Source organism: Pseudomonas sp. GW822-FHT01E03, assembly GCF_058802985.1.
The window spans coordinates 402,415-460,085 of sequence record NZ_JBXAOQ010000003.1 but is presented as its reverse complement, the minus strand read 5'-3'; the positions used below and the strand labels follow the sequence as shown (position 1 = coordinate 460,085).

Here is a 57,671-nt window from a genome sequence, read left to right as displayed (position 1 = left end):
GCCGGCGGTGAAGTGATCGGCATCATCCCGCAAAGCCTCAAGGACAAGGAAATCGGCCACAGCGGCCTGACTCGCCTGGAAGTCGTCGATGGCATGCACGCGCGCAAGGCGCGGATGGCCGAGCTCAGCGATGCCTTTATCGCACTACCCGGCGGCCTTGGCACCCTCGAAGAGCTGTTCGAAGTCTGGACCTGGGGCCAGCTCGGCTACCACGGCAAACCGCTGGGTTTGCTGGAAGTGAATGGTTTCTACAGCAAATTGACGTCTTTTCTTGATCACATCGTCGGCGAAGGCTTCGTTCGCGGGCAGCACCGTGACATGCTGCAAGTGAGCGAATCGCCGCAAACCCTGCTCGATGCTCTGGATGCCTGGCAACCGTCCATAGCGCCAAAATGGGCCGAGCAAAAACCCAGCTAACGGCTCGGCACCGATACAGGGCAGAATATGCGCCGCTCAACCTCACCTTCGACCCCAGAGGATCGCCCATGGCTAAACCTAATTATTCCTTCGCCAAACGTCAGAGAGACTTGGCCAAGGAGCAGAAGAAAGAGGAAAAGCTTCAGCGCAAGAAAGCTACAGCTGAAGAAGCGGCACTGAACCCTGAGGGTGAAGTGGCGGCAGAAGACGATGTTGATGCACCGAAAGACTCGGCGCCCGACGCCTGAGAACCTCCGGGCCGGTTGATCTGAACAGGCCCACCGGATCTGTGTAAAGGGTTGGCAGCTTTGCTGCCGACCCACACAGGCCAATCGAATGACCCAAACACACCGTAATTCCCTGTGGGAGCGAGCTTGCTCGCGATGACGGCCGCACATCCAATATCAAATTGACTGACACACCGCTATCGCGAGCAAGCTCGCTCCCACAGTTGATCTTCGTTAATCCAGTGGCATCACCGTCACCCGAACTTCCGGGTCGTGGTTCCCTCCCCCAAGAATCACCCCCCGCAACGGCGACACATCGGAAAAATCCCGGCCCCAGGCCAGGGTGATGTGCTCCAGTGCCGGCTGCACATTGTTGGTCGGATCGAAATCCACCCACCCCAGCACCGGGCAAAACACTGACACCCAGGCATGGGAGGCGTCGGCACCGATCAGTCGTGGCTGGCCCGGCGGTGGCTGGGTCAGCAGGTAGCCGCTGATGTAGCGCGCGGCCAAGCCCCGGGAGCGTACGCAGGCGAGCATCAGGTGGGCAAAGTCCTGACATACCCCGCGCCGACGCTCCAACACTTCTACCAGCGGCGTCGCCACCTGAGTCGCTTCGGCATCGAAGGTAAATTCGCTGAAGATTTTCTCCATCAACGCCTGAACGCCGAGCAACAGCGGCCGCCCCGTCGGGAAGCAGCTCTCGGAAAATTCGACGAAGTTGCGCTTTAGATGCACGTAAGGTGATTCGAAGCGGTAACGGCAGGCTTCAAGCAATTCGGGCGACAACGGCTGGCTGCTGTAAGTCAGCGCGCTACGGGTGTCTTCCCATGCGGGTGAAAGATTGAAGTCCAGCACGGGCCGGGGAAGTACCTCGATCGTGAGGCTGGCATTGACCAGCAGCTCATCATGAGGACGTTCAAACGCCAGCCGGGTCAGCGGATTGCCGAATACATCCAGTTCATCGCGGCGCGAGGTCGGCTGCGGACTGATCTGCAATTGCCGGTCGGTGCAGCGCTGCCAGGCACAAGGCCGCGGCCACAAATGCGCCAGTTGCTGGGCCAGGGACACCGGGCTGTCGTAGTGATAATGGGTGTCGTGGAAAATCTGGTAGTGAGCGCTCATCAGACGGACACCGTGCGCTGGCTGACATCATCGACATGGGCGAAATGCCGCAGCGCCAGGCGATCGGAAACCTGCCCGCTGGCGTCGGCGATCTCTTGCAGCAGCGCGGCCAGCCCCTCGATGGCAGCGCGAACACTCGCGTCGCCGAACAGCGGGTTTTCCAGGCAGCCCAGATCGAATCGCGCCAGACGCTCGACCAATTGCGGCAGCGCTGCTTCACGCGGCACGCCAAAGTCATCGTTGAGGCGTTTGAGTGTGCGGGTCACCAGTTTCAATTGGAACAACACGGCGTGAGGGTTCTGCTCGTCGAGCAATAGCAGGTCGAGCACCGGGATCAGCTGCGCCACCGCCAGGTATCGAGAACGGTAAGTGATGCTGCTGTTGCCCAGCTCCAGCAACCACTCCAGCCCGGCCTGATCGAAAACCCCGGCGCCCCGCAGGAACGCCGCCAGGCTGCCGCTGAGAAATTGCAGGCGTTCGATTCGCCGACCAATCATCAGGAAACGCCAGCCTTCATCCCGGGTCATGTCGTCCAGGGCAAAGCCGGACAGCGCCGCCAGGGACATCACCAGACGATTGAGAAAATCCAGCAACTCACCGAAATCCGGCTCTTCGGTTTCCAGCTCCATGGCTTCGCGCTGCAACTCCACCAGCGCCTGCCAGTTTTCCCGCGAGAGCTTGCCGCGCACCTGCGAAGCAGCCCACTGCAAGCGTTGCAGGTTGGAACGCAGACTGAACGGCCAGTCATCGCCGAGCAGCGCCGCCAACAGGCGTTCCGGCAACTCGCCCTCCTCGGGCAGCAACATCAGCCGTTCGCCGAGGTCCACCGCTGCCTGCAGGGCTTGCGGGTCGTCGCCGTCGACATAGCGCGCCAGCATGATGCGCAGTAAACGGGCGCTGTCGTCGCAACGCTCGCAATAACGACCAAACCAGAACAGGTTTTCCACCACCCGCGACGGCAAGTACGGATCGCGCCGCACCAGGTCATGCACACCGATGTTGCGTTGGGCCTTCCATTGTTCGCCGCTCGGCGCACGATCGCCCAGCACCCAGGTGTCTTTACTGGCGCCGCCGCGCTGCATCGACACCACTTCGGCATCGGCTTGGGCGGCGACCCGGGTCAAGCCACCGGGCAGTACCCGATATCCCTCGCGGCTGGCCACTGCATACACGCGCATGCCGATGGCACGGGGTTGCAGTTGACCGTCTTCGGCTTGCCAGATCGGCGCCTGGGACAATTGCGCAAGTTCTTGCGCCACATAGGCATAAGGACGCGCCTGCATGCGCTCTGCGAGCTCGTTGCGCTGCTTATCACTCAAATCACGGCCAAATACCGGTGCAAAGCTCTGGGACGGAAACGCCGGTTTGATCAGCAACTCTGGAAGTTTCTCCAGGGCCTGGGCCAGAACCGGCGCTTCACCGCACCACCAAGTGGCGATGGACGGCAGGATCAGTTCTTCGCCAAACAGGAATTGATTGATCTTCGGCAGAAAACCCAACAAACCCGGCGATTCCAGCACACCGCTGCCGAGGGCGTTGGCCACCAGAACCCGCCCCTGCCGCACAGCCTCAAGCAGGCCAGGCACGCCGAGGGCGGAGTCGGTTCGCAGCTCCAGCGGATCGCAGAAGTCATCGTCGAGCCGGCGCATGATCGCGTGGACCCGACGCAGGCCACTCAGGGTCTTCAGGTAGACCGTGGCATCGCGCACCGTCAGGTCACCGCCCTCCACCAGCGGATAACCGAGCTGACGAGCCAGATACAGATGTTCAAAATAGCTTTCGTTGAAACGCCCCGGTGTCAGCAGCACCACCAACGGTGCGTCTCCGTCACTCGGGGCCTGACGGACCAGGGTTTCCTGCAAGGTGCGGAAGAACCCGGCCAGGTGCTGCACCTTCAGATCGCGGTACAGCTCGGGAAAGGCCCGGGACACGATCGTGCGGTTTTCCAGCGCATATCCGGCCCCCGAAGGCGCCTGGGTACGATCCGCCGTCACCCACCAGCGGCCATCGGGTGTGCGCGCCAGATCCACGGCATACAGGTGCAGAAAGGCTCCGTCAGGCGGGCTGATGCCCTGACAGGGCCAAAGGAAGTTGTTGTGACCGAACACCAGCTCGGCGGGCAGCAGACCTTCGGCAATCAGCCGTTGCGGACCGTAAAGGTCAGCCAGCACGGCATTGAGCAACCGCGCCCGCTGAGCGATGCCGGCCGACAACTGTTGCCACTCGTCAGCCGCGATGACATGGGGCAGCAGGTCCAGCTCCCACGGCCGGTCCGCGCCCTTGGGGTCGGCATAGACGTTATAGGTAACGCCGTTTTCCTGAATCTGCCGGGTCAGCAGGGCCTGACGCTGCACCAGTTGTGCCGGCGTGCTGCGTTGCAACTGTTCGAACAGCCGGCGCCAGTGCGGGCGCACGGCGCCACTGTCGTCGAGCAGTTCGTGATAGGTGCCCGCCGTCAGCGGGTAGCGGTCTAGCAGGTCAGGCATGGAAAGCTCGGCAGACAGCAATGAACGGTCAGACTAACGCAGGCTCGTGACGCCCGGATATACGAAAAATCCGAGCGTCGCGTACGGTTTAGAAACGTCGCAAATCGAGTGTCATCGGCAACTCGTCGCTGATTTCCAGATTGGGTACAGGAAACTTTCCCGGCGTGTGTCCGAGGCGGAAGAAGCGCGCCATTCGCCGGCTTTCCGCTTCGTTGGCATTCACCGGCAAACTGTCGTAGTTGCGCCCGCCCGGATGGGCGACGTGGTACTGACAACCGCCCAGCGAGCGCTGCATCCAGGTGTCGAGCAGGTCGAACACCAGGGGCGCGTGGACCGCAATGGTCGGTTGCAGGCAGTTAGCCGGTTGCCAGGCACGGAATCTCACGCCAGCGACGAATTCGCCTACACGCCCGGTGGGCTGCAATGGCACCGGAATGCCGTTGCAGGTCAGCAGATATCGCTGGGGCGGCAAGCCGCTGAGCTTGACCTGCAAACGCTCCAGTGACGAATCCACGTAGCGCACCGTACCGCCCATGGCGCCCTCTTCGCCCAGCACGTGCCAGGGCTCGAGCGCCTGGCGCAGTTCCAGCGCAATGCCGCTGACGGCGTAGTCGCCAACCTTGGGGAAACGGAATTCCAGATGCGCGGCGAACCATTCGGCCCGCACCGGATAACCGGCGGAGTTGAGGTCGACGATGACATCGGCGAAGTCTTGTTCGATAAAGTGCGGCAACAGGAAGCGATCGTGCAGCTCCGTGCCCCAGCGCGCCAGTTTCGGCGGCGCATAGGGCTCGCGCCAGAACCGCGCAACCAGCACCCGCAGCAACAATTGTTGCACCAGGCTCATGCGCGCATGGGGCGGCATCTCGAACGCACGTAGCTCCAGCAATCCGAGGCGCCCGGTGGCACCGTCCGGCGAATAGAGTTTGTCGATGCAGAACTCGGCGCGGTGGGTGTTGCCGGTTACATCGATCAGCAGGTTGCGCAGCAGTCGATCCACCAGCCATGGCGGGCACTCCTCACCCGCTTCAGGCATCTGCGCGAAGGCGATTTCCAGCTCGTACAAGGCATCGTTGCGCGCCTCATCGACCCGCGGCGCCTGGGACGTCGGGCCGATGAACAATCCGGAAAACAGGTAGGACAGCGACGGATGGTTATGCCAGTAGCTGATCAGGCTGCGCAGCAGATCCGGGCGACGCAGAAACGGTGAGTCCCCCGGTGTCGCGCCACCCAGCACGAAATGGTTACCACCGCCCGTGCCGGTATGCCGGCCGTCGATCATGAATTTCTCGGTGGTCAGCCGAGTCTGGCGCGCTTGTTCGTAGAGGAATTCGGTGCGCTCGACCAACTCATCCCAGGTCGCGGACGGCTGCACGTTGACCTCGATCACCCCCGGGTCCGGGGTGATGCGCAAGTTGCTCAGGCGTGGATCGCTCGGCGGTTCATAGCCCTCCAGCAACACCGGGCACATCAGCTCTTGCGCGGTGGCTTCGATGGCTGCGACCAGCTCGAGGTAATCCTCGACCCGCTCCAGCGGCGGCATGAACAGGTACAAACGGCCTTCTCGCGCCTCGGCACAGAACGCCGTGCGGGTCAGCCAGTCGGCGGATTCGTCGATGTTTGGCGCACGGTCTTCTGCGACGGCTGCGCCTTGGCTCTGAAGCTGCCCTGTGTCGGGCAGCGGCGGGAAATCCTGATTCGGGTCCTGCGGATAAATGAACGGATACTCCGCCGCCTTCACCCAAGGCTGCGAACCCAGCGGCAAGCGATAACCGAGTGGAGAATCCCCCGGCACCAGACGGCAGTGCTCATCGCGCAGATACCAGCGCCCGCTCTGCCACTGGTCGCCCTTGGCGGTGCGCGCCAGCGGCAGAACCTGGCCGATGACCTTGTCCAGGCCTTGACTGAAGACCTTGCGCAGACGCGCACGCTCCATTGGCTCTTCCAGGCGTGAGTCTTCGGCGCTGACGTTTTGCGGCAACATGCCTTCGCGCCAGAGGTAATAGAAATTGTCTTCGTAGGCTGGGAACACAAAGCGTGTCGGAATCTTCAAGCGTTCGGCGACACTCGCCAGAAAACGCCCGGCAAGCGCACCGTCGGCGCCATAATCCTCCTGCTCGTCGGCGATCAGCGCGCTGTTGTGCCAGATCGGTACGCCGTCACGGCGCCAGTAGCAATTGAGCGACCAGCGCGGCAGTTGCTCGCCGGGATACCACTTGCCCTGCCCGAAATGCACCAGCCCCTGGGGCGCGTAGTGCTTGCGCATGCGCTGGAACAGTTCGGCGGACAACCGTCGTTTATCCGGCCCCAGTGCCGCGGTATTCCACTCGGCGCCGTCCGGGTCATCGATGGACACAAAGGTCGGCTCGCCGCCCATGGTCAGGCGTACATCGCCTTCCAGCAAATCAGCATCGATCCGTCGGCCCAGGGCCTGGATCGCCAGCCACTGATCGTCGCTGTAGGACTTGGTGACCCGTGGTGCTTCCCAAATCCGCTCCACGGACATTTCGTGGCTGAATTCGCACTCGCAGGGTTCCACCAAACCACTGATCGGCGCCGCAGAGGACGGATCGGGACTACAGGCCAATGGAATATGTCCTTCACCGGCAAACAGTCCGGAGGTCGCATCCAGGCCGATCCAGCCGGCGCCGGGCAGGTACACCTCGCACCAGGCGTGCAGGTCGGTGAAATCCACGTCGGTGCCGGACGGACCGTCGAGACTTTTGACGTCGGCGGTCAGCTGGATCAGGTAACCCGACACGAAACGCGCCGCCAGCCCCAGGTTGCGCAGCAGTTGCACCAGCAACCAGGCGGAGTCGCGACACGAACCTGAGGCCTGGTCGAGGGTGTGCTCAGGTGTTTGTACGCCGGGCTCCATGCGGATCAGGTAGTCGATGTCTTCGCTCAAACGCTGGTTGAGCGCGACGAGAAAGTCCACGGCGGGTAACGGTGTGCGGTCGATGCCGTCCAGGTAGGCCTTGAACTTCGGCGTCAGGGGCAGGGTTTCCAGGTACGGCGCCAGCTCCTTGCGCTCATCCGCGGCATAGGTGAAGGGGATTTTTTCCGCGTAGGGTTCGAGGAAGAAGTCGAACGGATTGAAGATCGCCATTTCGGCCAGCAGATCGACTTCGATTCGCAACTCTTCGGTTTTTTCCGGGAACACCAGCCGCGCCAGGTAATTGCCCTGAGGGTCCTGCTGCCAGTTGATGAAGTGCTGTTCGGGGGAGACTTTCAACGCATAGGACAGAATCCGCGTGCGGCTGTGGGCGGCGGGACGCAGGCGAACGATCTGCGGGCCGAGTTCGACAGCGCGGTCATAGCGGTAATGCGTGACGTGGTGCAATGCGACATGAATCGACACGGCGTGCCTCCTGCGAGCCTTGAGCGTATTGGAAAGCGCGCAAGACTTATGCCATCCAGCAATGCTGGCGCTTTCTTCGGTTGCCTGAGGCAGTACAGCACCAAAATCGGGCGATGCGCAGAATTGGCTTGCAAGAGTTGCACGTATTTGTGGCGTTCAGCTGCATAGTCGCTGCCAAACCCGGCCTCTTCGCGAGCAAGCCCGCTCCCACAGGGATCTGCTGCGAACACACAATCGCGGGCAACCTCGAACACTGTGGGAGCGGGCTTGCTCGCGAAGAGGCCAGTTGCCACACCCCACTTTCAGGCTGTGATACAGCCTTTACTCCTCCAGAAACGCAAAACGCCAACCCGAAGGTTGGCGTTTTGTTCAGCTCAAGCGAGGCTTAGCGCGGCACGACCGGCTTGCGGGTCGGCTTTGGCCCCTTGCCTTTAGCCGCATCCTTGCGTTCCTTGGCCGCCTGCTGGTTGCGGGCGAACGCCGCAGCCTTGGCCTGTTCACGCTTGTCCCACGGGTTGCCGCCATCGCTGGCACGTGGTGGCAGGCCGGTGTGCTGGGTCAGGATCTTGGTGGTCTTTTCCCCTGCAACCTTGTGGCTGCCGGCCGGCGTCGAGTTCTTGCGACGGGCGCTCTGGTAGCTGTCAGTCGACGGCTGATGCAAAGGAATCAACTGGTTCTTGCCCGGCCCGATCAGGTCGGCGCGGCCCATGCGGGTCAGTGCCTCACGCAGCATCGGCCAGCCTTTCGGGTCGTGATAACGCAAGAACGCCTTGTGCAGTCGGCGCTGCTCCTCGCTCTTGACGATGGTCACCGCGTCACTCTTGTAGGTGACCTTGCGCAGCGGGTTCTTGCCCGAGTGGTACATCGCGGTGGCGGTGGCCATCGGCGACGGGTAGAACGCCTGCACCTGGTCGGCACGGAAGCCGTTGCCCTTGAGCCACAGGGCCAGGTTCATCATGTCTTCATCGGTGGTGCCCGGGTGGGCGGCGATGAAGTACGGAATCAGGTACTGCTCCTTGCCCGCTTCCTTGGAGTACTTCTCGAACATGCGCTTGAACTTGTCATAGCTGCCGATGCCCGGTTTCATCATCTGGTTGAGCGGACCTTCCTCGGTGTGTTCCGGGGCGATCTTCAGGTAGCCACCGACGTGGTGGGTCACCAACTCTTTAACGTACTCCGGCGACTCGACCGCGAGGTCATAGCGCAGGCCGGAAGCGATCAGGATCTTCTTCACACCCGGCAATTCACGGGCACTGCGGTACAACTGGATCAGCGCCGAGTGGTCGGTGTTCAGGTTCGGGCAGATGCCAGGGAACACGCACGATGGCTTGCGGCAAGCGGATTCGATTTCCGGGCTCTTGCAGGCAATGCGGTACATGTTCGCGGTCGGGCCGCCGAGGTCGGAAATCACGCCGGTAAAGCCCGGAACCTTGTCACGAATTTCTTCGATTTCGCGAATGATCGACTCGTGGGAACGGTTCTGGATGATCCGGCCTTCGTGCTCGGTGATCGAGCAGAAGGTGCAGCCGCCGAAGCAGCCACGCATGATGTTCACCGAGAAACGGATCATGTCGTAGGCCGGGATTTTTTCCTTGCCATACGCCGGGTGCGGAATGCGCGCATAAGGCATGCCGAACACGTAGTCCATTTCTTCGGTGGTCATCGGAATCGGTGGCGGGTTGAACCAGACGTCGACTTCGCCGTGCTTCTGCACCAGCGCACGGGCGTTGCCCGGGTTGGTTTCCAGGTGCAACACGCGGTTGGCGTGGGCGTAGAGCACTGCGTCATTGCGGACCTTTTCCACCGACGGTAGACGAATCACGGTCTTGTCGCGGGTCATGCGCGGGCTGGCCAGGATCTGCACGACCTTGGCTTCCTGCGGATCTTCAACCGGACCTTTTTCCTGCTCGATGGCGCAGGCCTGGGTGTCCTGGGTGTTGACGTACGGGTTGATGATCTTGTCGATCTTGCCCGGACGGTCGATGCGCGTGGAGTCGACTTCGTACCAGCCTTGCGGTGTGTCACGACGGATGAACGCGGTGCCGCGCACGTCGGTGATGTCTTCGATCTTGTGACCGTAGGACAGGCGCTGGGCGACTTCGACAATCGCACGCTCGGCGTTACCGTAGAGCAGGATGTCGGCGCTGGCGTCGATCAGGATCGAGTTGCGCACACGGTCCTGCCAGTAGTCGTAGTGAGCGATGCGGCGCAGGGACGCTTCGATGCCGCCGAGCACGATCGGCACGTGCTTGTAGGCTTCCTTGCAGCGCTGGCTGTAGACCAGGCTGGCGCGGTCCGGACGCTTGCCGGCCAGGCCACCCGGCGTGTACGCGTCGTCGGAACGGATTTTCTTGTCCGCTGTGTAGCGGTTGATCATGGAGTCCATGTTGCCGGCCGCGACACCGAAGAACAGGTTCGGCTCGCCGAGCTTCATGAAATCGTCTTTGGACTGCCAGTTCGGCTGGGCAATGATCCCGACGCGGAAGCCCTGGGACTCCAGCAGCCGGCCGATGATCGCCATGCCGAACGACGGGTGGTCGACGTAGGCATCACCGGTGACGATGATGATGTCGCAGGAATCCCAGCCGAGCTGATCCATCTCCTCCCTGCTCATGGGCAGGAACGGCGCTGGCCCGAAACATTCGGCCCAGTACTTGGGATAGTCAAATAACGGCTTGGCTGCTTGCATGTCGATAACCGGTGTTGGCTTTCATTGAATTTCGCGGGCGCGGAATATAGCACAAATTTTGACCAATTCCGACGGCCATGGTCGGAAATTGCGGCGACCCCATCGAGCAAGCTCGCTCCCACAAGTTCGGCGTGATCCTTGTGGGAGCGAGCTTGCTCGCGATGAGGACCGATCAGACGCTACAAATTATTCGTCATCGTCGAAGTTATAGCTACCCGGCGCCAGGTTCTCGAAACGGGTGTACTTGCCGATGAACGCCAGGCGGATAAAACCGATCGGCCCGTTACGCTGCTTGCCGATGATGATTTCGGCGATGCCCTTGTGCTCGGTCTCCGGGTGATACACCTCGTCGCGGTAAACGAACATGATCACGTCGGCATCCTGCTCGATCGCTCCGGATTCCCGCAAGTCGGAGTTCACTGGGCGTTTGTTTGGCCGTTGCTCGAGGGAACGGTTGAGCTGCGAGAGCGCCACCACCGGACAGTTGAATTCCTTGGCCAGGGCTTTCAGGGATCGGGAGATCTCGGAAATCTCGTTGGTCCGGTTGTCACCGCTGGAGCCCGGGATCTGCATCAGTTGCAGGTAGTCGATCATGATCAGGCCGACATCACCGTGTTCACGCACCAGACGGCGGGTCCGGGCGCGCATTTCCGACGGGCTGATGCCGGCGGTATCGTCGATGAACAGCTTGCGGTCGTTGAGCAGGTTGACCGCCGAGGTCAGGCGCGGCCAGTCGTCATCTTCCAGCTGGCCGGAACGGACCTTGGTCTGGTCGATACGCCCCAGGGAAGACAACATACGCATGATCAGCGATTCACCTGGCATCTCGAGGGAGTAAACCAGGACGGCCTTCTCGCTGCGCAACACGGCGTTTTCCACCAGGTTCATCGCAAAGGTGGTTTTACCCATGGATGGACGGCCAGCGACGATGATCAGGTCGGACGGTTGCAGGCCGCTGGTTTTCTCGTCGAGGTCGGTGTAGCCGGTGGACAGGCCGGTGATGGCGTTGTCGGTGTTGAACAGGGTGTCGATGCGGTCGATGGCTTTGGTCAGCAGGTCATTGACGCCCACCGGGCCACCGGTTTTCGGTCGGGCCTCGGCGATCTGGAAGATCTGCCGTTCAGCCTCGTCGAGAATCTCGGCGGCAGTGCGACCTTCAGGGTTGAACGCGCTGTCGGCGATTTCGGTACTGATACCGATCAGCTGGCGCAACGTCGCCCGTTCGCGAACGATCTGCGCATAGGCCTTGATGTTGGCGACGGACGGGGTGTTTTTCGCCAGTTCACCGAGGTAACCAAGGCCACCGACTTGCGAAGTCTGACCTTCCTTGTCCAGTTGCTCGGACAGGGTCACGACATCGATCGGCATGTTCTGATCGGCCAGCTTGGCGATCGCACGGAAAATCAGGCGGTGGTCATGTCGATAGAAATCGCCGTCGGAGACTTGATCGAGCACACGCTCCCAGGCGTTGTTGTCCAGCATCAGACCACCGAGTACAGCCTGTTCGGCTTCGATGGAATGCGGCGGCACTTTCAGCGCGGCGGTTTGCAGATCGTATTGCTCAGGAGCGGAGATATCGTTCATGGCCACTTGGTTCTTGGTGATAAAAAGCAGAGGTTTCAGAAAGACAAAGGGCACGACCTGTAAACAGGATCGTGCCCGATGTTACCGGCAAGCACCCGAGGGTGCCAGCCGACAAGTGCTGCTTAAGCTGCTACCACGACAACGCGTACGGTGGCTTCAACTTCGGCGTGCAGGTGCACGGCTACGTCGAATTCGCCTACGTTGCGGATGGTGCCGTTCGGCAGACGAACTTCGCTCTTCTGCACTTCAACGCCGGAGGCGGTCAGTGCGTCAGCGATGTCGTGAGTACCGATCGAACCGAACAGCTTGCCTTCGTCGCCAGCGGTGGCAGTGATGGTCACTTCCAGCTCGGCCAGTTGGGCAGCGCGGCTTTCAGCCGATGCTTTGCGATCTGCTGCAGCTTTTTCCAGCTCAGCGCGACGCTCTTCGAACGCAGCCAGGTTGGCTGGGGTCGCAGCGGTAGCTTTGCCGTAAGGCAGCAGGTAGTTACGACCGTAGCCAGCCTTAACGTTCACTTTGTCACCCAGGTTGCCCAGGTTGGTGACTTTTTCCAGAAGGATCAGTTGCATGTGAAAATCCTCTTAACTTTTAACCTTCACCGTTCGCGTTATCGGCATCTTTCGGTGCCGAACGACCGCGAAAATCAATCAGGCTGTCGACGATGGCCAGGACCACCAGCAACGGATAGATCAGCTGCATGAACAGCAACAGCGTCACGTACAACCCCACCAGCCAGAACCTGGCCAGTCGCTTCTGCGCCACCAGCCCGTGAATCAGGGCCAGCCCGGCGAACACCAGCGGTACGCTGCACAACGGCGTCAACATGGCCATCTGTGAACCGAGATTCGGTCCCAGAAGCATGCACGCCAGCAGCAACATCGCCGGCAACAGCGGGATGCGGATGGCGCGAAACTCGCGACCAAAACCGCCCGGGTTGTACAACAACGCCTGCCAGTAACGCCCGACAAGCAGGCTCAGCAAGCTGACGATTTGCAACAACGCCGCAATCAGGCCGGTCAGGACCGGTGCAATCAGGGACGCGAAACGCGCTTGTTCGTCTACCGACAACTTCTGGTAGACATCACCGAGTAGCGACGGCATGACTTTGATCAAAGCCTGCGCCAGCATCTCGATCTGGGGAGCAAAAGCTGTCCCCAACACCACTGAAAACACCACTCCCATCGCTATGCTGACCAGCAGCACGCGGTTCCAGGACTCGCTTGCGCGCAAAACCAACGCAAGGCTCGCAGACCCCAGCAGCACCAGAAGTGCCCGTGGGTCGTCGGAGTAAAGCCACCAGGCCAATGCCGGCAGCAGTCCCAGAGCAAGAACGCCCAGGGCGTCCCTCAATCCGCGCCGCAGGAGCACAAGGCATCCGGCGGCAGCACCCAACCAATACAACAACGGCAATGCCGCGCATCCAGCCACTACCAGAGTGGCCTGCATACGGCCGCGCATGATGAACTCAGCTATGGCCCGCATGCATTCAATCCTTTGCTACGTGTCGACTGCCCGGTCTCAGCGGCCGTGGCTGTCGGTGTAGGCCAGCAGGGCCAGGAAGCGGGCGCGCTTGATAGCGGTGGCCAGCTGACGCTGATAACGAGCTTTGGTACCGGTGATGCGGCTTGGAACGATTTTGCCGGTCTCGGATACGTAGGCTTTCAGAGTGTTGAGATCTTTGTAATCGATCTCTTTCACGTCTTCAGCGGTGAAGCGGCAGAATTTACGACGACGGAAGAAACGTGCCATGTAATTGGCTCCTTAAAAGGTCCGTGGATTACTCGTCAGCGTTATCGCTGTTGTCGCTGTCATCACTATCAGCGCTTTCAGCGCCTTCGTGCTCAGGACGGTCGCGACGCTCACGGCGCTCACTGCGGTTTTCTTCAGCCTTGAGCATCTCGGACTGGCCGGTAACGGCTTCGTCGCGACGGATGACCAGGTTACGGATCACTGCATCGTTGTAGCGGAAGTTGTCTTCCAGCTCGGCCAGGGCCTTGCCGGTGCACTCAACGTTCAGCATCACGTAGTGAGCTTTGTGAACATTGTTGATTGCGTAGGCCAGTTGACGACGGCCCCAATCTTCCAGACGGTGGATTTTGCCGCCGTCTTCTTCGATCAGCTTGGTGTAACGCTCAACCATGCCGCCGACTTGCTCGCTTTGATCCGGGTGGACCAAAAAGATGATTTCGTAATGACGCATGAATGCTCCTTACGGGTTGTAGCCTGCCGCTCAAAAGCGGTCAGACAAGGAGTGAATGACACTTATGGACTTGCGGACGCTAGACACGTTGGTGCCTGCCATCACAGCAAGGGGCGCAATTGTAGAGAAGGGGCGAGGGAGGCGCAAGGTAATTGGTGATTATTTGAACAACCCCAATCTTTCCCTCACTACAAAAACACTGTGGGAGCGAGCTTGCTCGCGATGGGGTCGTAACATTCGACATTAATGCTGAATGTTACACCGCTATCGCGAGCAAGCTCGCTCCCACAGGAGATTTGCAGAAGGTCAGGATTTTTTGGCAGCAGCCTTGGCTTTGACACTGCGCTGACGCTGCGCTTCGAACAGGCAGACACCCGTCGCCACGGAAACGTTGAGACTGCTGACGCTACCGGCCATCGGCAGGTTGACCAGGTAGTCGCAATGCTCGCGGGTCAGGCGACGCATGCCCTTGCCTTCGGCACCCATGATCAGGATGGTCGGGCCGGTCAGATCCTGGTCATACAGGCTGACCTCAGCTTCACCGGCCGTGCCGACAACCCACAAGCCGCGCTGCTGGAGCTTTTCCAGGGTGCGCGCCAGGTTGGTCACGGCAACCAGCGGAATCACTTCCGCCGCACCGCAGGCGATCTTTCGTACAACCGGAGTCAGGGTCGCAGACTTGTCCTTCGGCACGATCACGGCCAGCGCGCCCGCCGCATCGGCCGAACGCAGGCACGCGCCGAGGTTGTGCGGATCGGTCACGCCGTCGAGCACCAGCAACAACGGTGCGCCGTCGGTGCGATCGAGCAACTCGTCGAGCATCGCCTCACCCCAGACCTGGCTCGGACTCACGTCCGCGACCACACCCTGGTGCACGCCTTCAACCCAGGCGTCCATTTCACGACGCTCGGCCTGACCGACCTGGACCCGGTTTTCGTTGGCCAGTTCGATCAGCGTCTGGACCCGAGGGTCATTGCGACCTTCGGCCAACCAGATCTGCTTCACGCGTTTCGGGTGGTGACGCAACAACGCTTCTACAGCATGTACGCCGTAGATCTTTTCCAACTGACTCATGGCTTGGCCTTAGGTTTACGCGCCCCGCCACTCTTGGCTGGAGCCGAGCCCGCTTTTGGCGGGCCTTTACGATGTTTGCTCGGTTTGGCTGGCTTGCCGCCGACGGCCTTGTCAGGCGTCGACCGACTGGTCTTTCCCCCAGACGCCGCTTTACCGCCGCTTTTCGCACCGGCGAGCAACGCCTGCTTCATTTCACGACTTTTGCGCACTTCGGCGTTTTTCGCCGCTGCATCGCTCGGGCGATAGGCCTCTACAGCCTTTTCCTTGGCAGGACGACGACCGGTTTTCGCCGGGGCCGGTTCTGCTTCGACTTTCGCAGCGGGCGCCGTGCTTTCGGCACCACGCTTCTTGCGGCCGATCGGCGCGCTGATGGTTTTCTCGGCCATCTCGAAGTCGATCTTGCGTTCGTCGAGGTCGACGCGCATGACGCGCACTTCCACGGTATCGCCCAAGCGGAAGCTGCGACCGGTACGCTCACCGGCCAGGCGGTGGTGCACAGGATCGAAGTGGTAGTAATCGCCCGGCAGCGCGGTGACATGCACCAGGCCTTCGACGTAGATATCGGTCAGTTCGACGAACAGGCCAAAACCGGTCACGGCGGTGATCACACCCGGGAACGACTCGCCAACGCGATCTTTCATGAACTCGCACTTGAGCCAGTTCACTACGTCGCGGGTCGCTTCGTCGGCACGACGCTCGCTCATCGAGCACTGCTCGCCGAGTTGCTCCAGGGCCGCTTCGTCGTACGGATAGATGCGCGCTTTCGGAATGGTCATCGCACCGGCACGGCGTACGTGCGGGGTGTCCTGCTTCGAATGGATCACGCTGCGAATCGCCCGGTGCGTGAGCAAGTCCGGGTAGCGGCGGATCGGCGAAGTGAAGTGGGTGTACGCCTCGTAATTCAGGCCGAAGTGGCCCTGGTTATCGGCGCTGTACACCGCCTGGCTCAACGAACGCAGCATGACAGTCTGGATCAGGTGGAAATCCGGACGATCCTTGATGCCGGCCAGCAGTGCCTGGTAATCCTTCGGCGACGGACCGTCCTTGCCTTTGTGCAGGGACAGGCCGAGCTCGCCGAGGAACGCGCGCAGCTTTTCCAGGCGCTCCGGTGGCGGGCCATCGTGAACGCGATACAGCGCCGGAATTTCGTGCTTCTTCAGGAATTCGGCGGTGGCCACGTTGGCCGCCAGCATGCATTCCTCGATCAGCTTGTGCGCATCGTTGCGCACGGTCGGACGAATTTCGGCGATCTTGCGCTCGGAACCGAAGATGATCCGGGTTTCCTGGGTTTCGAAATCGATCGCGCCACGGACGTGACGGGCCGCCAGCAACACCTTGTACAACGAGTACAACTGCTTGAGGTGCGGCACCACGTCGGTGTATTCACCGCGCAGCTTGCGAGCTTCGGTGGCTTTCGGCGTTTCCAGCATCGCGCTGACCTTGTTGTAGGTCAGGCGCGCATGGGAGTGAATCACCGCTTCGTAGAAGCAGTAGTCGGTCATTTCACCGGACTTGGAGATGGTCATCTCGCAAACCATGGCCAGGCGATCGACTTGCGGGTTCAGCGAGCACAATCCGTTGGACAGCTGCTCAGGCAGCATCGGAATCACGCGCTCGGGGAAGTACACCGAGTTGCCGCGAACCTGCGCTTCGGCATCCAGCGCCGAACCGAGTTTCACGTAGCTGGATACGTCGGCAATCGCCACGTACAGCTTCCAGCCGCCCGAGAACAGGCGCAGCTTGCCCGGACGGGCTTCGCAATAGACCGCATCGTCGAAGTCGCGGGCATCTTCGCCGTCGATGGTGACGAACGGCAGATGACGCAGGTCGATGCGCTTCTCTTTGTCTTTCTCTTCGACTTCCGGCTTGAGCTTGCCGGCTTCCTTGAGCACGGCGTCAGGCCAGACGTGAGGAATGTCGTAGGTACGCAGGGCAACATCGATTTCCATGCCCGGCGCCATGTAGTTGCCCACGACCTCAACCACGTCGCCTTGCGGCTGGAAGCGTGGCGTCGGCCAGTGAGTGATCTTCACTTCGACGAACTGACCGATCTGCGCGTTGGCGTTACGACCCGGCGTCACCAGCACTTCCTGCTGGATCTTCGGATTGTCCGCAACCACGAAACCGATGCCGCCCTCTTCGAAGTAGCGGCCGACGATGGTTTCGTGAGCGCGGGACACCACTTCGACGATCATGCCTTCGCGGCGACCACGACGGTCCAGGCCGGATACCCGGGCCAGGGCACGGTCACCGTCGAACACCAGACGCATCTGCGCCGGGCTCATGAACAGGTCGTCACTGCCGTCGTCCGGCACCAGGAAGCCGAAGCCGTCGCGGTGACCGCTGATGCGACCCAGGATCAGGTCAAGCTTGTCCACCGGTGCATAAGTGCCGCGACGGGTATAGATGAGTTGAGCATCGCGCTCCATGGCGCGCAGACGGCGGCGCAGGGCTTCGATCTGGTCTTCTGTGGTCAGACCAAACTCTTCGACCAGTTGCTCGCGGTTAGCAGGCGAACCTCGATCAGCAAGGTGCTGAAGGATCAGTTCGCGGCTAGGAATAGGGTTTTCATATTTTTCCGCTTCACGAGCGGCCTCGGGATCGAGGGACTGCCAATCGGCCATTAGAGAGTTTTCACCTTGTCTATATGCGGGTTAGTTTGGCATAGGCGTAATGAAACGGGAAATTTCAAGCTAAGACGACCCATCTAAAGCCCTGTATCGACACATCAAAGCTGAATTGCAGACCGCTGGTGAATTTTTTCAGGTTTTTTTGTGGCCGGGGGTTTACAGTTAAAAAGACGCTCCGTATAGTGCGCGCCATCGACGACGGACAACGTTGCCGATACTGCCCAGATGGTGAAATTGGTAGACACGCCAGCTTCAGGTGCTGGTGACCGCAAGGTCGTGGAAGTTCGAGTCTTCTTCTGGGCACCAATTTCGAGCTTGAGATTAGTTCAATTTCAAGGCTCACACAAAAACCCGCGAAAGCGGGTTTTTGCATTTTTGACCACTGATTTATTAATTTTAAAATCAGGGGTTTACAGATCAAAACGCTCTCCGTATAGTGCGCCACATCAACAGCGGCAACGCTGAAGATGAATGCCCAGATGGTGAAATTGGTAGACACGCCAGCTTCAGGTGCTGGTGACCTTACGGTCGTGGAAGTTCGAGTCTTCTTCTGGGCACCAATTCAAATTCAAGGTTACGACCTTGGATTTCACAAAAACCCGCGAAAGCGGGTTTTTGCGTTTCTGGCATTTGAAAACATCCCCTCTCCCCTGTAGGAGCGAGCTTGCTCGCGATGGTTGCGCAGGCAACGCATTTCTCCAGACACCCCTCGTTTTCGTTCACGCCCATCGCGAGCAAGCTCGCTCCTACAGGATTTATCGGCGCATTTGAGAAACAATATCGTTTATCATTGTTACAAGTTTTTGCAATGTGACAGTGAGGAACCCTGCGAATGATGTTTCGAAATACCCTGCGCCGCGGCCTGATCACCACCCTCCTCGGCCTGGCACTCGCCACTCCCCTCACCCAAGCCGCCGATCCGGTTGCCCTGACCCTCTACAACGGCCAGCACAAAGAAGTCGGCGATGCGGTCGCCAAGGCCTTCGAAGCCAAGACCGGGATCCACGTCAATGTGCGCAAAGGCAGCAGCAACCAGCTCGCCAGCCAGATCGTCGAAGAAGGCGATCGCTCCCCCGCCGACGTGATCTACACCGAAGAATCGCCACCCCTGAACAAACTCGGCGAACAAGGCCTGCTGGCCAAGACCGATGACACCACACTGGCCGTTCTGCCCAAGGAATACGTCGCCGGCAACGGCACCTGGATTGGCGTGACCGCCCGGGTGCGCGTCGTTGCGTTCAACCCCAAGCTGATCGATGAAAAAGACCTGCCGACCTCGGTGATGGAATTTTCCGACCCGAAATGGCAAGGCAAGGTCGGCTTCGTACCCACCAGCGGCGCCTTCCAGGAGCAAGCGGTCGCGATCATCAAGGTGCACGGCATGGACGCAGCCGAAGAGTGGCTGACCGGTCTGCGAGCATTCGGCAAGACCTACAGCAACAACATGGTTGCATTGAAAGCGGTGGAAAATGGCGAAGTCGCCACCGTACTCGTCAACAATTACTACTGGTTCGCCCTGCAGCGTGAAAAAGGCCAGCTCGACTCGAAACTGCATTACTTCAGCGGTGGCGATGTCGGCGGACTGATCACGGTTTCCAGTGCTGCGGTGCTCAAATCCAGCAAACACCCCAAGGAAGCACAGCAGTTGCTCGCCTACATGGCCAGCGAGGAAGGCCAGCGCGTGATCACCCAGACCACCGCCGAATACCCGCTGCACAAAGGCATGGAGTCTGATCGCGGACTCAAGCCATTCAGCGAGTTGCAAGCGCCGAAAGTCACGCCAGCCGACCTCGGCAATGCCGAAGAAGCCCTGGACCTGGAACGTGACGTTGGCTTGAACTGATGAGCGCATCGCTATCTGCCACCAGTCTGCGCAGCAACAACGCGCCCCGCCGCAAGCGTCCACCGATAGGGTTGATGTTGCCGGTCTTGCTGCTGGTCGTCCTCAGCTTCCTGCCGCTGGCCTATGTCGGACTCAAAGCCTGGCAAGCTGGCTGGGCAGAAGCACTGCATTTGCTTTGGCGACCTTATGTGTTCGGCTTGCTGCGCAACACACTCGCACTGTTGATTGGCGTCACCATTGTTTGCGGGGTGATCGGCTTGTCGCTGGCCTGGTTGCTCGAGCGCAGCAATCTGCCGGGCCGACGATTGTGGGGCGTGATTCTCTGCCTGCCGTTTGCCGTACCGGCCTTTGTCAGCAGTTTCACATGGGTTTCCCTCAGCGCTCATTTCGAAGGGCTCGGCGGGGCGATCCTGGTGATGAGCCTGTCCAAGTATCCGTTGATCTTTCTGCCCGTGGCGGCAACCTTGCGCAATCTCGATCCGTCCCTGGAAGAGTCGGCTCGCACATTGGGGCAAAATCGCTGGGGCGTGTTCTTTCGCGTCACCCTGCCCCTGCTCTGGCCTTCGCTGCTGGCGGGTTCGTTGCTGATTGCCCTGCACATGCTGGTGGAGTTCGGCGCCTTGTCGATCATCGGCCTGCAAACCTTCACCACGGCGATCTATCAGCAGTTCGAGTTGGAGTTCAGCAATGCCAACGCGGCGATGCTCTCCGCCGTACTGCTGACGTTGTGCCTGGCGCTGCTGTGGCTGGAGCTGCGCGTGCGGGGCAAGGGTCGACACGTGCGCACCGGACAGGGTGCGGCGCGACGCGCGGAACAGGTTCAACTGGGACCCTGGGCTGTGGCGGGACAGCTTTATTGCCTGTTGCTGGCAATCATTGGCAGCGGGATTCCGCTGGGGATGCTGGTCTACTGGTTGTCGGTAGGAACATCGGCAGCCTTTCCCGTAGCGGCAATCGGCGAAGCATTGCTGTCGTCCCTCGCTCTGTCGCTGGGTGGTGCCGCTCTGTGCCTGGTGCTGGCGGTGCCGGTCGGCCTGCTGGTCGTGCGCTACAAAGGCCAACTGGCGATCTGGGCCGAGCGCCTGCCCTATCTGCTGCATGCGCTGCCGGGCCTGGTCATTGCCCTGACCCTGGTGTATTTCGCCCTGCACTACGTGCCGATGCTTTACCAGACTTCGGCATTGCTGCTGATCGCCTATGCCCTGCTGTTTCTGCCGCTGGCCCAGGCGCCGATCCGCACCGCCCTGAACAAGGCGGCACCGCAGCTTGAGGAGGCGGCGCGCACGCTGGGAGCCTCGTCATTCAGTGCCTTCTGCCGAGTGACACTGCCGATTATTTTCCCGGCGCTGGGGGCGGCTTTTGCCCTGGTGTTCCTGGATGCGATGAAGGAGCTGACGGCGACCTTGCTGCTGAGCCCCACCGGGCTCAATACACTGGCGACGGAAGTCTGGGCGCATACCGCGAATGTGGAGTTTGCGGCGGCGGCGCCTTATGCGGCGTTGTTGATATTGGTGTCGGGGTTGCCGGTCTATCTACTGACGACCCGGATGTATCTGAGCCGCTAAGACCGTCATCGCGAGCAAGCTCGCTCCCACAGGTTTCGATGGTGGACACAAAGTTTGTGAACACCCCGGATCAAATGTGGGAGCGAGCTTGCTCGCGATGAGGCCATCCCTGAAACAGTATTAAGCCCTGAACTGCCCCAGGCTCGCCTTCAACTGCGCCGCCAGACCATCGAGCACCTTGCCGCTCGCCGTAGTCTCCACGACAGCTTGCGCCGCTTTCTCGGCCTGGGCATGAATGGTCTGCACCCGCCCCCGAACTGCCTGCGCGCCCTGCGCCTGATGCGCTGCAGCCTGGGTAGCCAAACCGATCGCCGCATGGACCTGCTCGACGGATGCCTGCACCGACTGCTGCAACCGCGCACTGTCACGCAGCACCAGTAAACCCTCACTGGCCTGGCGCCCGGCCTGACCAATCGCCGCCACCGCCTCACGCGCACCTTGCTGCAAGGCCACGATGTGCGCCTGAATATCGCCGGTGGAGCTTTGCGTCTTGCTCGCCAGCGCCCGCACCTCATCGGCCACCACGGCAAACCCGCGCCCGGTCTCGCCGGCACGCGCCGCCTCAATCGCTGCGTTCAGCGCCAGCAGGTTGGTTTGTTCGGCGATGCCGTGAATCACCGTCAGCACCACCTCAATCTGCTCACTTTGCTGCGCCAGGCGCTCGATCACTTGCGCGCCAGTGTTGACCTGACCCGCCAGCTCCTCGATCAGGCTGCCGACTTTCGCCGAGGTCCGGGTGTTTTCATCGGTGGCCTGACGAATGTCCACCACCTGCTTCAGCGCCGCCTGCATGGCATGGCTTTCCGACTGCGCCTCATCAGCCATTTGCGACAAGGCGCGCAAACTCTCCGCCACCTCGTCGCGCTGCATGCCAGCCGCCGCGTCCGCACCGGCGTTGCGCAAGGTCATGGCGCCGATCTCCACGCCGGTACGCTGGGCGACATCCCCCGCCTCACGCACGATCGGCTGCAACTTATCCACAAAGCGATTGACCGCCGAGGCCATGTCGCCGATTTCATCCTTGCTGTTGATCTGCACACGCTTGGTCAGATCACCCTCGCCCGCCGCCAGGTCATCCATGGCAACGATCAGCATTTTCAGGCGATTGACCACTCGGCGACCGAGCACCACCGCCAACAACAGCAGAACACCGAAGCCCACCACCGCCAGACACACGCCGATGCGCCAGCGCAATGTCGTAGCAGCCTCCTGCACGGTGCTGGTGGTATTGGCCTTCATTTCCGCCGCCGTGGACTGCGCCGACTGCAGACGCGAGCGCATGGCCGTTGCGCTGTCAGCAGCCGCACCCTTGAGGCTGTCGCCCACCAGTTGATCGCTGCTGGCGATCAACGCCGAGAAGCGCTTGTCGAGGGCCGCCAGATCAGTCTCCACGGAAGCCGTCGAGACCCCCATCAGGACCTTGCCGATTTCAACGCCGTTAGGATTGATCGGAGCCTCGATGTAGAACACCGAAGGATCGTTCTTCGCCGCATCCAGCACCTTGTCCAGCGCACGCTCGCCCTGGCCTTTTTCCAACAGCGCCTTGTTGATCGGATTTTCCCGATTGAGGTAGCGCGTCAGGTGCTGGCCGGTGGCGTCGTCATACACCACGAACAGCACATTGGGATTGCGCTGGGCCCGGCGGGCGAACTCGGAAAGTGTCGGAATGTCGTTGTCCCACATGGCGCGAGGCGCGACGGAAGCCAGAAGCTGCGCCATGTCGCTGGCGGAGTCCTTCAGGTCCTTTTCCAGGGTCGAACGCAATTGCGCCTGCTCCTGCTCAAGCCGCGAGGACAAACCGGCTGTCAGGCGCTGACGCGTACTGGCAGAGAGACTGTCGAGGCTCGACGTGACTTCGCGTCCCGCCTGCTCAAGCTCAGCGGAAAGCTTTTGACTGTCCGCGCCCAGACGCAGGCCCAGATCGGCTTCCAGCGCGGTCACCGTGCTCCGGGTCAGAGCGACAGCTACCAGCACCTGCACCAAAAGGGCGATACCAAGGGTAACGAACACGGGCCGCAACAAACGGCTCTGTAACAATGAGAGAACGGCTGACACTTGATATCCCTCTGCAAAAGCGCCATTAAATTGATGGCACGCCAAAAGTGACGTTTTAGGCAAAGCTAATAGCAAAGGTCATGCCGTCCAGCAGGCATAAACGACAAAGGCCCCAATGAAGGGACCTTTGTGTTTTACATCAACGACTTATCAAGCAAACGGATGGCGCAGGACGATGGTTTCGTTGCGATCCGGGCCCGTCGAAATAATGTCGATCGGCGCGCCGATCAGCTCTTCGACGCGCTTGATGTAAGCACGGGCGTTAGCTGGCAGCTCTTCCAGGGTTTTGGCACCCACGGTCGATTCGGTCCAGCCCGGCACTTCTTCGTACACAGGCTGCAGGCCTACATAGCTGTCAGCATCAGTCGGGGCAACGGCCTTGCCTTCTGCATCTTTGTAGCCGACGCAGATGTTGATGGTTTCCAGACCGTCGAGTACGTCCAGCTTGGTCAGGCAGATGCCCGAGATGCTGTTCACATCGATAGCGCGACGCAGGATAACGGCGTCGAACCAGCCACAACGACGGGCACGGCCGGTAGTCGCGCCGAACTCGTGACCTTGTTTAGCCAGGTGCGCGCCGACTTCGTCGAACAGTTCCGTCGGGAATGGACCCGAGCCTACACGGGTGGTGTAAGCCTTGGTGATGCCCAGGATGTAGTCCAGGAACATAGGGCCGACACCCGAACCGGTAGCAACGCCGCCAGCGGTGGTGTTGGAACTGGTCACGTACGGGTAGGTACCGTGGTCGATGTCCAGCAACGAACCTTGGGCACCTTCAAACATGATGTCTTTGCCAGCACGACGCAGGTCGTGCAGCTCGGCAGTCACGTCCAGCATCAGCGGCTTGAGCAGCTCAGCGTAGTCTTTGCACTCGGCCAGGGTCTTGTCGAAGTCGATGGCTGGCTCTTTGTAGTAACCAACCAGCATGAAGTTGTGGTAATCCACCAGTTCACGCAACTTGTCTTCAAAGCGTGGCATGTTGAGCAGGTCGCCAACACGCAGGCCACGACGTGCAACCTTGTCTTCGTATGCCGGGCCGATGCCACGACCGGTCGTACCGATCTTCAGCTCGCCACGGGCCTTTTCACGAGCCTGGTCCAGCGCAACGTGGAAGGACAGGATCAGCGGGCAGGATGGGCTGATACGCAGGCGCTCGCGCACCGGTACACCCTTCTCTTCCAGCTTGGTGATTTCCCGCAGCAGAGCGTCAGGTGCAACCACCACGCCGTTGCCGATCAGGCACTGCACGCCTTCGCGCAGCACGCCCGACGGAATCAGGTGCAAGACGGTCTTCTCACCGTCGATCACCAGGGTGTGGCCAGCGTTGTGGCCACCCTGGTAGCGCACTACGGCGGCAGCATGTTCGGTCAGCAGATCAACGATCTTGCCTTTGCCCTCATCACCCCATTGGGTGCCCAGGACTACGACATTCTTACCCATAACACTTGTCCTCATTCGCGCAAACTTGGTGCCGGCGGCAGCCGGCAGGAAAACTCAAGAAGCCAGTGGCGATACTTGCCAAAGCCCGTTCTGCTGAATCAATTGCCGGTCGCAGTCCGCTTCACGGGCGGCGGCCAAAGGTTGTCCAGGCAAAGCCTGAACGACACGCTGACCCTCACTGCGCAACTGGCAAACCTGCTGCCAGAGTGCCGCATCCGTACTGTCAGGCATCCAGATACCGCCAGACGGTAGCTCGATCTCAGCACGCCCCAGGGTCACCAGGGTTTTCAAATCGGTGGAGAAGCCGGTCGCCGGACGGGCGCGACCGAAGTCGGCGCCGATGTCGTCGTAACGACCGCCCTGGGCAATGGACTGGCCAACACCCGGTACGAACACAGCGAACACCACACCGGTGTGGTAGTGGTAGCCACGCAGCTCGCCCAGGTCGAAATACAGCGGCAGCTCAGGGAAACGCACGGACAGCCGCTCGGCAATCGCCAGCAAGTCGTCCAGCGCTGCCAGAACAGGGGCCGGCGCCTTGGCCAGACGCTCGCGGGCCGCAGCCAGCACTTCACGACCGCCACACAGGTCGACCAACGCCCGCAGCATGCCCGACAGATCGGCAGGCAAGCCTTCGGTCAAGGTAATGACCTCGTCGATGGCCTTACGTTGCAAGGCATCGAACAACTGCTGCTCGACTTCACCGGACAAACCGGCCGCACGGGCCAGGCCGCGATAGATGCCAACATGACCGAGGTCCATGTGCACATCCGGCACATCGGCCAGTTGCAGCATGGCCAGCATCAGGCTGATGACTTCGACGTCGCTGCTCGGACTGCCGTCGCCGTACAACTCGGCACCCAGTTGGATCGGGCTGCGCGAGGACGACAGGGCGCGAGGCTGAGCGTGCAGGACACTACCGGCATAGCACAGGCGGCTTGGGCCTTCACGACGCAGGGTATGCGCATCGATGCGCGCCACTTGCGGCGTGATGTCGGCGCGGAAACCCATCTGACGGCCCGATTGCGGGTCGATGACCTTGAAGGTGCGCAGATCCAGGTCCTGGCCCGCGCCGGTCAGCAGGGATTCCAGGTACTCGATATGGGGAGTCACGACAAACTCGTAACCCCAGCTCTGGAACAGATCCAACACCTGACGACGCGCGACTTCAATACGCGCAGCTTCCGGTGGCAGTACTTCTTCGATGCCATCTGGCAGAAGCCAGCGGTCTACCGTTGCCATTACGCCTTCCCCTATCTCCGGGCGACCAGCCTGTCGGCGAGCCTTGAGTGAAGCAGAAAATGGTCGGCTTGCGCACAAACCACGCGCATGAGCGACGGAGCGAAAAGCCCTTCTACCGGCTTCGCCAACCACTTTCCTCGAAAAACTGTCGAGCCAATCGGCCCGGCATCTGCTTGAACACAGCAATCAAACATGCAGACGCAAAAAAGCCGGGAATTTCCCGGCTGCCGCATCATACACACGTTTTCCCAAAGGATCACCCCGCCAGAGGTTTTAGCCGCCCGGCGGGGGATAATTCAGGTCAACGCCGTATCAAGGCTTGGCTTTTTCCAGGTAATGGAAGAAGTCGCTGCTTGGGTCAAGGACCATGACGTCGGATTTGTTCGCGAAGCTTTCACGGTAGGCGCGCAGGCTACGGTAGAACGCGTAGAACTCCTGATCCTGACCGTAGGCCTTGGAGTAGATCGCAGCAGCCTGGGCATCGCCATCACCGCGAACCTCTTCGGATTCACGATAGGCTTCAGCCAGCAGCACGCGGCGTTGACGATCGGCGTCGGCACGGATGCCTTCGGCCAGTTCGTTACCCTTGGCGCGGTGCTCGCGAGCTTCACGCTCACGCTCGGTGCTCATACGCTCGAACACACTGCGGTTCACTTCTTTCGGCAGGTCGATGGTCTTGACCCGAACATCGACCACTTCGATGCCCAGCTCTTTTTCAGCCATCTTGTTCAACGAAGCAGTAATGTCCGCCATCAGCGCATCGCGCTCACCGGAGACCACTTCGTGCAACGTGCGCTTACCGAACTGGTCACGCAGGCCCGATTCCAGACGACGGGAAAGACGCTCGTCGGCGATCTGCTTGAGGCCGGAAGTCGCGGTGTAGTAACGCTCCGCGTCCTTCACGCGCCACTTGGCGAAGGCATCGACCATCACGGCTTTCTTTTCCAGCGTCAGGAAGCGTTGTGTCGGTGCATCCAGCGTCATCAGGCGTGCGTCGAATTTGCGCACCTGGTTGACGTAAGGCACTTTCACGTGCAGGCCTGGCTGAACATCGGCCTGGACCACGCGACCGAACTGCAGCAACACCGCACGCTCGGTCTGAGCCACGATGTAGAAGCAGTTCCAGGCAGCGATCGCCACGACGACGCCGACAATAAGGGCGATCAGCGATTTATTGCTCATCAGCGACTCTCCCTGGTACGTGCTGGCTGTTGCTGCAGATCAGCTGCCGCACGCGCATTCGCTTCATTGCTGGTGGCTGCCGCACTGCTCACCTGGGTGCTGGTGCTGCGACCACTTTCGACCATCTTGTCCAGAGGCAGGTACAACAGGTTGTTCTGGCCGTTCTTGTTGCCGGTCACGAGAACCTTGCTGGTGTTGGTGAAGACTTCCTGCATGGTGTCCAGATACAGACGCTGGCGGGTGACTTCAGGGGCCTTGCGGTACTCGGCGACCAGCTTGGTGAAGCGATCGGCCTCACCCTTGGCGCGCGAGACGGTCTCGTCACGGTAACCATTGGCATCCTCAAGGATGCGCTGGGCCTGACCACGAGCTTCCGGCACGACGCCGTTGGCATAGGTTTCGGCCTGGTTGCGCGAACGCTGTTCGTCTTCCCGGGCACGGATCACGTCATCGAAGGCTTCCTGGACTTCGCGCGGTGCCGCTGCGCTCTGAACGTTGACCTGGGTGACGGTGATACCGGTGCGATACGTGTCCATGAAGCGTTGCAGACGCTCCTTGATCTCGCTGGCCATCAACTCACGACCTTCGGTCAGCACCTGGTCCATCGCGGTGGAGCCCACCACATGGCGCAAGGCGCTGTCGGTCGCGTGCTGCAGGCTGATTTCCGGCTGATCGACGCTCAGCACGAAGTCCTGCAGGTTGCTGATCTTGTACTGCACGGTCAGCGGCACTTCGACGATGTTCTCGTCTTCGGTCAGCATCTGGCCCTGCTTGGTGTAGGCACGCTCACGCGTGACGTTCTCCATGTACTTCTTGTCGATCGGCGGGAAGTAGATGTTCAGGCCCGGACCCACGGTTTCGTAGTACTTGCCGAAGCGCAGCACCACAGCTTGCTCCTGCTCGTCGACGACATAGACCGCGCTGTACAGCCAAACGGCCGCCAACACGACCAGACCGATGCCGAGCAGGCCGCCAAAGCCGCCACTCTTGCCCGGACCACCGCCGTCGTCGCCACCACGTTTCTTACCACCACCGAACAAACCGTTCAGGCTTTCCTGCAGCTTTCGGAAGGCCTCGTCGAGATCCGGTGGCCCCTTGCGGTCGCCGTTGTTACGACGCTTGCCACCCCAAGGATCCTGATTATTCGAGTTGCCACCCGGCTCATTCCAAGCCATAGCGCTCTCCATCTGATAAAGCAAAGACGCACCCACGGCGCGCCGACCAATGCTACAGAATGCCTGTCACCACGGCACAACCGCTTTCTCAGGCTTTTATTGCAAAGTGTGTTGCTCGATGAACTCCATCGGTTGCAAACCTTCGCGACTCACCAGCCGATTCAATTCGGCCCGTGGCAAACGAACGGCCAGCAAGCTGATGCCTTCGTCATCGTGTTCTTCCTTTTGTACCGCACCGAGTTCGAAAAACTGCGCACGCAGTCGAGCAAATCGGTTCGGCAAGCGCAAGGTGCCAACAAACAATTCATCGCCAAGCAACTCGGCCACGGCCTGCTTGAGCAGATCAAGACCTGTGCCATCTTTCGCCGAAAGCCAGACCCGCTGCGGTTTGCCATCGGCATCGCGCTGGATCTGCGGCTCCACGCCCTCGAGCAAATCGAGTTTGTTATAGACCTCCAGGATCGGCAAGTCTTGAGCCCCGATCTCTCCGAGCACCACCATGACCTGTTCAATCTGGGCCATGCGCTCAGGCTCATGGGAGTCGATCACGTGCAGCAACAGGTCGGAGTTGCTCGACTCTTCGAGCGTAGCCCGAAATGCCTCGACCAGCTTGTGCGGCAAGTGACGAATGAAGCCCACGGTGTCAGCCAGCACGATCGGGCCGAGGTCATCGAGCTCGAGCCGGCGCAAGGTCGGGTCGAGGGTGGCGAACAACTGGTCAGCCGCAAAGACGTCGGAGTCGGTCACCGAGTTGAACAGCGTCGATTTGCCGGCGTTGGTATAACCCACCAGCGAAACCGTCGGAATGTCAGCCCGTTTGCGGCCACGGCGCGATTGTTCACGCTGGCTGCGGACCTTTTCCAGGCGCCCCTTGATCTGCCGCAGGCGAACCCGCAACAGGCGCCGGTCGGTTTCCAGCTGGGTTTCACCCGGACCGCGCAGGCCGATACCGCCTTTCTGCCGTTCAAGGTGAGTCCAGCCGCGAACCAGCCGCGTACTCATGTGCTCAAGCTGGGCCAGTTCGACCTGGAGCTTGCCTTCATGGGTGCGGGCGCGTTGGGCGAAAATATCGAGAATCAAACCCGTGCGGTCGATCACGCGACACTCGAAAATACGTTCGAGGTTACGTTCCTGACTGGGCGTGAGGATGTGATTGAAAATCACCAGATCGACCTGTTCGGCCTGGACCAGGTCGCGCAACTCTTCGACCTTGCCGCTGCTGATCAGGGTTTTGGCGGTTGGCCGATGACGCGGCACGTTGAAAAACGCGACGGTCTCGGCGCCAGCCGAAATTGCCAACTCCTGAAACTCCTGCGGATCTTCGCGCGCCTCAGGGTCCTGACCATCCAAGTGAACGAGAATGGCTCGTTCACCACCACCGTGGCGCTCAAAGAACAAAGGAGACTCCTATCAGGCGTTACCTGGCTCAGCATCACCTGCATCGGATTCGGTTGCGCTAGGCAGACGAATTGGACGAACCGGCACCACTGTAGAGATGGCGTGTTTGTAGACCATCTGGCTGACGGTGTTTTTCAGCAGGATAACGAACTGGTCGAAAGACTCGATCGTGCCTTGCAGCTTGATACCGTTGACCAGGTAGATGGACACCCCAACTTTCTCTTTACGTAAAGTATTCAAGTAAGGGTCTTGTAGCGAATGCCCTTTTGACATGTGCCGCACTCCTTTAAGGATTCAATATAAAAAATAGGTAATCAGATGGCTTTGGCCGTCACACCCCCAAGGATAGACGGCAATTGCAAGGACTCAGCTCAATATGGAGATGGTCCCAAGGTATTTCAAGGCGCGCGGCAGATTGTCGCAATCCAGACTGTCCAGCCAATGCAGATCAGTCCAACTGCGCAGCCAGGTAAACTGGCGTTTCGCCAATTGGCGCGTGGCAATGATCCCACGCTCCTGCATCTCGGCTGACGTCAGCTTGCCATCCAGGTAGTCCCAGACTTGGCGATAGCCTACTGCACGTATAGACGGCAACCCGGTATGCAGGTCTCCTCTATTACGCAGGGCTACGACCTCGTCAATGAATCCCTGTTCCAACATTAAAGTGAATCTTTGTTTAATTCGCTCGTGCAGTACCTGGCGATTTGCCGGAGCAATGGCCAAGTTCGCGACAGTATAGGGCAATTGTTGCAGTCCCGAAGCGGCTGCTTCAGTACTTTGCGCAGATTGTTGCAAACGCAGGGCGGTCATGCTTTGACCGCTGACACGATAAACTTCCAGCGCTCGACTCAATCGCTGGGGATCGTTCGGATGTATTCGCGCCGCGGACTCCGGATCGATCACCGCCAATTGTTCGTGCAAGGCTTGCCAGCCAAGGCGCGCAGCCTCTTCTTCGATTTGCGCACGGACCTCGGGATCGGCGGCCGGCATATCTGCCAGACCTTCAACCAAAGCCTTGTAATAGAGCATGGTGCCGCCCACCAGCAGCGGAATTTTTCCCCGTGCGGTGATATCAGCCATGGCTTCCAGGGCGTCACGGCGGAAATCCGCAGCCGAATAGCTCTCGGCCGGGTCGAGAATATCGATCAGACGATGCGGATATTGCGCCAGCAGCTCTTTGGAAGGCTTGGCGGTGCCAATGTCCATGCCACGGTACACCAGCGCCGAATCGACACTGATCAACTCGCAAGGCAGGACCTTGGTGAGCTCGATGGCCAGGTCGGTCTTGCCGGCGGCGGTCGGGCCCATCAGGAAAATCGCAGGTGGGAACTGGCTCATCAACGACCGCGCAAGAACAGTTTGTCCAGATCGTCCAGGCCCAGTTGGGTCCAGGTCGGTCGGCCATGGTTGCATTGACCACTGCGCTCGGTGTTTTCCATATCACGCAGCAGACCGTTCATTTCCGGCAGGGCCAACCGCCGATTCGCACGAACCGCGCCGTGGCAGGCCATGGTCCCGAGCAATTCGTTCAGGTGCGCCTGAATGCGGTCGCTGGTGCCGAACTCCATCAGATCAGCCAGGACATCAGCGACCAGCCGGTTGGCTTCGGCCTGCTTGAGCAGTGCCGGAATCTGCCGTATCGCCAGGGTTTCCGGGCCCAGACGCTGTAATTCAAAGCCCAGGCGCTGGAACCAGGCGACATGCTCCTCGGCGCAATCGGCTTCACGCTGGCTGACGGCCAGGGACTCCGGCACCAGCAACGGCTGGCCGCTCAGGCCCTCACTGGCCATCGCCACCTTCAGACGCTCATACATGATCCGCTCGTGGGCGGCGTGCATGTCCACCAGCACCAGGCCCTGAGCGTTTTCCGAAAGAATGTAGATGCCCTTGAGTTGTGCCAGCGCATAACCGAGCGGCGGGATGTCGTCCTGCCCGGCCGGCAGCGCGACGGCATTGGCCTCGGGCAGCGGTGCAAAAAACTCGCGATAGGCGGCCTGCGCTTCGGCGACAGGCGCACCGGACTGCGGTCGCGGCGTGTATTGATATTGATAACCCGCGCCAGCCCCCGAACCCGCCGGCGCATTGAACGACGGCTGAGCCTGAGGCTGTTCCAGCAGCGCATTGGCGGCCAGGCGCATTTCGCCCTGGGGTCCGAATTCACCGGCTTCGAGGCCGGTAGGCCGGACGATGGCCGTGGCAACCGGCGCCGCCAGTTGATCGTCGGGGCGCACATCGCCCAAGGCGCGATGCAAGGTGCCGTAGAGGAAGTCGTGAACCATGCGCCCTTCACGGAAGCGCACTTCGTGCTTGGTCGGGTGCACGTTGACATCGACGCCGGTCGGATCGACTTCGAAAAACAGCACGAAGGTCGGGTGCCGACCATTGAACAGCACGTCGCGATAGGCCTGGCGTACCGCGTGGGCCACCAGTTTGTCGCGCACGGCACGGCCATTGACGAAGAAATACTGCAAGTCGGCCTGGCTGCGGTTGAAGGTCGGCAGGCCGACCCAGCCCCATAGATGCAGGCCGTTGCGCTCGATTTCGATCGGCAGTGCCTGCTCCAGGAAACCCGGACCGCAGATCGCTGCCACGCGCCGGGCACGGGCCGCATCATCATGGGCCTCGTGCAGGCTGAGGATGGTCTTGCCGTTATGGCGCAGATGGAACGCCACATCGAAGCGCGCCAGGGCCAAGCGCCTGATCACTTCTTGCAGGTGATCGAATTCGGTTTTTTCGGTCTTGAGAAACTTGCGCCGCGCCGGCGTGTTGAAAAACAGGTCGCGCACTTCAACCGAAGTGCCCACCGGGTGGGCCGCAGGTTGCACACGGGGCGCCATGTCACGGCCCTCGGTCTCGACCTGCCACGCCTGATCGGCGTCGCGGGTGCGGGAGGTCAAGGTCAGGCGCGCGACGGAGCTGATCGATGCCAGGGCCTCGCCGCGAAACCCCAGGCTCATGACCTGCTCGAGGTCTTCCAGGTTGCGGATCTTGCTGGTGGCGTGACGGGCCAGGGCCAACGGCAGGTCATCGGCGGAAATGCCACTGCCATCGTCGCGCACCCGCAGCAGCTTGACGCCGCCCTGCTCCACATCGACGTCGATGCGTTTGGCGCCGGAGTCGAGGCTGTTTTCCAGCAGTTCCTTGATCACCGAAGCCGGGCGCTCGACCACCTCACCCGCGGCAATCTGGTTCGCCAGCCGCGGGCTGAGCAGCTCGATGCGAGCGCTGTTGTTCACAACCTGATTCATTCTTTGGCCGCCAGTTCAGTGCCCGGAATGGTCAAGTGTTGACCAACCTTGAGTTCATCGCTCGACAGGTTGTTGGCGCTGCGCAGGGTGGCCGGCGCAACCTGATAACGAACGGCGATCATCGCCAGCGTCTCGCCAGGGTTTACCCGATGGTCACGTGGACCTTGGGCGATTTTTCCGGAATCACGCAGCCAGGCAATGTAAGTGCCTGGCGGCGGGTTCTGCTGGAAGAACTGGCGCACGCCGCTGCTGATCGAACGCGCCAGCGCCTGTTGATGGCTTGACGCAGCAAGCTTCGAGGCTTCGTTGGCGTTGGAGATGAACCCGGTTTCCACCAGGATCGACGGGATATCAGGCGACTTCAGTACCATGAACCCGGCCTGCTCAACCCGTTGTTTGTGCAGTGGCGTGACCCGACCGATGTTGCTCAAGACTTTCTGGCCAACGTTCAGACTGGAGGTCAGGGATGCCGTCATCGACAAATCGAGCAGCACGCCGGCGAGCATGCGGTCTTTGTCATCGAGGCTGACATTACCGGCACCGCCGATCAGGTCGGAACGGTTTTCGCTGTCGGCCAGCCAACGGGCGGTCTCGGAAGTTGCGCCGCGATCGGACAGGGCAAATACCGAGGCACCGAAAGCGGCGGCAGAAGGCGCGGCGTCGGCGTGGATTGAGACGAAAAGGTCGGCGCCTTTCTTGCGGGCGATTTCGGTACGGCCGCGCAACGGAATGAAGTAGTCGCCGGTACGGGTCAGTTCGGCACGGAAACCTTTCATGCCGTTGACCTGGCGTTGGGTTTCGCGGGCAATCTGCAGCACCACGTCTTTCTCGCGCTGGCCTCGGGAGCCGGAAGCCCCCGGATCTTCGCCACCGTGACCGGCGTCGATCACCACAATGATGTCGCGTTTGCCGGCCGGGGCTGGCGGCAATTTGATTGCAGGCTCCGCAGGCGTGACCGGCACGGCAGGCACCGTGGCGACCGACGGTGTCGGCGCAGGCGGTGGCGCGGCGTCTGCGGCGTTATCGAACAGGTCGACCACCAATCGGTTACCGTACTGAGCGTTCGGCGCCAGGGAGAAGCTTTTCGGCGTCACGGCCTTTTTCAGGTCGATGACCACCCGCAGGTCCGTCGGCGTGCGCTGGGCCGAGCGCATGGCGGTAATCGGGGTGTTCGAGGTGTTGACGTTGAGCGGCGCACCGAGGGTCGCGCCATTGATGTCGATGACCAGGCGGTCCGGAGCCGTCAGGGTAAAGACGCTGTGTTGCACCGGGCCGGTCAGGTCAAACACCAGTCGCGTGTTGTCCGGTGCCCGCCACAGACGAACACTGTTGACCTTCGAATCGGCCACAGCGTCGACGGTCACCGCCAAGAACAACACCCCTACGGCAGCCACCAACGCGCGAAAGCGCATACCTAACCCCATCATCTATTTGGATTCCAATGCCAAAGCGGCACACCAGGCCTCGCCACGCGAGCCCTGGGATAAAATTTTCAGCGAACGCCCGCTGTCTTGCGGGCTAATGGTAATGGTCAGGTCAGGCTTTGGCAAAAAGCCTGCACCTTTATCGGGCCATTCGATCAGACACAGGGCATCGTCTTCGAAGTAGTCGCGGATACCGAGGAACTCTAGCTCTTCCGGATCAACCAGACGGTACAAATCAAAATGGAAGGCGCGAATGTCGCCGATCTCGTAGGGTTCGACCAGGGTGAAGGTCGGGCTTTTGACTGCCCCGACATGCCCCAGACCGCGAATGATGCCTCGGGACAACGTGGTTTTGCCCATCCCCAGGTTGCCCTCAAGGAAGATCAGGCCATGGCCTTGGGTGATTCGGGCAATGCGTGCGCCAAAGTCGCTCATGGCCTGTTCATCGGCCAGGTACAGGGTTACTTCAGACACGGTGCTTGCTCCTCCAACAACTGACGAATGGCTGGGATCAGATCACTGGCCGCCAGCCCACGGCCCAATTTTCCTTGTTGCTCGCCGGCATTGGCGTGCAGCCAGACCGCCAGGCAGGCCGCGTCGAACGGCTCCATGCCCTGGGCCAGCAATGCGCCGAGCAAACCGGCCAGCACGTCGCCCAAACCGGCGGTGGCCATGGCCGGGTGCCCCTGATGACACAGCGCCAGACGTCCATCGGGATGGGCGATCAGGCTGCCGGCACCTTTCAGGACGACGACAGCTGTATATTTTTTACTCAATGCATGGGCTGCGGCGGGACGGTCAGACTGAACGTCGGCAGTGCTCACCCCAAGCAAACGTGCCGCCTCCCCCGGATGCGGGGTAATCACGCAACCCTTGGGCAGATCGACCTGTCCACCCGCCAACAGATTCAAGGCATCGGCATCCCAGACTTGCGGCAAAGGCGCATTGGCCGCAGCCGACAGCAGGCTGCGCCCCCACCCTGTCTGACCCAGGCCCGGCCCGACCACCAGCACCGATACCTTCTCAAGCAACCCCATCAGTTGATTGGCCGACGACGTGCCCAGCACCATGGCTTCCGGAATTCGAGAAAGCGCTGGCGAAACATGTTCCGGACGGGTGGATAGCGAAACCATGCCCGCACCGCTGCGCAGAGCACTTTGTGCACTCAGCAAAATTGCCCCACCGTAACCGCGATCACCGCCAATGAGCAGCACATGGCCGAACTTGCCTTTGTGGGATGCCGGTGCCCGGGACACCAGACGCGGTAGGTTAGCGATACACAAGCGCCGAGCCGTGAACGCAGTACCGTTCAGCAACTGCGGATCAGCCTGCAGATCGTTGAACACCAACTCACCCATCGCATCCGCGGCATCACCGGTGAACAACCCCACCTTCAAGCCAATGAACGTGACCGTCAGGTCGGCATGCACTGCATGACCAAGGATACGGCCCGTATCCGCGCACAACCCTGACGGAATATCCACCGCCACTACCGGCAGTCCGCTGGCATTGATCGCGGCGATGGCGCTGACATAGGGGTCACGCACGTCACCGCTCAGACCGGTGCCAAGCAAAGCATCCACTACAATGCCGCGCAATCCGGATTGTGCCGTCCAGGGCTCGATGAGCACATGTTCAGACACCGCCTCGGCATGGGCCGACGCCGCATCACCCTGTAAGCGCTGCGGATCGCCCACCGCCAGCACCCGCACCGACCAACCGGCACGCTGGGCCAGTACGGCCACCAGGTACCCGTCGCCTGCGTTGTTGCCATGTCCGACAAGCACGCTCAGCTCGTTTGCCGTCGGCCATTGCCGCACCAGCGCCCGCCACGTCGCCCGCGCCGCGCGCTGCATTAATTCGAAGCCCGCCGTGCCGGCGGCGATCAGGCTCGCGTCGAGTGCTCGCACCTGGGCGGCGCTATACAGCACGTCGGGTAATTCATCTTTAGTGTGCGGCATGCGTCTTCGGGCTCCGATGTCTGGCAGAATTATACGCATCTCAGCCCCGGTTTCTCTCGTCTCATGCCCGCTATTACCACAGATCTGCCCGCCCTCGCCCAATCCATCAAGGACTGGGGCCGCGAGCTGGGCTTTCAGCAAGTCGGCATCAGCGGCCTCGACCTGGCCGAGCATGAGCAGCACCTGGAGCGCTGGCTCGAAGCCGGCTACCACGGCGAAATGGATTACATGGGCGCCCACGGCAGCAAACGCTCGCACCCCGAAGAGCTGGTGCCGGGCACTTTGCGCGTGGTGTCCCTGCGCATGGACTACCTGTCCGGCGACACGCAGATGGCAAAAATGCTCGCCCAACCGGAAAAAGCCTACGTCTCGCGTTATGCCCTGGGTCGCGATTACCACAAGCTGATCCGCAAACGCGTGCAACAACTGGCGGAAAAAATTCAGGCGCAGATCGGCCCGTTTGGCTACCGCGCCTTCGTCGACAGTGCCCCGGTGCTGGAAAAAGCCATCGCCGAACAGGCGGGGCTTGGATGGATCGGCAAAAATACCCTGGTCTTGAACCGCAAGGCCGGCAGTTACTTTTTTCTCGCCGAACTGTTCGTCGACCTGCCGCTGCCGGTCGACCCGCCCCATGCCACCGAACACTGCGGGCGCTGCAGTGCCTGCCTCGACATCTGCCCGACCAACGCCTTCGTCGGCCCCTATGTGCTGGATGCCCGACGCTGCATTTCCTACCTGACCATCGAACTCAAAGGCGCGATCCCTGAAGACCTGCGGCCACTGATCGGCAACCGCGTGTTCGGTTGCGATGACTGCCAGATTGTCTGCCCGTGGAACCGCTTCGCCCGCCCTTCCGGTGAAAGCGACTTCAAGCCGCGGCACAATCTGGACAATGCCGGGCTGGCGGAACTGTTCATGTGGGATGAAGAGAAATTCCTGAGCAGCACCGAAGGCTCGCCGCTGCGCCGGACAGGCTATGAAAACTGGTTGCGCAACCTGGCGGTAGGCCTGGGCAATGCGCCTTCAACGATCCCGGTGCTGGAGGCGCTGAAGGCGCGACGGGAACATCCTTCGGAACTGGTACGTGAACATGTCGCGTGGGCGTTGCGGCAACACTCCGAACGTCAGGCTTCGTCGTTATAGACGAACTTGGGCATTTCCCAATGAAAACGGATCGCCAGCAAGCGCAGCAGAAAACCGCCGAACAAGGTGATCAGAATCGATTGTTCGTCGGGTAATTGCAGATAGATGCAGAGCATGTAGCACCACGCCGCGGCGAACGAAACGCTGGCATAAAGCTCACGCCGGAAGATCAGCGGAATATCGTTGCAGAAAATGTCCCGCAGGATGCCGCCGAAGACGCCGGTGATCACGCCGCTAACGGAGGCGACCAACATGCCATGGCCCATTTCCAGGGCGGTGATGCAGCCGATCAGGGTGAACGCCACCAGGCCCATGGCGTCGAGCACCAGGAACAATGAGCGCAAATGCCGCATCCAGCGGGCCGTAAACACTGTGATCATCGCGGCTGCCGTGGTCAGCACCAGATATTCCGGGTGTTTGACCCACGTCAGAGGGTAATGCCCGAGCAGCACATCGCGCACCGACCCGCCACCCAGCGCCGTGACGCAAGCGATCAGCACCACACCAAACCAGTCCATGCCCCGTCGGCCGGCAGAGAGGGCGCCAGTCATGGCTTCGGTGGTGATGGCGATCAGGTAGAGCATCAGCAGCATAGGGGCGATCCTTGCAGAAAGGCGCGCAGTCTACTCAGTTCACCCTGGCACCAAAAGAGGGCGCTGCCCGAACACTAGTGGCGACTGTGCCTACGCCATCGCGAGCAAGCTCGCTCCCACAGAGCCGGCGTTGCACCTGTGGGAGCGAGCTTGCTCGCGATGGGGCCGGAACGGACGACCGTGAATCAGAACTTGATGAAATGCTTGCGGTAGTGCTGCAGCTCAGCGATCGATTCGCGGATGTCGTCCAGAGCCAGGTGCGTGCTGCCCTTCTTGAAGCTGTCACGCACATCCGGTGCCCAGCGCGCAGCCAGCTCTTTGAGGGTCGACACGTCGAGGTTGCGGTAGTGGAAGAAGCTTTCCAGGGATTTCATGTGGGTATAAAGGAAGCGACGGTCCTGGCAGATGCTGTTGCCGCAGATCGGCGACTTGCCCTTCGGCACCCACTTCTCCAGGAAGGCGATGGTTTCGGCTTCGGCTTCGGCCATGCTGATGCGGCTGTCGCGAACCCGCTGGGTCAGCCCGGAACCGCCATGCTGACGGGTATTCCACTCGTCCATGCCGGCAAGGATTTCGTCGCTGTGGTGAATGGCGATCACCGGGCCTTCGGCCAGGGTGTTCAGGTCACTGTCGGTGACGATGGTGGCCATTTCGATGATGACGTCGGTGTCCGGGTTCAGACCGGTCATTTCCAGGTCGATCCAGATCAGGTTCTGTGGGTTTTGCATGTGTCGGCTCCTAGGCAATGCTGCGCAGTTTAGCCTAGGCCGGTGGCCGGGCGTGCTAAACTCGCGGCCGTTTTACCTAATCGCTGCATTCTTGATACGGAACACCCATGGCCAAACGCCAACTCAATCGTCGTCAAAACTGGCGCATCGAAAAGATTCAGGGCGAACGCGCTGCCCGCGCCGCCAAACGCGAGTCCTCGGCCGTCGAGGCACTTGAGGGCGGCGATCTGGGCCCGGAACAGCACGGCCTGGTGATAGCGCACTTCGGTGTGCAGGTCGAGGTCGAGGCCCGCGACGGCGAACTGGCCGGCCAGGTATTCCGTTGCCACCTGCGCGCCAACCTGCCGGCGCTGGTGACCGGCGATCAGGTGGTCTGGCGTGCCGGCAACCAGGGTATCGGCGTGATCGTGGCGCAACTGCCGCGCAACACCGAGCTGTGTCGCCCGGACAGCCGTGGTCAGCTCAAGCCGGTTGCGGCCAACGTCGACATGATCGTCATCGTGTTTGCACCGCTGCCCGAGCCCCATGCCAACCTGATCGACCGCTACCTGGTGGCGGCCGAGCATGCAGGCATCAAGCCACTGTTGCTGCTGAACAAATTCGACCTGATCGACGAAAACAACGCTCCTGCACTGAATGCCTTGCTCGCCGTATACCGCACCCTGGGCTATCCGGTGCTGGAAGTGTCGGCGCACCACGGCAACGGCATGGAACAATTGCAGACACAGCTGGACGGGCGCATCAGCGTATTCGTCGGCCAGTCCGGCGTCGGCAAGTCGTCGCTGGTCAACAGCCTGCTGCCGGATGTCGAAACCCGCGTCGGCCCGTTGTCCGAACTGTCCGGCCAGGGCACCCACACCACCACTACCGCGCGGTTGTTCCACTTCCCCGGTGGCGGTGAGTTGATCGACTCCCCGGGTATCCGCGAATTCGGCCTGGGCCACGTCAGCCGTGCCGACGTCGAAGCCGGCTTCATCGAGTTCAACGACCTGCTTGGCACCTGCCGTTTCCGTGATTGCAAGCATGACCGCGAACCCGGTTGCGCCCTGCTCAAGGCCCTTGAAGACGGCCGCGTGCAGCAACAGCGGATGAACAGCTACCGCTCGATCATCGCCAGTCTGCCGGAAAACGGCTACTAAACAGACGTGTCGACCACCCTGCCTTCAGCGGGGTGGCCGGCGGCTGGATCTTCCCCCCGCTTAAACATCAGACCTTTCTGTAAGACCTGTGCACGCTCGCTTGTAGGGCATTTCTCTTTCCGCACCACCCCCTTGTAGCCGCCCTGTATTCGCCTAAGTTCTAGCCCTCTTCGCACTCCAGCGACTCCGAGGGACACCTATGCAAACCTACCACCTGTTCATCAGCCACTCGTGGAACTACTCCGACGCCCACGACAATCTCGTGCGCCTGCTCAACGCAAAGCCTGGTTTCACGTACAAGAATTTTTCGGTTCCGCCGGACAACCCGATTGTCGGCGCGAAAACCGACAAACAGCTTGAGGAGGCCATCGAAAACAAGATTCGCCCGTGTTCGGCGGTGTTGATCATGGCCGGGATGTACTCCACCTACAGCAAGTGGATCAACAAGGAAATCGAAATCGCCAAGCGCATGGGCAAGGTGATCATTGCGATCAAGCCGTTCGGTGCCGAGCGCATTTCCACGGTGGTACGTGACGCGGCACATGCCGAATGTGCGTGGAACACCAACAGCATCATCAGCGCGATTCGCGAGCATACGGCGGTGTAACCATGCGCAAGGGACTGTTTATCGGCATCAACGACTACACCCATGTGTCGCGCCTGAGCGGTTGCAGCAATGACGCCATGGCCATGGCCTCCGTGCTGAAAACCGACGCCAATGGCGATCCGAACTTCAAGAACATCGTGCTGACTTCCGCCGAGGACTTCCTGAGCAGGGAAAAACTCGAAGACCAGATCCGCGAGCTGTTTTCCGGTGACTGCAACGTCGCGCTGCTGTACTTCGCCGGCCACGGCAGCTTCGACACCGACACCGACGAAGGCATGTTGATCCCGCAGGATTACAAGAGCGCCAAGGACGGGATTCGCCTCAGCGACATCCTCAACTGGGCGAGCAAGGCCACCAAGATCAAAAACAAAGTGATCATTCTCGATTGTTGCCAGAGCGGCTCGGCCGGCGAACTGCGCGCCTTGCGCAGCGAAGGCAGCGTGGTCGGCGAAGGCATGACCATTTTGACCGCCTGTAAAAAGGAAGAGCCGGCGATGGAGGGCATGCAGCACGGCGTGTTCACCGGATTGCTGCTCCAGGCCCTGCACGGCGGAGCCGCGAACATCCTGGGCAAGATCACCCCCGGCAGCCTCTATTCGTTTGTCGACAATGCCCTTGATGCCTGGGAACAGCGTCCGGTGTTCAAGACCAATGTCTCGCAGTTCATTTCCCTGCGCGAAGTGTCACCGCTGATCCCCAAGGAAATCCTGCGCAAACTCCCCGAATGGTTTGCCGAAGCAGAGTCGGTGTACCCCCTCGCCCCCAGCTTTGAGCCCACTGAGCCCGAGTTCAACCCGGAACAGGGCGAGGTCTTCGCCCAGTTGCAAAAGTGCAACCGCCACAGCCTGGTCGAACCGGTGGACGCCGAACACATGTACTACGCCGCCATCCACTCCACCGGCTGCCGCCTCACCGCCCTCGGCGCCTATTACCGCGAACTCGCGATCAAGGGACATTTCTGATGCCAGTGTTTATCAGCTACCGCCACATGGACCGCGCCCACGCGATCAACATCAACACGCGCCTGATGCAGGCCAACATCAAGACCTACCTCGACGTACTGGATGCCGAATCCCAGACCACCGACGACATCACCGGGGTGATCACCCGCAACATCAGCGAATGCACACACCTGCTGGCGGTAGTGTCGGAGAAAACCGCACTGTCCTGGTGGGTGCCGTTCGAAATAGGCGAAGCGACCATCACCAACCGGCGCATCTGCTCGTTCAAGACCGGCCCGACAGAGCTGCCGCTGTACCTCGACAAATGGCCGAAGCTGACCAGCGACCGGGACATCGAGTTCTTCATCGATGCCTATCGCAACGAGTCGATGCTCAAGCGCTCGATGTCACTGGATTCGGTGACCGGTAGCGAGTCGGTGCGCAGAGTTAACAAATCCAATGCGGATCGCTTTCACGCAGACCTCAAGTCCCGAATCATCCGCGGCTTTTAACGTAGGAAACACCCACAAAAAAGCCGACATCGCTGTCGGCTTTTTTGTCGGTCACTGCTTGGGCGGTTCAGCCGGTTTGGCTGGCTCACCCGGCTTCGGTGCCGGATCATCGAACAGATTCAGACGCTCGCGCAGTTCGTGCGCCGGCAGCGGTTCCTTGTCCGCCGGCAACGCGTTCGGGTCGACCGGTGCAGCCGGTGCGGCTCCCGGCGCAGCCGAACCTTGCGGTGCATCGGGAGCAGGTTCAGCACCTTGCGAACCTTCGATGGCACGCTGGGCTTTCTTGGTCAGCACCACGATGTCGATACGGCGGTTGACCGGGTTGAACGGATGCTCGCGATCGAACAGGGCCGACGAGGCATAACCGACCACGCGCGCCACCTGCGCATCCGGATAGCTGCCCGCCACCAGCGCACGCCGTGCGGCGTTGGCACGGTTGGCCGACAGTTCCCAGTTACCGAAATCACCGGTGCCGGTGTATGGCTTGGCATCGGTGTGGCCGCTGATACTGATCTTGTTCGGCACCGCCTTGATGGTGTCGGCCATGGCCAGCAGGATGTCTTCGAAATACGGCTTCAAGCGCGCTGAACCTGAATCGAACATCGGGCGGTTTTCCGCGTCCATGATCTGGATTCGCAGGCCGTCCGGCGTGATTTCGAACAGGATCTGATCCTTGAACTTCTGCATCTGCGGGTTTTCTTCGACCTTGTTCTGCAGTTCTTGCAGCAACAGCTCGAGGCGCTCTTTTTCGACCTGCTCGGCCATGCCTTCGACCTGATCGGTATCGATGGTGACCTTATCCGGCTGCGGCTGGGACTTCACCTCGGGGTTGAGAGTGTTTTCCGGCGCCAGGGTCGGCGTGCCGCCCAGATCGATGATGTAGGGCGTGCCACTTTCGGAAAAGCCGATCGGGTCCTTGAAGTAACCGGCGATGGCAATTTTCTGTTCCGGCGTAGCGGTGGACAACAGCCACAACACCAGGAAGAACGCCATCATCGCCGTGGCGAAGTCGGCGAAGGCGATTTTCCAGGCGCCCCCGTGATGCCCGCCGGCGATGCGCTTGACGCGCTTGATGATTATCGGCTGGTTATTTTCCATGGCTTAACGACCGCGAACCGCTTGTTCCAGCTCGGCGAAGCTTGGACGGTGCGCCGGGTACAGGACCTTGCGCCCGAACTCCACGGCCAGCGATGGCGGCATGCCGGAAGCCGAAGCCACCAGCGAAGCCTTGATGGCTTCATAGACGTTCAGCTCTTCCTTGGCATCATGGGCCAGGGAATGGGCCAGCGGGCCGAAGAAGCCGTAGGCGGCGAGAATACCGAAGAAGGTACCCACCAGTGCCGCACCTACGTGCAGGCCGATGGACTTCTGGTCGCCTTCACCCAGCGAAGCCATGGTCACCACGATACCCAGTACCGCCGCGACGATACCGAAACCGGGCATGGCGTCGGCGATGCCGTTGACCGCGTGGGATGGGTGTTCGAGGTCTTCCTTGAGGCTGAACAGCTCCATGTCGAACAGGCCTTCCAGCTCGTGGGGAGCCATGTTGCCGGAAGACATGATGCGCAGGTAATCGCAGATGAACGCGGTCATGCGCTCGTCCTTGAGTACCGTCGGGTACTTCGCGAAGATCGGACTCGCAGCGGCATCTTCGATGTCGCCTTCGATGGCCATCATGCCTTCGCGGCGGCTCTTGTTGAGGATCTCGTAGATCAGGCCCAGCACTTCAAGATAGAAGGCGTGGTTGAAACGTGAACTGAACATGCTCAGGGACTTCTTGAGCACGTGCATCGTCATGTAGCCGGGGTTGGCCTGCAAGAAGGCGCCGAGGGCAGCACCGCCAATGATCATGACCTCGAAAGGTTGTATCAGGGCGGCAATCTTGCCGTGGGAAAGCACGTATCCGCCGAGCACGCTCGCGAATACGACGATGATGCCGATAATTTTAGCCATAGGTTAGGAGAGCACTTACTGAGTCGGGTTCAAGGTCATATTCGGAAGTTAAAAAATCTCTTCTTCTACTTATCGGCAAAACTGCGCCAGACTATAGCCCGTTCAGGCGAAAAGCTAATTTGACCCCATCCGGGCACAGGTAATGTTGACGATGATCGCCTCCCACCATGGTTAACGAAACGAACGTTCCAACGCCAAAACCAACGACCCTCGAAGGCTGGGTCAAGCTGCTCGATGGCGTACGTCTTCCCGTCCCGCAAGCCAGCCATGACCGTGTCTGCAAGGCCATCCGAGATAATCGCAGCTCGCTGCGCGACATCGCCGACCTCATGCAAGGCAGCCCGGCCCTGGCCTTGAGCGTGATTCGCGAAGCCAACCGGCATACCCATGGCAGCATGACCGAGCCTGCGGAAAACCTTGAAATTGCAATCAACCGCCTCGGTTTGACGCGCACCGAAGAACTGCTCGCGCGGCTACCCGCCGAACCCGAGCTCGAGATTCCCAAAGCCCTGCGTCAGTTGCAGATGATCAGCCAGCACGCCACGCAACAGGCCAACGGTTTTTTTGCCAGTCGCCTGGCGCGCCTGTGGCAGGACATCCACTGGGGCAGCCTGCTGTTTCTTTCGCCCCTGTGGCCGCTGGCACTGACCCATCCGAAACTGCTCGAAGACTGGGAGCTGCGGGTCATCCATAAAGGCGAGTCGGCACGCAAAGTCGAGCAGCAACTGTTTGGCGTACGCCTGCTGGATATCGGCCAGGCGCTGGTGGAGGTCTGGCGCTTGCCGATCTGGGTGCAGCAAGGCTATCGATTGCTGCTCACCGAGCAGCGGGAACTGGTGAAAGTCCTGCGCATCGCCCGTGACAGCGACCATCCACTGCGTCAGCAGAATCGCCTTGACGACGATCCGACCCTGCGCCGCTGGCTCAATCAACCGGCCAATACAGTGCTGCTGGCCAATGGGCTGGCGCTGTCGGCGCAACACGCCTGGGACAGCCCCCACAGCGAGCGCTGGCAGTACCTGACCAGCCTTTACCTGCAAATGCCGATGGACGAACTGCAGCAGCAATTGCACCAGCAAGCCGCCAACAGCGCACGCCAACACGCCATGCCCGACCTCTGGCACCCCGCCGAGTCGCTGATCTGGCCGTGGGGCATGAACCGTGTCCACGCAGGCTTGCTGCCGGCAGCGGCACCTACCGCCGAAGACCTGGCGAAGTGGCGCAAGCAATGCGCCGAGTTGCTGGTCGAGCCAAGCCGTTTCACTAACGCCATGCACTTGACCATCGCCGCCCGGGACGCCCTCGTGGCCTGCGGCATGCGCCGGGTGATGATCCTGATGGCCGATCGCACCCACGCCAACCTGCGCGTGCACCAGACGGCCGGCCTGTCGAAGGAAGCGGCCGGGTTGAATTTCGTGGTCAGCCATAGCAACGTGTTGCAACGCCTGCTCGCGCAGCAGGCCCAGGTGCGCCTGACGCCTGCCAATAACGCGCAATTCTCGGCCCTGTTGCCCAACAGCCTGCGCTCGCAGTTCAGCGGTGAACACTTGCTGCTGCGTTCGCTGATCAACAATGGCCGGGTGATCATGATCGTCGTGGCGGATCAAGGCGGCGGGCCGTTTTCGGAAATTTCCGTACAGGCCTTCGGCAAAACCGCACAGTGCATCGAGAAAGCCCTGCACAGCTTTAGCCACCGTGGCCAATAAGCTGCGTTACAATCCTCCCTTTTGTGCTCTGGAGACCTCACATGTCTGACTTCTCTGGCTTGCCGCTGGTGATCGAGCCGAGCGACTTGCTCCCTCGCCTCGACGCCCGCGAACTGATTCTGGTGGACTTGACCAGTGCCGCCCGCTACACCGAAGGGCACATTCCCGGCGCGCGCTTTGTCGATCCAAAGCGTACGCAGCTCGGCCAGGCCCCCGCCCCGGGGCTGATGCCCCCGCAAGCAGCACTCGAAACGCTGTTTGGTGAGCTGGGGCACAACCCCGATGCGGTCTACGTGGTGTATGACGACGAAGGCGGCGGTTGGGCCGGACGCTTCATCTGGCTGCTGGATGTCATCGGCCACAGCAAGTACCACTATATTGACGGTGGCCTGACAGCCTGGCTGGCAGCAGGCTTGCCCATGTCGATCCAGATCCCGCCGCACGTGGGCGGTCCGGTTGCGTTGACCCTGCACGATGAACCCACCGCCACCCGCGAGTACCTGCAAAGCCGTCTCGGCGCCGCCGACCTGGCAATCTGGGATGCGCGCGGGCCGCTGGAGTACTCCGGCGAGAAAGTCCTGGCAGCCAAGGGCGGACACATTCCCGGCGCGATCAATTTCGAATGGACCGCTGGCATGGATCGGGCACGCCAGCTGCGCATCCGCACCGACATGCCGCAGATCCTCGAACAACTCGGGATCAGCAAAGACAAAGAAGTGATTACCCACTGCCAGACACATCATCGTTCTGGTTTCACCTATCTGGTGGCCAAGGCTCTCGGTTATCCGCGGGTCAAAGGCTACGCCGGCTCCTGGGGCGAATGGGGCAATCATCCCGATACCCCGGTAGAAATTTAAGATTTTTAAGGACCGTTAATGAACAAGCGTCTGTTTCTCCTCGGCCAGTACCTGCTGCCCCACAACTTGCTCTCGCGTCTGGCCGGCTGCATCGCCGAATGCCGCGTGCGCTGGTTCAAGAATGCCTTCACCGCCTGGTTCGCCAAACGTTATCAGGTGGACATGTCCCAGGCGCTGGTCGAAGACCTGACCGCCTATGAGCACTTCAACGCGTTCTTCACCCGCGCACTGAAAGACGGTGCCCGTCCGCTGGACGAAACCCCGGGCGCGATCCTCAGCCCCGCCGACGGCGCGATCAGCCAGCTCGGCCCGATCGAGCACGGCCGCGTGTTTCAGGCCAAGGGCCACAGCTTCAGCGTGCTGGAACTGTTGGGTGGCGATGCGGCAAACGCTGCGCCGTTCATGGGTGGCGACTTCGCGACCATCTACCTGTCGCCGAAGGACTACCACCGCGTGCACATGCCCCTGGCCGGCACCCTGCGCGAGATGGTCTACATCCCGGGCCGTCTGTTCTCGGTCAACCAGACCACTGCTGAAAACGTTCCGGAATTGTTTGCCCGCAACGAGCGCGTGGCGTGCATTTTCGACACCGAGCGCGGCCCGATGGCCGTGGTGCTGGTGGGTGCGATGATTGTGGCCTCGATTGAAACCGTCTGGGCCGGTCTGGTGACACCGCCGAAGCGTGAGCTGAAAACCTTCCGTTACGACGAAGCCGCACGTGCGCCGATCCACCTGGAAAAAGGTGCGGAACTGGGTCGCTTCAAACTGGGTTCGACCGCCGTCGTGCTGTTCGGGCCGGATCAGGTGAAGTGGGCTGAAGAAATGACCGCCGGTACAGCGGTGCAGATGGGTCAGGGCATGGGCTCACCAAAAGCCTGATCAACGCACATACCTGTAGGAGCGAGCCTGCTCGCGATGGGCGTTAACGATGACGCGGGCAATCTGAATGCCCGCGTCGCCTCGCCGCTCATCGCGAGCGAGCTCGCTCCTACAGTTGTTTTGCGGTGTTACAGCTGGCCGTCGCGATCGCGGAAACCCAGCAGGTAGAGCACACCATCCAGCCCCAAGGTGGAAATCGCCTGCTTGGCCGACTGCTTGACCAGCGGCTTGGCCCGGAACGCCACGCCCAACCCGGCAATCGCCAGCATCGGCAAGTCATTCGCACCATCGCCGACCGCAATGGTCTGCTCCAGGCGCAAGCCTTCCTTGTGTGCCAGTTCCTTCAGCAAATCCGCCTTGCGCTGTGCATCGACAATCGGCTCGACCGCCACGCCGGTGACTTTGCCGTCGACCACTTCAAGCTCGTTGGCGAACACGTAGTCGATACCCAGTTTGGCCTGCAATTGCTTGGCGAAGTAGGTGAAGCCGCCCGACAGAATCGCGGTCTTGTAGCCCAGGCGCTTGAGTTCGGCGAACAGGGTTTCGGCGCCTTCGGTCAGGCGCAGCGAGGCACCGATGGAGTCCAGCACATTGACGTCCAGACCTTTGAGCAAGGCCAGGCGCTCCTTGAAGCTGGCGCGGAAATCCAGCTCACCGGCCATTGCCCGCTCGGTGATTTCCGACACTTTGTCGCCGACGCCGGCCGCCTTGGCCAGCTCATCGATCACTTCGGCTTCGATCAGCGTTGAATCCATGTCGAACACCGCCAGGCGACGGTTGCGACGGAACAGCGAATCTTCCTGGAAGGCGATGTCGACGTTCAGTTCCTGGGCGACGCTGAGGAATTCGGCACGCAACGCCTGCGGATCAGCCGCCTCGCCACGCACGGAAAACTCGATGCAGCCCTTGCCCTTGTCGGCCGGGGTGTCCAGCGGCATGCGCCCGGACAGGCGATCGATGTGGTCGATGTTCAGGCCATATTTGGCGGTAATCGAGCTCACGGCCTGCAACTGCCCGGCTGTCACCTTGCGGGTCAACAGGGTCACAATGTGGCGCTTTTTGCCCTGATTGCCGACCCACTGCTGGTAATCCTGTTCGGACACCGGCGTGAAACGCACTTGTTGATCGAGTTCATAGCCCTTGAACAAGATGTCCTTGAGCACGGACTTGCCTTGCTCGGTGTCGGGAATTTCAACCAGGATGCCGAACGACAAGGTGTCGTGGATCACCGCCTGACCGATGTCGAGAATGTTCACACCACCCTGGGCCAGAACGCCGGTAATGGCCGCAGTCAGACCCGGACGGTCGACTCCCGTGATGTTTATCAGGACGATTTCGCGCAAGGCGCACCCCCGCAAGTGGAAAAAAACCGCATTCTACCCACTTTCAGTGACCATCGGGCACCGTGAGCGCTTTGACGGTCTAGGGCCTGTCGCTATACTGCGCGTCAACTTCACGGACAAAAGAGCCGAGCTCAAGTGAACCGGCCCACGCCAGTAAAAACCGACAACTTCTTCCTGCTGATCTTCCGGGCACTGCGCCACCGCCGTGTACCGATTGCATTGCGCATCGCCAGCCATAACGTGATCCTGGTCGCCCTGGCTCTGGTCATCTATGCCGGTGTGATGGGCCTGCAGTTCAAGCAGGCCATGCACGAGCAGGCGGATGCGCTGGGCGAAAGCCTGACCACGCAGACGGCCACCTCGGCCACCGAGCTGTTGGTGTCCAACGACATCCTCAGCCTCAACGTGCTGCTCAACAACCTGACCAAGAACAAGCTGGTGGCCCACGCCGCCATCTACAGCCCGGACAACCGCATCCTTGCCGAATCCGGCCAGCGTCCCAAGCATGGCCTGCTGGGCGAAGCCGAGGGCATGTACCAAAGCAAGATCACCTTCCAGGACGTGACTGCCGGGCAATTGCGCATCAGCCTGGACATGGACCAGTTCCAGCAGCCGATGACCATCAGCCTGCAAAGCATGGGCATTCTGAGTGCAATCCTGCTGGCCCTGTCCCTGGCCCTGAGCCTGCGCATGGGGCGTTATCTCTCCACGCCGCTGCTGCAACTGCGGGTGTGGCTGCGCAATATTGATGAATTCACCCCGGCCACCGACCGCCAGGACGAAATCGGCGACCTGGCGCGCCAGCTGCACGCCAACTTCGCCCCGGAACCGGCCCCTGTGCCAGAACCGGAACCGGAGTTCGACGACATGGATGACGAGGCCGACCCGGCCTTCGAAGTCCGTAACCTGCGCGATCCGAGTTTCGACGAGAGCCGCCCGGTAGCGGCGCTCAAACCAGCGCCACGACAGATCGTCAGCACCGTTGAAGACGACGATGACGAAGACCCGTTCGCCGATCTGCGCGACGAGTCGCTGGACAGCACCCCACAACCGGTGATTCGCAAAGCCACGCCGAGCGTGCCACAGCACAGCGCGGTACTGGCGGTGCAACTGGGCTCCCAGGAGCAACTGCGACGCCTGCCGCGGGCGCGTCTTGAAGAACTGCTCGAGCGCTATCGCGATTGCCTCGACCAGGCAGCTTCCCTGTATCAGGGCGAAGTAGAGACCTTGAACGATGGCAGCACGCTGATGCTGTTCCACACCGAAGACAGCGGCGACGATTACCTGACCAACGCCATTTGCTGTGGCGAGCTGCTGCGGGCCCTGGGCCACCAGTTGCAGATCGAAGTCGCGGACAGTGGCATCACCCTGCAATTGCAGCTGGGGCTGACCCTGGGCGACGAACTGTTCGGCCTGAGCCAGATCGACTTGCTGCTGACCGACCCTGCCCAGGACGCCCTGGCCCTGTCGCAACACAGCCGCAACCTGCTGCTGGTGGAGCGCAAGATCAGTGACGACGCGTTGATCCGCCAACGTGCACGGATCCGCCCGATCGCCAGCCCTGAGGGTGCTTGCTGCGTAGAGCGGTTGATGGAGCCGTATCCGTCGATGCTTGAACGGCAATTGGCGCGGATGCATGAGCGTCGAGCTTAAGCCTTAACCTCGATATGAAGAAGCCCGCAGATGAGTGATCGTCTGCGGGCTTTTTTGTTGCCTGTTCTGACCTCATCGCGAGCAAGCTCGCTCCCACACTTGATCCGGGTTAGCCCAAGGGTGTGCTCACTGAAGATCCCCTGTGGGAGCGAGCTTGCTCGCGAAGAGGCCAGAACAGGCGCTAGATATCTCCAACCTGTAAAAACAACAAAGCCCGCATCAATGCGGGCTTTGTATGGATTCAGTCCAGACTTAGAAGCGGAACACTTCCATATCCGTACGAATAGGCGCGGCCATCGGGATCTTCGGCTGCTTTTCCTGTTCTACCGCAGGTGCTGCCGCCTTGGCTGCCGGCTTGCGTGGGGCTTCGGCGATCGGAGGCTGATTGGCCAAAGGCTTGAGCGCCACCGACAGTTGTTCGGCCAGGCGTTGCAACAACACACCCTGTGCCTGGACCTGAGCCGCCGTGGTACCGGCATGCTGTTCCTGCAAATGGATGATGCGGTTGTCGCGGACCTGCCCGCGACGGTCGATCAGGCGCCATTGCGCGTCGAGGATCGCCGGTTGTTTTTCACCCGAATCCAGGCGCGTGATGGTCAGCAGCACCTGAACGTCCGGGGTGAAGCCCAATGTCGCCGGGGCCAGCACTACGCGCTGACTGTCCAGGCGACCCGCGACCTGGCGCAGCAGCAGCTGATCGATATCCGACGAAAGGCTGCCAGCCCAACGACCGTCGGTCGAGGCTTGCAGGCTGCCATCGGGCTGACGCTGCAACAGGGTTTCGCGTTGCAGGTAGTCGGCCACGGTGACCGGCCCCAACAATACCGCCATGCCCGCGTTCTGTGCGGGCTGAACCGGACTACCAGCGTCCAGCTGATACAACGACACCGGCTGGTGAACGCTGCAACCCGCCAGGCCAAGAACGCCGGCGAGCAAAAGAATAAAAGGAAGGCGCAGAGCAGTCATCGTCCCATCCAGGTGGTCGCTAAAAGGCTGACCACAGTGAAAATACTCAATAAATATGAAGAACGCGCGGCAATGCCGGCGCTTGAAAGGCCATATCATCCGTGAATATGCGTTCCGACTCCAGCGTAAAGCGCCGAACTACGGGTTAATTCGTAGTTCGGCGCTTCTAAGTCGCCTAATTGAGGTTTTCGACGAGCAGCGCATCGACCCTCTGGAAGCCACGCGGCAACTTGTTGCCACGACGACCACGTTCACCCTTGTAGTGTTCAAGATCGTCCGCTTTCAGTGACAAGGTACGTTTCCCGGCCTGCAACACCAGTGTTGCACCGTCCGGCAATACGGCGATGTCCGTCACATACTCTTCGCGACTGGCCACTCGCTCACCGGGAATCCCGATGATCTTGTTGCCTTTGCCTTTACCTAATTGTGGCAGGTCGCTGATTTTGAAGATCAGCAGGCGACCTTCGGTCGTCACCGACGCCAGCCAGTTCTGTTCACGATCGGCCACAGGGCGCGGCAGCATGACCTTGGCGTTGTTCGGCAGGCTCAACAGGGCCTTGCCCGCCTTGTTCTTGGCCTGCAGGTCTTCACCCTTGACCACGAAGCCGTAGCCGGCGTCGGAGGCGATCACGTACAGCGCATCGTCTTCCGGCATCAGCACGCACTCGAAACTCGCCCCTGGCGGCGGCGTCAGGCGACCGGTCAGCGGCTCGCCCTGGCCACGGGCCGACGGCAAGGTGTGGGCGGCCACCGAATAACTGCGGCCCGTGGAGTCGATAAACACGGCAAACTGGTTGGAGCGCCCGGCTGCCAGTGCCTTGAAGCCGTCCCCGGCCTTGTAGGAAAGCCCGGTGGCGTCGATTTCGTGGCCTTTGGCGGAGCGAATCCAGCCTTTTTCCGACAGCACGACCGTCACTTTCTCGTTCGGCAGCAGGTCGTGCTCGGTCAGGGCCTTGGCTTCGGCGCGCTCGACAATAGGCGACCGGCGGTCATCACCGTAGGTTTCAGCGTCCTTGATCAGTTCGCTGCGCACCAGTTTTTTCAACTTGGCTTCGCTGCTCAGCAGGGCTTGCAGCTTGGCTTGTTCCTTGAGCAGTTCATCCTGCTCGGCACGCAGCTTCATCTCTTCCAGTCGCGCCAACTGACGCAGACGGGTGTCGAGGATGTAGTCGGCCTGGATTTCGCTGAGGGCGAAGCGCTCGATCAGCGCGGCTTTCGGCTGCTCCTCGGTACGGATGATGTGGATCACTTCATCCAGGTTGAGGTAGGCAATCAGCAAACCGTCCAACAGATGCAGGCGACGCTCGACCTTGTCGAGGCGGAATTGCAGGCGACGACGCACGGTCTGCACCCGGAACTCCAGCCATTCGACCAGCAGCGCCCGCAGGTTTTTCAGCTGCGGCTTGCCGTCCAGGCCGATGATGTTGATGTTGACCCGGTAGCTCGACTCCAGCTCGGTGCTGGCGAACAGGTGCTGCATCAGCGCATCGTGGTCGAAGTTTTTCCGTGCGCCCGGAATGATCACGATCCGGCACGGGTTTTCGTGGTCGGATTCGTCACGCAGGTCGGCAATTTGCGGCGCCTTTGACGGCTTGGCCTGCATCATCGCGGCGATCTGCTCCAGCACCTTGGCGCCCGAGACCTGATGCGGCAGCGCGGTGACGATGATGTCGCCGTCTTCGATGTGATACACGGCGCGCATGCGCACAGAACCGCGACCGGTTTCGTAGATTTTCAGCAGGTCGGCGCGCGGGGTGATGATTTCCGCTTCGGTCGGGTAGTCCGGGCCCTGGATGTGTTCACAGAGCTGTTCGACCGTGGCCTTGGGCTCATCGAGCAAACGCACGCACGCCGTGGCGACTTCCCGCAGGTTATGCGGCGGCACGTCGGTGGCCATGCCCACAGCGATACCGGTGGTGCCGTTGAGCAGGATGTTCGGCAGGCGGGCCGGCAACACCAGCGGCTCGTCCAGCGTACCGTCGAAGTTCGGGCCCCAATCCGCCGTGCCCTGGCCCAGTTCGCTGAGCAGCACTTCGGAATAACGCGACAGCCGCGCTTCGGTGTAACGCATGGCGGCGAAGGACTTGGGATCATCCGGCGCACCCCAGTTGCCCTGGCCGTCGACCAGCGTATAGCGATAGCTGAACGGCTGGGCCATCAGCACCATGGCTTCGTAGCAGGCCGAGTCGCCGTGGGGGTGGAATTTACCGAGCACGTCACCGACGGTACGCGCCGACTTCTTGTGCTTGGAATCAGCGTCCAGCCCCAGCTCGCTCATGGCGTAGACGATACGCCGCTGTACCGGTTTCAGGCCGTCGCCGATATGCGGCAGGGCACGGTCCATGATCACGTACATGGAGTAGTTGAGGTAGGCATTTTCGGTGAAGTCAGCCAGTGACCGGCGTTCTACACCGTCCAGGCTGAGATCAAGGGAGTCGCTCATGCGGGCCTCATCGGTTCGTTGTCTGGCGCAGCAGCATGGTGCCACCGCGCTGGGTAAATTCAAGTTTGTTCAGTGCGCTCATGCCGAGCAACACTTGATCGCCATGCAGCCCCGGGGCCACCAGTGCGCGTACATCCCGCAGCACGATGTCGCCCAGTTGCAGGCGTTCAATACGGGTGCGATAGCCCTGGCTCAAGCCATTGGCCGTGCTCAGGGTCACGCCGAATCCTTCTTCGAGCTTCAAACGCTTGGCCAGGTCCGCCGGAATCGACACATCGGTCGCCCCGGTATCGAGCATGAAGTCCACCGGATGGCCGTTGATCTGACCGCTGGCGACGAAATGCCCCTGCGCATTGCTCACCAGTTTCACCTCAATGAAACCCTCGCCCTGCTCCGAGCTGACCACCACGTTCGGATTTTGCTGACGCGCTTCCCACTGGCCGAAAAAACGCGTGGCCAGAAACAACGCGGCACACCAGGCCAGTACCATAAACACCCGGCCGATGCGCTGCCCCGGGCTTCGTTGCCTCATGACTTGGCACTCCAGCCACCTTCCGGTGCAGCAAAACGCCAGACCACCGGACGGACTTCGCCATCGGCGCGAGCACCGTTGTTGTTGTCGATACCGATCCAGGCACCGTCAGCGTCCACTACCAGCGCTTCCGCGAGGCCATAATCCTGTGGATAACGCCGATTTTCCTGCAATGCCTCTTCGGCAAACGACCAGCAACGCTCGACCTTGGCGGTCAGCGCATCTCGGCGGCAGACCTCGAACGCATTGCGCTCCAGGGTAAACAGCTTGCCGTTGAACAATGACAGATCGGCAAAATCCCGAGACATCGCTCTGGCGTTGGGAAACTGTGCGGGTTGCATTTCTTTCCCGGCTTCACTCAGCAGCACGCATCCACCATCGCAGTCCCACACCGATTGCTTGCGCTTGATCAGCAGCAACCCGCGGTTCTCGCGCTCGGCAGCCAACCAAAACTGGTCACCTTCAGGATTGATTGCCAAGCCTTCGAACAGTGCATTGAAGCGCAACAACATGCCTCTGGCCCGGGCTTCGCGCGCCATGAGCGGCGAAATCTTCAGCCAGGACGTCGGCCCGGTTGGCGGTATTTGCAACACCGCTGCATGGGATTCGCTGACCACGTAACGATTGCCGGCGCGGTCACAGGTGATGCCTTCGAAATCCAGATTGCCGCCACGCACGAACGAAGCGGCCCAGGTCCGCGAACGCAATCCCCAGGGCAACCCGCTGTCAGGTACTTCAGGTACGCCGATGCCCACGGCCTCTGCGCGCCAGACGTTGGCCCGGGTATCGAGACGATAGATCTGATCATCGTCACGGTCGGAGACCGTCCACAGCTCCTTGCCGCACTGGGCCAGCCCGGACAGGTTGCCGCCGCGCATGCCATCGACGGCATGCTCGGACAACAGACGCAGTTGCGGTGTCGGTTCGCCAGACACCGTCATTGAGGTCAGCAGCAACGCACACGCCAGGGCAAAGCCCAAGCGCATCAGCCCAGCACCTCGGCCAGGTTGCCCTTGGACTCCAGCCAGGTCTTGCGGTCACCGGCACGCTTCTTCGCCAGCAGCATGTCCATCATCTCCGAGGTAGCCTCGAAATCCTCCAGGGTCAACTGCACCAGACGCCGGGTGTTCGGGTCCATGGTGGTCTCGCGCAACTGCGGCGGGTTCATTTCGCCCAGACCCTTGAATCGGGTGACCTGCGGCTTGCCGCGCTTCTTCTCGGCCACCAGGCGATCGAGAATCCCGTCGCGCTCGGCTTCATCGAGGGCGTAGTAGATCTCTTTGCCCAGGTCGATGCGGTACAACGGCGGCATCGCGACGTAAACGTGACCGGCATCGACCAACGGGCGGAAATGCTGGACGAACAAGGCGCACAGCAAGGTCGCGATGTGCAGACCGTCGGAGTCGGCGTCGGCGAGGATGCAAATCTTGCCGTAGCGCAGCTGGCTCATGTCCGCCGCGCCCGGATCGACACCGATGGCCACGGCGATGTTGTGCACTTCCTGGCTGGCCAGCACTTCGCTGCCGTCGACTTCCCAGGTATTGAGGATCTTGCCGCGCAACGGCAGGATCGCCTGGAACTCCTTGTCCCGCGCCTGCTTGGCCGAACCGCCGGCGGAATCACCTTCGACCAGGAACAGCTCGGAACGCATCGGATCCTGTCCGGCACAGTCGGCCAGTTTGCCCGGCAGCGCCGGGCCTTGGGTAATGCGTTTGCGCTCGACCTTCTTGCTGGCCTTGAGGCGACGGCCGGCGTTGTTGATCGCCAGTTCCGCCAGCAGCATGCCGGTTTCCGGGTTGGCATTGAGCCACAGGCTGAACGCATCCTTGACCACACCGGAGACGAACGCCGCCGCTTCACGGGACGACAGGCGCTCCTTGGTCTGCCCGGAGAATTGCGGTTCCTGCATCTTCATCGACAGAACGAAGGCGATGCGCTCCCAGACGTCTTCCGGTGCCAGCTTCACGCCGCGCGGCAGCAGGCTGCGGAATTCGCAGAACTCGCGCATGGCGTCGAGCAGGCCCTGACGCAGACCGTTGACATGGGTACCGCCCTGGGCCGTCGGGATCAGGTTGACGTAGCTTTCCTGCACCGCATCGCCGCCTTCCGGCAGCCACAGCAGCGCCCAATCCACGGCTTCCTTGTTACCGGCAAAGGCGCCGCAGAACGGTTCGTTCGGCAGGCGCTCGAATTCGCTGACCGCATCCACCAGATAGGAACGCAGGCCGTCTTCGTAATGCCATTCGACTTTCTCGCCAGTGGCCTTGTCTTCAAAACTGACCAGCAAGCCCGGGCACAGAACGGCCTTGGCCTTGAGCACGTGCTTGAGGCGGCTGATGGAGAATTTTGGTGAGTCGAAGTATTTCGGGTCCGGCGCAAAGAACACGCTGGTCCCGGTATTGCGCTTGCCGACAGTACCGACGACTTCAAGCTCGGTGGCCTTGTAGCCATCCTTGAAGGTCATCTGGTATTCGTTGCCGTCACGTTTTACACGCACCCGCACTTCGGTGGACAAGGCGTTGACCACGGAAATACCCACCCCGTGCAAGCCGCCGGAGAACTGGTAGTTCTTGTTGGAAAACTTGCCACCGGCATGCAGCTTGGTGAGGATCAACTCGACGCCCGAAACACCTTCCTCGGGGTGAATGTCCACCGGCATGCCTCGGCCGTCATCGCTGACCTCCAGGGAATGGTCGGCATGCAGGATCACCTGCACCGATGTGGCATGCCCGGCCAAGGCTTCGTCGACACTGTTGTCGATGACTTCCTGGGCAAGGTGGTTCGGCCGACTGGTGTCGGTGTACATGCCGGGGCGTTTGCGCACCGGGTCGAGGCCCGAGAGGACTTCGATGGCGTCTGCGTTATAAGAGCTAGCGCTGGGAGTGGCCATGGGGTCTCGTCGTCAGTGTTCGGTGAAAAAAGAATTCATGGGGCTATCGCTCACAGTGCGGTGAAATCGATTGCCTGATACAAATCGGCGCCAATGCCGGCAAAACTCAACATGGCCGGCAATTGCCCGGCAAAACCCTGGAAACTGTGGTCGCCGCCGGCCTGGATACGCAAGGCGCATGCCCGGTAATACTGCTGGGCGAGGCGATAGTCCAGCGTTTCGTCTGCCGTCTGCAACCATACCTGATAACGCTGTGGATCCCGGGGCGCCGGCACTTCCAGTTCGGCCAGGGCCACCACGTGGTCGTGGGTCATTTCCCAGGTCTCTTCGGTATACAGGTTTTTCTGCGTCCCCAGATAGCCGTCGAACATCCGGTGCGGGCTGACGGCAGGGTTGATCAACAGGGCTTTCAAGCCATGGCGCTCGGCCAGGTGAGTGGCATAGTAGCCGCCGAGCGAGC

General features: G+C 60.9%; 47 protein-coding genes and 2 tRNA genes (2 of these 49 only partly in view). 15 read left to right on the top strand and 34 right to left on the bottom strand.

From position 1 onward, the window contains the following. Together AC1RP7_RS08135 and AC1RP7_RS08130 are read left to right on the top strand one after the other, a co-directional pair. Window positions 1-417, top strand: partial view of a cytokinin riboside 5'-monophosphate phosphoribohydrolase gene (locus tag AC1RP7_RS08135; RefSeq protein WP_057397746.1) — the 3' portion only. The gene continues 171 nt to the left of window position 1, outside the view; 417 of the gene's 588 nt are visible here — the last part of the coding sequence; its start codon lies beyond the left edge, outside the window; the stop codon is at window positions 415-417. Between the two features lie 68 nt (window positions 418-485). Next, window positions 486-665, top strand: coding sequence for a hypothetical protein (locus tag AC1RP7_RS08130; protein ID WP_007973286.1), 180 nt, complete (start codon window positions 486-488; stop codon window positions 663-665). A gap of 213 nt (window positions 666-878) precedes the next feature. On the opposite strand, the gene AC1RP7_RS08125 is transcribed toward AC1RP7_RS08130, so the two are convergent. The 11 genes from AC1RP7_RS08125 to rnr all read right to left on the bottom strand — a co-directional run bounded on the left by AC1RP7_RS08125 (window position 879) and on the right by rnr (window position 17,787). After that, window positions 879-1,769 (bottom strand): transglutaminase family protein, encoded by an 891-nt coding sequence (locus AC1RP7_RS08125; RefSeq protein ID WP_102669263.1) that lies wholly within the window; start codon window positions 1,767-1,769, stop codon window positions 879-881. Continuing rightward, window positions 1,769-4,255: a circularly permuted type 2 ATP-grasp protein gene (locus tag AC1RP7_RS08120; RefSeq protein WP_493181580.1), complete on the bottom strand. Its 2,487-nt coding sequence runs from the start codon at window positions 4,253-4,255 to the stop codon at window positions 1,769-1,771. The genes AC1RP7_RS08125 and AC1RP7_RS08120 overlap by 1 nt, the downstream gene beginning before the upstream one ends. A gap of 88 nt (window positions 4,256-4,343) precedes the next feature. After that, entirely contained in the window at window positions 4,344-7,616 is a 3,273-nt protein-coding gene (locus AC1RP7_RS08115; protein WP_493181579.1) for a transglutaminase family protein, read from the bottom strand. A gap of 385 nt (window positions 7,617-8,001) precedes the next feature. After that, window positions 8,002-10,305, bottom strand: coding sequence for a YgiQ family radical SAM protein (locus tag AC1RP7_RS08110; protein ID WP_007994999.1), 2,304 nt, complete (start codon window positions 10,303-10,305; stop codon window positions 8,002-8,004). 186 nt (window positions 10,306-10,491) lie between these two features. After that, on the bottom strand, window positions 10,492-11,889 hold the full coding sequence (gene dnaB, locus AC1RP7_RS08105; protein WP_007915846.1) for a replicative DNA helicase: 1,398 nt from the start codon (window positions 11,887-11,889) through the stop codon (window positions 10,492-10,494). Window positions 11,890-12,011: 122 nt separating this feature from the next. Beyond that, window positions 12,012-12,458, bottom strand: a complete 447-nt coding sequence (gene rplI / locus AC1RP7_RS08100) for a 50S ribosomal protein L9 (protein WP_007973276.1) — start codon at window positions 12,456-12,458, stop codon at window positions 12,012-12,014. A gap of 19 nt (window positions 12,459-12,477) precedes the next feature. After that, on the bottom strand, window positions 12,478-13,371 hold the full coding sequence (locus AC1RP7_RS08095; RefSeq protein ID WP_056725445.1) for a YybS family protein: 894 nt from the start codon (window positions 13,369-13,371) through the stop codon (window positions 12,478-12,480). A gap of 36 nt (window positions 13,372-13,407) precedes the next feature. Then, window positions 13,408-13,638 carry a 30S ribosomal protein S18 gene (gene rpsR / locus AC1RP7_RS08090; RefSeq protein WP_002551829.1) on the bottom strand — a complete coding sequence of 77 codons (231 nt, stop codon included), beginning with the start codon at window positions 13,636-13,638 and terminating at the stop codon, window positions 13,408-13,410. Window positions 13,639-13,666: 28 nt separating this feature from the next. Further along, on the bottom strand, window positions 13,667-14,089 hold the full coding sequence (gene rpsF / locus AC1RP7_RS08085) for a 30S ribosomal protein S6 (RefSeq protein WP_008048087.1): 423 nt from the start codon (window positions 14,087-14,089) through the stop codon (window positions 13,667-13,669). Between the two features lie 306 nt (window positions 14,090-14,395). Beyond that, window positions 14,396-15,163 carry a 23S rRNA (guanosine(2251)-2'-O)-methyltransferase RlmB gene (rlmB, locus tag AC1RP7_RS08080; RefSeq protein ID WP_007973273.1) on the bottom strand — a complete coding sequence of 256 codons (768 nt, stop codon included), beginning with the start codon at window positions 15,161-15,163 and terminating at the stop codon, window positions 14,396-14,398. Continuing rightward, complete coding sequence (gene rnr, locus AC1RP7_RS08075) at window positions 15,160-17,787, bottom strand: ribonuclease R (protein ID WP_493181578.1); 2,628 nt, start codon at window positions 17,785-17,787, stop codon at window positions 15,160-15,162. The genes rlmB and rnr overlap by 4 nt, the downstream gene beginning before the upstream one ends. A 225-nt stretch (window positions 17,788-18,012) precedes the next feature. Here rnr and AC1RP7_RS08070 point away from each other — a divergent pair. The 4 genes from AC1RP7_RS08070 (at window position 18,013) to AC1RP7_RS08055 (ending at window position 21,201) form a co-directional block, all read left to right on the top strand. Beyond that, window positions 18,013-18,099 (top strand) — tRNA-Leu (locus AC1RP7_RS08070). A 167-nt stretch (window positions 18,100-18,266) separates the two neighbouring features. Further along, window positions 18,267-18,353, top strand: a tRNA-Leu gene (locus AC1RP7_RS08065). Window positions 18,354-18,625: 272 nt separating this feature from the next. Next, window positions 18,626-19,636 carry an extracellular solute-binding protein gene (locus tag AC1RP7_RS08060; RefSeq protein ID WP_150811888.1) on the top strand — a complete coding sequence of 337 codons (1,011 nt, stop codon included), beginning with the start codon at window positions 18,626-18,628 and terminating at the stop codon, window positions 19,634-19,636. Beyond that, a complete protein-coding gene (locus tag AC1RP7_RS08055; RefSeq protein ID WP_493181577.1) occupies window positions 19,636-21,201 on the top strand; it encodes an ABC transporter permease in 1,566 nt (521 codons plus the stop codon). The genes AC1RP7_RS08060 and AC1RP7_RS08055 overlap by 1 nt, the downstream gene beginning before the upstream one ends. A 120-nt stretch (window positions 21,202-21,321) precedes the next feature. On the opposite strand, the gene AC1RP7_RS08050 is transcribed toward AC1RP7_RS08055, so the two are convergent. The 12 genes from AC1RP7_RS08050 to AC1RP7_RS07995 form a co-directional block, all read right to left on the bottom strand. Beyond that, window positions 21,322-23,256: a methyl-accepting chemotaxis protein gene (locus AC1RP7_RS08050; protein ID WP_493181576.1), complete on the bottom strand. Its 1,935-nt coding sequence runs from the start codon at window positions 23,254-23,256 to the stop codon at window positions 21,322-21,324. A 150-nt stretch (window positions 23,257-23,406) separates the two neighbouring features. Further along, entirely contained in the window at window positions 23,407-24,696 is a 1,290-nt protein-coding gene (locus AC1RP7_RS08045; protein WP_057712238.1) for an adenylosuccinate synthase, read from the bottom strand. A gap of 54 nt (window positions 24,697-24,750) precedes the next feature. Further along, entirely contained in the window at window positions 24,751-25,938 is a 1,188-nt protein-coding gene (locus AC1RP7_RS08040) for an ATP phosphoribosyltransferase regulatory subunit (RefSeq protein WP_007973265.1), read from the bottom strand. A 312-nt stretch (window positions 25,939-26,250) separates the two neighbouring features. Then, a complete protein-coding gene (gene hflC, locus AC1RP7_RS08035; protein ID WP_007995015.1) occupies window positions 26,251-27,120 on the bottom strand; it encodes a protease modulator HflC in 870 nt (289 codons plus the stop codon). After that, window positions 27,120-28,295, bottom strand: a complete 1,176-nt coding sequence (gene hflK, locus AC1RP7_RS08030) for an FtsH protease activity modulator HflK (RefSeq protein WP_057712240.1) — start codon at window positions 28,293-28,295, stop codon at window positions 27,120-27,122. Before hflK ends, hflC begins: the two co-directional genes overlap by 1 nt. Window positions 28,296-28,391: 96 nt before the next feature. Next, a complete protein-coding gene (gene hflX, locus AC1RP7_RS08025; protein ID WP_057712241.1) occupies window positions 28,392-29,693 on the bottom strand; it encodes a ribosome rescue GTPase HflX in 1,302 nt (433 codons plus the stop codon). A gap of 12 nt (window positions 29,694-29,705) precedes the next feature. Next, a complete protein-coding gene (hfq, locus tag AC1RP7_RS08020; RefSeq protein WP_003221112.1) occupies window positions 29,706-29,966 on the bottom strand; it encodes an RNA chaperone Hfq in 261 nt (86 codons plus the stop codon). A gap of 93 nt (window positions 29,967-30,059) precedes the next feature. Next, the gene (gene miaA / locus AC1RP7_RS08015) at window positions 30,060-31,031 is read right to left on the bottom strand and encodes a tRNA (adenosine(37)-N6)-dimethylallyltransferase MiaA (protein ID WP_150812098.1); all 972 of its coding nucleotides are present in this window, start codon (window positions 31,029-31,031) and stop codon (window positions 30,060-30,062) included. After that, window positions 31,031-32,941: a DNA mismatch repair endonuclease MutL gene (mutL, locus tag AC1RP7_RS08010; protein ID WP_057712243.1), complete on the bottom strand. Its 1,911-nt coding sequence runs from the start codon at window positions 32,939-32,941 to the stop codon at window positions 31,031-31,033. The genes miaA and mutL overlap by 1 nt, the downstream gene beginning before the upstream one ends. After that, window positions 32,938-34,368 carry an N-acetylmuramoyl-L-alanine amidase gene (locus tag AC1RP7_RS08005; protein ID WP_150811893.1) on the bottom strand — a complete coding sequence of 477 codons (1,431 nt, stop codon included), beginning with the start codon at window positions 34,366-34,368 and terminating at the stop codon, window positions 32,938-32,940. Before AC1RP7_RS08005 ends, mutL begins: the two co-directional genes overlap by 4 nt. Beyond that, on the bottom strand, window positions 34,369-34,839 hold the full coding sequence (gene tsaE, locus AC1RP7_RS08000; protein ID WP_007973252.1) for a tRNA (adenosine(37)-N6)-threonylcarbamoyltransferase complex ATPase subunit type 1 TsaE: 471 nt from the start codon (window positions 34,837-34,839) through the stop codon (window positions 34,369-34,371). Then, window positions 34,827-36,326, bottom strand: coding sequence for an NAD(P)H-hydrate dehydratase (locus tag AC1RP7_RS07995; RefSeq protein ID WP_493181575.1), 1,500 nt, complete (start codon window positions 36,324-36,326; stop codon window positions 34,827-34,829). The genes tsaE and AC1RP7_RS07995 overlap by 13 nt, the downstream gene beginning before the upstream one ends. Before the next feature lie 63 nt (window positions 36,327-36,389). On the opposite strand from AC1RP7_RS07995, the gene queG reads away from it, so the two are divergent. Next, complete coding sequence (queG, locus tag AC1RP7_RS07990; RefSeq protein ID WP_493181574.1) at window positions 36,390-37,469, top strand: tRNA epoxyqueuosine(34) reductase QueG; 1,080 nt, start codon at window positions 36,390-36,392, stop codon at window positions 37,467-37,469. Here the strand turns inward: queG and AC1RP7_RS07985 are convergent. Both AC1RP7_RS07985 and orn read right to left on the bottom strand, forming a co-directional pair. After that, the gene (locus AC1RP7_RS07985; RefSeq protein WP_057712247.1) at window positions 37,451-38,062 is read right to left on the bottom strand and encodes a trimeric intracellular cation channel family protein; all 612 of its coding nucleotides are present in this window, start codon (window positions 38,060-38,062) and stop codon (window positions 37,451-37,453) included. The two genes, queG and AC1RP7_RS07985, sit on opposite strands and share 19 nt — an antisense overlap. A gap of 185 nt (window positions 38,063-38,247) precedes the next feature. After that, window positions 38,248-38,790 carry an oligoribonuclease gene (gene orn, locus AC1RP7_RS07980; protein WP_008035288.1) on the bottom strand — a complete coding sequence of 181 codons (543 nt, stop codon included), beginning with the start codon at window positions 38,788-38,790 and terminating at the stop codon, window positions 38,248-38,250. 107 nt (window positions 38,791-38,897) lie between these two features. On the opposite strand from orn, the gene rsgA reads away from it, so the two are divergent. The 4 genes from rsgA to AC1RP7_RS07960 all read left to right on the top strand — a co-directional run bounded on the left by rsgA (window position 38,898) and on the right by AC1RP7_RS07960 (window position 41,989). Then, complete coding sequence (rsgA, locus tag AC1RP7_RS07975) at window positions 38,898-39,929, top strand: small ribosomal subunit biogenesis GTPase RsgA (protein ID WP_007978809.1); 1,032 nt, start codon at window positions 38,898-38,900, stop codon at window positions 39,927-39,929. A gap of 199 nt (window positions 39,930-40,128) precedes the next feature. Next, complete coding sequence (locus tag AC1RP7_RS07970; protein ID WP_154861127.1) at window positions 40,129-40,536, top strand: TIR domain-containing protein; 408 nt, start codon at window positions 40,129-40,131, stop codon at window positions 40,534-40,536. A 2-nt stretch (window positions 40,537-40,538) separates the two neighbouring features. Continuing rightward, window positions 40,539-41,498: a caspase family protein gene (locus AC1RP7_RS07965; protein WP_057712250.1), complete on the top strand. Its 960-nt coding sequence runs from the start codon at window positions 40,539-40,541 to the stop codon at window positions 41,496-41,498. Next, complete coding sequence (locus AC1RP7_RS07960; RefSeq protein ID WP_057712251.1) at window positions 41,498-41,989, top strand: toll/interleukin-1 receptor domain-containing protein; 492 nt, start codon at window positions 41,498-41,500, stop codon at window positions 41,987-41,989. The genes AC1RP7_RS07965 and AC1RP7_RS07960 overlap by 1 nt, the downstream gene beginning before the upstream one ends. Window positions 41,990-42,040: 51 nt before the next feature. Here AC1RP7_RS07960 and motB read toward each other — a convergent pair whose 3' ends face one another. Together motB and motA are read right to left on the bottom strand one after the other, a co-directional pair. Beyond that, window positions 42,041-43,087 carry a flagellar motor protein MotB gene (gene motB / locus AC1RP7_RS07955; protein WP_150811897.1) on the bottom strand — a complete coding sequence of 349 codons (1,047 nt, stop codon included), beginning with the start codon at window positions 43,085-43,087 and terminating at the stop codon, window positions 42,041-42,043. Window positions 43,088-43,090: 3 nt separating this feature from the next. Continuing rightward, entirely contained in the window at window positions 43,091-43,942 is an 852-nt protein-coding gene (gene motA / locus AC1RP7_RS07950) for a flagellar motor stator protein MotA (RefSeq protein ID WP_015093220.1), read from the bottom strand. Window positions 43,943-44,109: 167 nt separating this feature from the next. Here motA and AC1RP7_RS07945 point away from each other — a divergent pair, with 167 nt between their 5' ends. The 3 genes from AC1RP7_RS07945 to asd are packed head-to-tail and all read left to right on the top strand — an operon-like array spanning window position 44,110 to window position 47,384. Continuing rightward, on the top strand, window positions 44,110-45,648 hold the full coding sequence (locus tag AC1RP7_RS07945) for an HDOD domain-containing protein (protein WP_493181573.1): 1,539 nt from the start codon (window positions 44,110-44,112) through the stop codon (window positions 45,646-45,648). A gap of 41 nt (window positions 45,649-45,689) precedes the next feature. Next, complete coding sequence (locus tag AC1RP7_RS07940; RefSeq protein ID WP_150811899.1) at window positions 45,690-46,505, top strand: rhodanese-like domain-containing protein; 816 nt, start codon at window positions 45,690-45,692, stop codon at window positions 46,503-46,505. A gap of 18 nt (window positions 46,506-46,523) precedes the next feature. Continuing rightward, window positions 46,524-47,384, top strand: coding sequence for an archaetidylserine decarboxylase (gene asd, locus AC1RP7_RS07935; protein ID WP_008048034.1), 861 nt, complete (start codon window positions 46,524-46,526; stop codon window positions 47,382-47,384). Window positions 47,385-47,512: 128 nt separating this feature from the next. On the opposite strand, the gene serB is transcribed toward asd, so the two are convergent. Next, window positions 47,513-48,727: a phosphoserine phosphatase SerB gene (gene serB, locus AC1RP7_RS07930; protein WP_057395688.1), complete on the bottom strand. Its 1,215-nt coding sequence runs from the start codon at window positions 48,725-48,727 to the stop codon at window positions 47,513-47,515. A 135-nt stretch (window positions 48,728-48,862) separates the two neighbouring features. Here serB and AC1RP7_RS07925 point away from each other — a divergent pair, with 135 nt between their 5' ends. Beyond that, window positions 48,863-50,380, top strand: coding sequence for an AhpA/YtjB family protein (locus tag AC1RP7_RS07925; RefSeq protein ID WP_349734564.1), 1,518 nt, complete (start codon window positions 48,863-48,865; stop codon window positions 50,378-50,380). Window positions 50,381-50,632: 252 nt separating this feature from the next. Here AC1RP7_RS07925 and AC1RP7_RS07920 read toward each other — a convergent pair whose 3' ends face one another. From AC1RP7_RS07920 to AC1RP7_RS07895, 6 genes are all read right to left on the bottom strand, one after another. Further along, window positions 50,633-51,346 carry a PqiC family protein gene (locus AC1RP7_RS07920; RefSeq protein ID WP_102669292.1) on the bottom strand — a complete coding sequence of 238 codons (714 nt, stop codon included), beginning with the start codon at window positions 51,344-51,346 and terminating at the stop codon, window positions 50,633-50,635. Window positions 51,347-51,521: 175 nt separating this feature from the next. Continuing rightward, window positions 51,522-53,789 carry a DNA topoisomerase IV subunit A gene (gene parC, locus AC1RP7_RS07915; RefSeq protein ID WP_057712258.1) on the bottom strand — a complete coding sequence of 756 codons (2,268 nt, stop codon included), beginning with the start codon at window positions 53,787-53,789 and terminating at the stop codon, window positions 51,522-51,524. A gap of 7 nt (window positions 53,790-53,796) precedes the next feature. Then, window positions 53,797-54,321 carry a retropepsin-like aspartic protease family protein gene (locus AC1RP7_RS07910; RefSeq protein ID WP_057712259.1) on the bottom strand — a complete coding sequence of 175 codons (525 nt, stop codon included), beginning with the start codon at window positions 54,319-54,321 and terminating at the stop codon, window positions 53,797-53,799. Beyond that, a complete protein-coding gene (locus AC1RP7_RS07905; RefSeq protein WP_493181572.1) occupies window positions 54,318-55,307 on the bottom strand; it encodes an esterase-like activity of phytase family protein in 990 nt (329 codons plus the stop codon). The genes AC1RP7_RS07910 and AC1RP7_RS07905 overlap by 4 nt, the downstream gene beginning before the upstream one ends. Beyond that, window positions 55,307-57,211 (bottom strand): DNA topoisomerase IV subunit B, encoded by a 1,905-nt coding sequence (parE, locus tag AC1RP7_RS07900; RefSeq protein WP_340312326.1) that lies wholly within the window; start codon window positions 57,209-57,211, stop codon window positions 55,307-55,309. The genes AC1RP7_RS07905 and parE overlap by 1 nt, the downstream gene beginning before the upstream one ends. 50 nt (window positions 57,212-57,261) lie before the next feature. Further along, window positions 57,262-57,671, bottom strand: partial view of a YqiA/YcfP family alpha/beta fold hydrolase gene (locus tag AC1RP7_RS07895; protein ID WP_057712262.1) — the 3' portion only. Its footprint extends 199 nt past the window's final position; the window shows 410 of its 609 coding nt (coding positions 200-609); its start codon lies off the right edge, out of view; it ends in the stop codon at window positions 57,262-57,264.

Bases quoted from the DNA above. Each gene is read 5' to 3' on its own strand.
- rpsF (WP_008048087.1), bottom strand. From the start codon at position 14,089: ATGCGTCATTACGAAATCATCTTTTTGGTCCACCCGGATCAAAGCGAG.
- AC1RP7_RS08120 (WP_493181580.1), bottom strand. From the start codon at position 4,255: ATGCCTGACCTGCTAGACCGCTACCCGCTGACGGCGGGCACCTATCAC.
- AC1RP7_RS08125 (WP_102669263.1), bottom strand. From the start codon at position 1,769: ATGAGCGCTCACTACCAGATTTTCCACGACACCCATTATCACTACGAC.
- hfq (WP_003221112.1), bottom strand. From the start codon at position 29,966: ATGTCAAAAGGGCATTCGCTACAAGACCCTTACTTGAATACTTTACGT.
- miaA (WP_150812098.1), bottom strand. From the start codon at position 31,031: ATGAGCCAGTTCCCACCTGCGATTTTCCTGATGGGCCCGACCGCCGCC.
- AC1RP7_RS07970 (WP_154861127.1), top strand. From the start codon at position 40,129: ATGCAAACCTACCACCTGTTCATCAGCCACTCGTGGAACTACTCCGAC.
- parC (WP_057712258.1), bottom strand. From the start codon at position 53,789: ATGAGCGACTCCCTTGATCTCAGCCTGGACGGTGTAGAACGCCGGTCA.
- AC1RP7_RS07985 (WP_057712247.1), bottom strand. From the start codon at position 38,062: ATGCTGCTGATGCTCTACCTGATCGCCATCACCACCGAAGCCATGACT.
- queG (WP_493181574.1), top strand. From the start codon at position 36,390: ATGCCCGCTATTACCACAGATCTGCCCGCCCTCGCCCAATCCATCAAG.
- dnaB (WP_007915846.1), bottom strand. From the start codon at position 11,889: ATGAACGATATCTCCGCTCCTGAGCAATACGATCTGCAAACCGCCGCG.
- hflC (WP_007995015.1), bottom strand. From the start codon at position 27,120: ATGAGCAATAAATCGCTGATCGCCCTTATTGTCGGCGTCGTCGTGGCG.
- parE (WP_340312326.1), bottom strand. From the start codon at position 57,211: ATGGCCACTCCCAGCGCTAGCTCTTATAACGCAGACGCCATCGAAGTC.
- AC1RP7_RS07960 (WP_057712251.1), top strand. From the start codon at position 41,498: ATGCCAGTGTTTATCAGCTACCGCCACATGGACCGCGCCCACGCGATC.
- AC1RP7_RS08130 (WP_007973286.1), top strand. From the start codon at position 486: ATGGCTAAACCTAATTATTCCTTCGCCAAACGTCAGAGAGACTTGGCC.
- hflK (WP_057712240.1), bottom strand. From the start codon at position 28,295: ATGGCTTGGAATGAGCCGGGTGGCAACTCGAATAATCAGGATCCTTGG.
- AC1RP7_RS07920 (WP_102669292.1), bottom strand. From the start codon at position 51,346: ATGACTGCTCTGCGCCTTCCTTTTATTCTTTTGCTCGCCGGCGTTCTT.
- motB (WP_150811897.1), bottom strand. From the start codon at position 43,087: ATGGAAAATAACCAGCCGATAATCATCAAGCGCGTCAAGCGCATCGCC.
- AC1RP7_RS08005 (WP_150811893.1), bottom strand. From the start codon at position 34,368: ATGATGGGGTTAGGTATGCGCTTTCGCGCGTTGGTGGCTGCCGTAGGG.
- AC1RP7_RS07905 (WP_493181572.1), bottom strand. From the start codon at position 55,307: ATGCGCTTGGGCTTTGCCCTGGCGTGTGCGTTGCTGCTGACCTCAATG.
- rnr (WP_493181578.1), bottom strand. From the start codon at position 17,787: ATGGCCGATTGGCAGTCCCTCGATCCCGAGGCCGCTCGTGAAGCGGAA.
- AC1RP7_RS07995 (WP_493181575.1), bottom strand. From the start codon at position 36,326: ATGCCGCACACTAAAGATGAATTACCCGACGTGCTGTATAGCGCCGCC.
- AC1RP7_RS08095 (WP_056725445.1), bottom strand. From the start codon at position 13,371: ATGCGGGCCATAGCTGAGTTCATCATGCGCGGCCGTATGCAGGCCACT.
- AC1RP7_RS08040 (WP_007973265.1), bottom strand. From the start codon at position 25,938: ATGGCAACGGTAGACCGCTGGCTTCTGCCAGATGGCATCGAAGAAGTA.
- rplI (WP_007973276.1), bottom strand. From the start codon at position 12,458: ATGCAACTGATCCTTCTGGAAAAAGTCACCAACCTGGGCAACCTGGGT.
- rsgA (WP_007978809.1), top strand. From the start codon at position 38,898: ATGGCCAAACGCCAACTCAATCGTCGTCAAAACTGGCGCATCGAAAAG.
- AC1RP7_RS07910 (WP_057712259.1), bottom strand. From the start codon at position 54,321: ATGAGGCAACGAAGCCCGGGGCAGCGCATCGGCCGGGTGTTTATGGTA.
- AC1RP7_RS08045 (WP_057712238.1), bottom strand. From the start codon at position 24,696: ATGGGTAAGAATGTCGTAGTCCTGGGCACCCAATGGGGTGATGAGGGC.
- orn (WP_008035288.1), bottom strand. From the start codon at position 38,790: ATGCAAAACCCACAGAACCTGATCTGGATCGACCTGGAAATGACCGGT.
- motA (WP_015093220.1), bottom strand. From the start codon at position 43,942: ATGGCTAAAATTATCGGCATCATCGTCGTATTCGCGAGCGTGCTCGGC.
- asd (WP_008048034.1), top strand. From the start codon at position 46,524: ATGAACAAGCGTCTGTTTCTCCTCGGCCAGTACCTGCTGCCCCACAAC.
- AC1RP7_RS08060 (WP_150811888.1), top strand. From the start codon at position 18,626: ATGATGTTTCGAAATACCCTGCGCCGCGGCCTGATCACCACCCTCCTC.
- AC1RP7_RS08110 (WP_007994999.1), bottom strand. From the start codon at position 10,305: ATGCAAGCAGCCAAGCCGTTATTTGACTATCCCAAGTACTGGGCCGAA.
- AC1RP7_RS08055 (WP_493181577.1), top strand. From the start codon at position 19,636: ATGAGCGCATCGCTATCTGCCACCAGTCTGCGCAGCAACAACGCGCCC.
- AC1RP7_RS07940 (WP_150811899.1), top strand. From the start codon at position 45,690: ATGTCTGACTTCTCTGGCTTGCCGCTGGTGATCGAGCCGAGCGACTTG.
- rpsR (WP_002551829.1), bottom strand. From the start codon at position 13,638: ATGGCACGTTTCTTCCGTCGTCGTAAATTCTGCCGCTTCACCGCTGAA.
- AC1RP7_RS07945 (WP_493181573.1), top strand. From the start codon at position 44,110: ATGGTTAACGAAACGAACGTTCCAACGCCAAAACCAACGACCCTCGAA.
- AC1RP7_RS07965 (WP_057712250.1), top strand. From the start codon at position 40,539: ATGCGCAAGGGACTGTTTATCGGCATCAACGACTACACCCATGTGTCG.
- mutL (WP_057712243.1), bottom strand. From the start codon at position 32,941: ATGAATCAGGTTGTGAACAACAGCGCTCGCATCGAGCTGCTCAGCCCG.
- rlmB (WP_007973273.1), bottom strand. From the start codon at position 15,163: ATGAGTCAGTTGGAAAAGATCTACGGCGTACATGCTGTAGAAGCGTTG.